The following is a 57671-nucleotide window of genomic DNA, read 5'->3' as shown; positions in this document are numbered from 1 at the left end:
AAATTGTCATTAATTGATTAGTGTACCTATGAATATAAGTATTATTGGCGCAGGCTGGGTTGGGTTACCGTTAACGCTGTTGTTAACGGCCAATGGTCATCTAGTGCAAGTGAGCAAATCTTCTGAAGAAGGGTTAGCTGATTTGCTGTTGCATGGTATTGATGCAAAAAAAGTGAGGTTTGAGCAAGGCGAAGTGGCTGAATCAGATAGTGGCAATTTAATCGAGTTAGGCCAAGCTGATGTTGTTGTTATTACCATTCCTCCTGGATTTCGTAGTGGTAACGGGGATTATTACCCAGCTCATATCAAAACAATCTGCGAACATATTTCACCTAAGGTTAAACAAGTGATATTAACTTCATCTACCGCTGTTTACCCTGAAATTGATAAAGATATGTGTGAGAGTGATGCATCCGCTTGGAGTGCTAAAGCTGAAAAGATACTTGCAGCAGAGCAAGTTGTACGCACGCTATTTCCAAACCAATATTTAATTGCACGCTTTAGTGGTTTGTTTGGCGCAGATCGCCACCCAGCTAGATTTGTAAAACATATGCAGTCAGTATCAAAGCGTAGTTATGCAAATATGCTGCATCAAGATGATGCTGTGCATGGGCTTGCTTATTTAATCTCACAGCAAGCTAGGGCCAAGGTGGTGAATTTATCGACGCCGGCAAAAATTACCAAAGCTGAATTTTATCAAGCTGCGCTAAACCACGCTGCTGTGAATAATTTTGAGCCAAAACAAAACACAACAGTAACTAGCTTGCCACCGATCACGGCTGAAGGAAGTGCCAAATATGTCAAGGTGGATAAAATTAAAGCGATGGGTTACCAGTTTAGATACAATAACGCCATTGATGCCTTATAAGTATGTCAGTATTTTTTACATTGCAATATAATCTTAAAGAATAAAGTATCTTTATCTTTTGATTTTAAATGTGTTTTTTATGTTGGCTGGTTAATTGCTTCTAGTCTGACCAGTATGCTCATCTGAATGAGCAAGAATAATTCACCGTTTTATCCTGACGTAAGACAGTAGGAATTTTACAATGAAAAAGTTAATTTTAGGTTCGGTTTTAGTTTTATCTAGCATTGCGACTGCACAAGCCGCTACACAGACTTATGAGTTTGATATGTTGGGTGGTAGCTACAGCAGTGACACTGCCTACACAGAATTAAATTTCTCGGACACGCAAGGCGGGAACCGCATTACAGCAACTGTAACCGCTTGGGCAGATACAGACAATGTGCAAGGTGACGGTTGGGGTGACAATACTATACGCCAAGCTGAATTATATAAATGGTGGAGTAACGGCTGGGGTGTAGTCAATGAGGATGAAGTGTCGGGTGACAATCCAGGACATTCTTTTGACAACGCTCGCTGTGACGATGGTGGATATATTGCTTCCTATTGGAGTCACGGAAGAAAACATTATTATTGCACCGATGGTGATGATATTGAGTACGATTATGATTTTGTATTGATTGAATTCAGTGAGTCTGTTGAATTATCTGGCTTAAATCTAGGTTGGGACTGGGGATCAACTGCTGATGTAACAGTGGTTGCGCTTGGTGATAGTGCGCCATCTTTAGCTGGTTCAACTTGGTCTGATTACACAGGTTATGATGTGTTTAATCAAACTATTAATGACTCAGATGGTTATTACCAATTAAATACCAATACAGAATCTACTTACTGGTTAGTTGGCGCTTATAGCCATATCTTTGGAGATTGTTTTGATGAGGCCGATGACGGCTTTAAATTAGAAGGCATTCAAGCAATGGCTGATACTTCTCCGTCAGGTCGACCTACTCAGCCAGTATCAGAGCCAGCAAGCTTAGCGATTTTTGGATTAGGTTTGGTTGGTTTAATGATGCGAAGAAGACGTAACCAATAAAAACTCTTTATCTTTGTAAATTTTCAAAAAAAGATGGCTAAGGCCATCTTTTTTTTTGCTATAGTTTTATAGCTAACTAATTAATCCAACTAACTATTATGAAATATACTGCCTCTATCTTGCTTGCTGCCAGCATATCTTTTTCTTCTCTTGCTAACGACAATCATTACGAATCAGCATTGCAGTCGTTTAACCAGCAAGACTTTGATACTGCGTATATCCATCTAAAAAATGCCTTGCAGCAAAACGAAAATCATTTGCCGGCTAAAATTTTGTATGCCAAGTTGCTTTTGCAGAACAGCTATTACCCAGAAGCTGTTGAAGAATTTTACAAGGCCTATTATGCAGGCGCAGACATTAATCTAATTATTGAAGATTGGGCGACAGCCCTATTATTAGATAAACAATTTTATGAAGTGATAGCTTTAGGTGAAGGTAAAAAGCTGACGACTGCAAATCAATTCAATTGGTTAATGATCCAAGCACTGGCTTTTGAGCACCTACAACAATACGACACTGCTCTACAGAGTTACCAAAAAGCTCGAGCCTTACAACCTAATAATCCAAGAATACTGAATAGCATGGCTTGGAATAAAATTAAGCGCCAAGATTTTACTGAAGCTGAGCGCTTGGTTGAGCAATCTTTGTTGGTTGACGGTACCAACCCAAAAACTTGGCATTTAAAAGGAAAATTGGCTGAAATAGCTCAAGACTTTGATACTGCATTAGCTGCTTATCAAACGGCTTTAAAAGTATCTACTAATGTTGATGTGGTCATTTTACGCTCTTTAGCTGGTGTCCATGTGCAAAAAGATCAGCTAGAACAAGCTCAATCTTACATAGAACAAATACTAGAACAAAGTGGCACTGACGCTGAGGCCTTATTATTGCAAAGTTGGATTTTTGCTCGGCAGAATGACAATGAGCAGGCTTCAGAGATACAAAAGTCTTTGTTAGAAAAAATGTCATTGATCCCAGAAGAGGAGTTTAAACAGCGAGTATCTTTGTTATTTATTCGCGGTTTAACTGCCTATGCTCAAGGCAAACAAGAACAAGCGCGCAGTGACTTATCTTCGTACATAGCGCAAGCACCTGGCGATTTACAAGCGATCAAACTCCTTGTAGAACTGTACAATCAAATAGGTGATTTTGAACAAGCGCTTAATCTACTACAAACTAACGAAGTGTATGTTTTAAATGATTTGGGCCTTTCGCTTAAGTTGTCGCATATGTATCTGCAAAACGGACAGTATTACCGTGCCGATGTGTTGTTAAACGAATTACGCTCAAGATTTCCTGAAAGTGAAAAAGTTATTCTATTGTCTGCCCAGGCACTAATTGCCCGTGGTAAACACGAAAGCGCAGTTAAGCTGATTGAAAAAAGCGGTTTATCTGACGGCGAACAAAAAGGTGCCGCATTAGAGTTATCACAAGCTTTATTGTTTATGCAATCCGGTGCTTATGATAAAGCTTTAGCCAGCGCTGAAAACTTGTTAAAAGCTGAACCTGCTCAAGTGGACTATTTAATTGTTAAAGGTGCAAGTTTAGTTAAGTTAAACCGCTTAACTGAAGCTGAGGTTGTTTTGTTGCAAATTACTGAGCAGCAGCAAAAGCATTTTGCAGCTCGCTTTAACCTTGCTCAAGTGTATAAAAAATCACGCAGACTTGAGCAAGCACAACAGTTGTTAGCTGAGTTGACGGTTGAACGACCAGATAATCGCAAAGTTACTTTTATGTTGGCGGAAGTTGAGTTTTTATTGGGGAATGTGCAACTAGCGAGTGATATGTTGAGTCGTATAACAGTATTAGAACGTCAGAACGTAGCTGCAGCTGAATTGTATACCCAAGTGTTGTTGCGCCAAGGAAAGCTAGAGGATGCACTTTCTGAAGTGAACCGGTTAAATGAACTAGACAGGTTAAACGAACGATACTTATGGCAACGTGCACAAATTTTAACTCAGCTAGGTCGTACCGCGGAAGCTTCTGAACAGGCAGATGTATTATTTGGTTTGTGGGCGGAGCAACCTGGAAAGTTACTGCAGTTGAGTCAATTACAAAAACAATTAAAAGACGTACCTAAAGTTGAACGCTCGCTGAAAAAAGCGATTGCTTTGGCGCCAGAACAAGCTTTATTGCATTATGAATTAATCCAGTTGTACATAACCCAGTTACAAATAAATAAAGCTCAAGTTATGTTGGCGCAAGCTGCTCAGCAATTTAAGCGAGATCCAAATGTGCTGGTGCTCAACGGTGATTTGGTTGCAGCTCAAAAAAACTTTGAAAGTGCATTTAATTATTATCAAGGTGCGTTAGAGCTCAATACGAGTTTTGTTATGGCTGCAAGTAGAATGTATCAATTGGCTAAACAGGGATACTTTGTCGAGCAGGTTGAACAGATTTTACAGAAACTAGTTAGAGACAACCCTAATAATGCATTATTACTCAATTTATTGGCAGATCACTATCTAAATCAACAAAGCAACAATCAAGCCTTGGCGGCTTACCGCCAACTGATAACGCTTGATACGAATTACGCTAATAATCCACAAATTCTAAATAATATTGCCAACTTATATTTACCGGACAACCCACAAGCAGCGATAGAGTATGTGGATAAAGCGTTAGCGCAGCACACGACTTTCGCCGCCGCAATAGATACCAAAGGTTGGGCTTTATATCTAACTGGCCAATATGAAGCCGCATTGAATTTATTTCGCCAGGCTTTCGCAATTAATAGCTCAGATCCGTCAATCCGTTATCATTTAGGGGCTGTATTAGTTAAATTGGGTCGTATGAATGAAGCTAAAATGGAATTGCAAGCGGCTTTGATGTTAGGTATAGATTTTGCTGAAAAAGCTCAGTGTGAACAATTGTTGGAGACATTATAAATGAATAAATGGATTGGATGTGGTTGGGCTGTTGTAGCTGCTGCTGGATTGTTATCCGGCTGTGCTTCAACTGCAAATGACAAAATTGAATATGTAGAAAAAACTTTTTTAAAAATTCAGCTAGATGCAGGTGAACAAACTTTAATAGACAGTGAAGTTTTATGTGAAGGTACTCAACAGCTTAGGTTTGGTGAAGCAGTATCTGAACAAGCTTATGTATATAAAAACTTTTTCGCGAAATTTGTCTCTGGAGCCTTGTTGATTAATAACGCTGCGCTTGATGCCTGTGAGGCGAGTGTCTCGCTACAAGCAGAGCTATATGCGGATATATCCAGCAGCAAAATTGTCAATGGTGCCAAAGTATTTCAAGGTGATTATTTACAAAGTATCTCGCAAGCAGCTATCCCTGTTAGCCTTGAGCAAGGTAGTTGGCAAGATTTTGTTGCTGATGCATTTGTGTTAACTGTTCAAGCTGAAACACGGAAAATTCCGCTTTAATTTCAAAAATAGAAAAGTTGGCATTAACCTTGACTGCACTCTAATCTTACTAACAAAAGATTGACGTTTTCGAGGTTAAGTTTGTTGCACAAATTGGCTGTACTCTGCTGGGTATTACTACTGGTTAGCTGTGGTGGCTCAGAGCCAGCAGAGCCAGATAATAATAACCCAGATGGTGGAAACACTGATGTAACCTTGCCGCAAATGGCAAGTCAGCTAGTTATTAGTGGCAATAATTTGCCAAGCCAATGTGCCTTTAGCGCACAAAGTGTTCGCCCTTTCAGCCAATGCCAAGTTATTTTTTCCATTCAACTTACCCAAGGTTCGGCCAGTAGCGCTGCTTTTGTTGGTCAAGTTTCTGACGATAATGGCAATTCGTGGACTAACTTAACCACAGACAACCAGCTTAATTTTGTTTTAGACCCACAAGCTTTTAGCGGCAGTTTGCTGATTCGCGGCAAAATGAGCGCCAATGGCACTGAGTTTTTAACCCAAAACTACCCATATACAATTGCGGAAAATTCAGTTGCTATTGCCAGTGCCAATGATTTTGCTCAGTTAACCACTTTGTTTTTTTCTGCGGCTGAAAAAAAACAAATTCATTTACCTAGCTGTAACGATGTTGATGGTGATAGCACTAAAGTTGAGTTAACCATTAATGGTCGCTATTGGTTGGAGCAAGCATCCAATGCCAAAATTAATTTAGCGGCCAGCACGGTTAAACAAGGTGATGTATTAGCTGCTGCTTGTGTTGATAGTTTAGGTGCTAAGGCTAGCGCGCCTGGGCAGTTACAAATTTCTTTTGCGAACAATCCACAAAACAATCAAGCACCAGTAGTGGCTTTTGCTGCATTGGCTGATTCGGTACGTTATTTTTCGTCGCAATTACGCGACTATCAGCAAGTACCAATTTGTTTAGTCACCTCTGATGCTGAAGGTGATGTGCTGACCGCCAGTTTTCAAGCGCGTATTAGCAATGCTTCTACGAATACTAGCCAGTTAATTGATTTAACTGCGAATAATTTGTGTACTGAATTAGATACTAGCGGTTTAGGTGACAATCAAATTACTGTGCTTACACAGGTGTCTGATGGGGTTAATGCAACGGCTGCTGAATTAAATTTAGGTTTGATTCACAGTGATACTGTTCCAATCGCCACTAGTCAAAATTCGAGTTGTTTAGTTGGAGATAATGCACAAACGGTTAATATTAATGTTAGTGCGGATGCAGAGTTTGATACTGTTATTTTGCAAGCGATAGATGCTGATTCGAATGAGCTATTAAAACAGCTCAATATTCGTCAACAAAACAGCATTACCTTTGACTGTAATCAACTTGGTTTAACTCGTTATCAAATTCAATCAACTAGCCGAGGCCAAGTATTAAGCAGTGTGGTATATAGCCATTCTGTCACTCAAGTTTCGAATCAAGCACCGCAGGTGGCGATTGATGTAACTGGTAATAGAGTGGGGTTGCTGTATCGGGATAATCAAACTTTACAAGTTTGTTTACAACCAACAGATACGGATAATGACAGTTTAACTACAAGTTTAGCTTATGCTTGGGCGAGTCAAACACAACAAAATATAACCCTAACTGATAATTGTGCCAGTTTATCTACTCAAGGGCGCGGTGGGCAAAAACTTACTTTATTTGCCACAGTAGATGACGGCTTGACCCAAATCCAACAAAGCTTAGATGTAGGGCAAATTCACGCAGACACAATTCAATTTGCTACCTCACAAAGTTTAAATTGTACACAAGGGGATGAGGCTGTTTCTTACTCTGTGAGTATTGAAGGCGATTCAGAAGGGGATGCTTATACTGTTGATGTAATAAATGCCAATACGGGTTTATCTTTATTTGCTCTCGGCTCTATTACTCAAGGACAATTTGAGCTTGCCTGCGACGATGTTGGTAATACGCCTTTTTATCTGCGCACACAAAGTCGTGGTTTAACTGTGCAATCAATTGATTATCAGCACACAGTCACAGAACAACCAAATCAAGCACCAAGTATAAACTATACTTTTACTGCCACTGAATTTGCTGGCAGTTTTCGTGACAATCAAATTGGCTCTTTATGTTTTACTACAAGTGATCCTGAAGGGCAGGCTGTTACTGTAACTGGCAATTATGCGTTTAATAATCAATTCGTACAAAACCTGAACTTAGACAATAACTCATGCATGGCAATTTCTTTGTTTGATCGTGGTGGTCAAACTTTAACTGTGCAGGCTAACGCTAGTGATGGCGAAGTATCTACTGATTTAGCTGAATCAATTGGTCTAATCCATTTGGATACAATTCAAGTTGCAACGTCGCAAGACAATAGCTGTACTCAAGGTGATGGTTCATTAACGTATAACATTAATTTGCCTGCTGATAGTGAAAGTGATGCAACTGTGCTCACTGTATTTGATGCGAGCAATAATCAAGTTATCGCTAATTTGGGCACTATCAACAGCACAGCAAGTTTTGCATTGTCTTGTCAAACAGCGGGTTTGACTAATTTTTATATTCGTAATCAAAGCCGTGATCTAACTACATACTCTCGGGTGTATCGACATACGATTAATGCACCAGTTAATACTGCGCCAACAGTAGCTATAGTGTTAGACAATCAGCAAACTTATTTAGACAAATTGCGGGATAATCATGAATTTGATGTCTGCGTAGTCGGTAATGATGCAGATGGTGACAACTTAACCACAAGTTTAACCTATAGTTTAAATGGTGCGGCCGCGCAAAATATTAGCCTTAACTCAGGTTGTACAACTTTTTCAACTAACGCTTTGGGCAATCAAACTCTGGTGTTTACTGCTTATGCGAGTGACGGCATTGAACAGGTAACGTCAGAGCAATCTTATGTGATTCATCAAGACACAGTGCAATTTGCTTACACAACTAGCCAAAATTGTCGCCAAGGTGATGATGATAGAACTTATGTTGTGCAAGTTGCAGATGATGTTGAAGGCGACAGTTATGCATTGGCTGTTTATCACGCTACTACTAATCAACTTATCGCTAATTTGGGGTCGAGTTCTCCGGCAAGTTTTTCGTTAAATTGTAATGCTAATGGGGTGACTCCGTTTGTTATCCGCACTAGCAGCCGTGATTTATCTAGTTTATCCACTCAATATTCTCATGTGGTTGCCGCCGAAAACAATACTGCACCAACAATAGATTTAACGCTGAATGCAGATGCCGAGCGGTTTAACGGTAATTTGCGTGATCAACAAAGTATAGAGGTATGTGCAACAGTTGCTGATGCCGAAGACACAGTCTTAAACACTCAAGTGTTTTATCGCTTTGATAACCAAACTCAACAAAGTCTAACTTTAACGAATTTGTGTGGCAGCATAGATTTAACCGACAGGGGCGGGCAGAACTTAACCATAGAAGGTTTTGTCAGTGATGGTACAGCAACGGGTAACGATACGATTAACGCTGGTGTCATTCATTTAGATTCAGTGCAAACGGCTTTTTCATCTAGTGGTAGTTGCCGTGCGGGCGATGCGGCGAGTGTGTTTGCGGTGCAAGTCGGCGCAGATGTTGAAGGTGATGCTTATAGCATAGATGTAGTGGATGCTATCAGCTTAGATGTATTGGCATCGCTTGGGCAAATTACCTCAGGCACTTTTAGTTTGTCGTGTGATGCGGTGGACGCAGTTGATTTTATGATCCGCACAGTTAGCCGTAACCAAGTGCAATATTCTTTGGTATATAGCCATGTGATCAGCAATACGCTTAATGCAAAACCGACTTTGTCGCTGGCGCTGCAAAACCCAGAAGAATTTAGTGAGCAGGTTCGAGACGGTCAAGAAGTTACTTTATGTTTAACCGGCACTGATGCTGACGGAGATTCATTAACTTATAGAGCTGCCTATCAATTTAGCAATGAATCATTTCAAACAGTCTCATTAAATAGCCAACAATGTGCCAGTATCAGTACACGTAATCGTGGTGAACAGAGCCTAATCATTCAAGGTTTTGTTAATGATGCTAGTGCAGAAACAACGGCAATTCTTGATGTAGGGGAAATACATCAGGACACATTAGCAACAGCGTCTACCGTATCATCTGAATGTAGTGTTGGTGAATCATCAATCGGATATTCAATTAGTTTAGCGGATGATGAACAAGGGGATGCCAGACAAATTGAAGTGCTAAATCAACAAGCTTCCAGCGTTATCGCCTCGTTTACCGAAGGGGACAATTACAACTTTGCCATGGCTTGTGACACTGTTGGTCAAACTTCGTTTGTTATTCGTATTACCAGCCGTGACTTAACCACAGACTCAAGTGTATATACGCATACAGTTAATCCAAGTTTAACCAACTCAGTTGAAGTTTGGCGCACTGCTGGTGATGCTAGTTTATTGCTGTCAGAGCGTGCTGGACAAATTTTGCGTGCCGGTGTTGGTACCTCTTCAATTCAAATTGACGTGAGTGATAGCCAACCGGCACAAAAAATTGCAGGTTTAGGTGCAAATTTAACAGACAGTGCCGCGAGTTTAATTTATCAGTCGGCACAATCGAGTAACATTATTAATCAAATATTCTCTACAGAGTCAGGCATAGGTTTACAACATTTACGTGTGCCTTTGTCTGGTATGGGCGAGTTTATCGCGCGGGCGCCGCGCAGTTATAACGATATGTCGACTGGCCTAACCGATCCTAACCTTACGCAATTTAGCCTAGATGATGACGAAGATTATTTAATCCCGCTGCTTTTAGATATTCAAAATGTGCAAACAGATATAGGTTTACATGCGATTAGTTGGAGCGCACCTGCTTGGATGAAAGATAATGAGAGTTTTGCTGGTGGTTCGCTACGTATTGAGTTTTATCAAAGCTACGCCAACTATTGGTTAGCATTTATGCAGGCATATCAAAATCGCGGTATTGAATTTAGCAGTATAAGTTTACAAAACCAGCCGCATTTAGCTGATGACTTCCCGTCTATGTTGTGGGCAAGCGACGACTATTTATTATTTTTTGAAGACTTCTGGTATCCGGTTGTTGGTCAATTCAGACCTAGCCCTGAATTGTGGTTGTGGGATGGCAATTGGACTGATTTTGATAGCCAACAAAATGCTGATATTGCCAATTTCGCGATAAATGCACTAGCTGACGATTTTATCTATGGCCGTACTAATGCGATAGCATTGCAGTGTTACCAAGCAACCAACGGTGCGACAGATTACACTCAAGCCATTACACAAATATTGGCACAAACGCGTTCACGCCCAGTACATTTAACCAGTTGTCGTAATGAAAATGATGGCCGAAGTTTTGGCCAATATTTAACGGATACTTTGTCGGATATGCTGATCCCAACATTTGACGCTGGGGCATCTTCCATTTTTTACGACAGTTTAGCTTTAGATAACGATAATGGCCCAGTGCAAAACGGCTGCAGCAATTGCCGCAGTTTAGTCACTATTGATAGCAGTGGCAGCATGACGGCTAATGCTGAATATTATGCGTTTGGCCATATTAGTAAATTTTTACAAGATGATGCTGTATTGATTTCGAGTATTTCAGGGTCGCAAGATGTGTCTACGCTCGCGTATAAAAACCCTGACAATACTGTGGTGGTTGTGTTGGTGAATAACAGCACAAATACAGTCGAAGTTGATGTGAATTGGCAAGGGCAATATATCCAAGTTGAGCTCGCCAGTTTTGATGTCGTTAGTTTGATTTGGGATACTGACAACTCGCCTGTGGTTGATTTGCAGCAAATCAGTCAAACCAGTATTTTAGCGCAAGATATTTACCAGTTAATTGACTCAGCTCGGGACGCGAATGGTTTATATCGGCCATTTTTAAACGCCGATGGTTCAGACAATAGTTTGCGCAGCGGCGCGGCAACAGGTTTGGGTTTAATTGCGCTGAGCATAGCGCATAGTCTGGATTGGGATAGCTCGGCCGCCGCTAAACTTGTACAAACACTACAAACGTTAAATGGAGAAAATGAAAACGTTGCGCCCATAGTTAACGCGAATGGCTGGGTTGCGCAATACTGGAATGATGATGGCAGTATTGCGACTGAATCGAATTATTATTCGGCAATAGATACTGCGATATTGATGGCTGGGATTAAATTTGCCCAACAACACTTTGTTAGCGACACAATTACTACAGCGGTTGATTCAATTGCTCAGACTATTGTTTGGGACGATTTAGTGAGCAACGCCAGTTTAGGTGAGTTAAATATTACACAAGATGCTGCTGGGGTTAGTTTATCCACTCAAGGTGTTTACCAAGTGCAAATGCTCGCGGTTTGGATGGCTATGAATATGGACGATGGTTTGGCTGAACAAGTTTGGCAAAGTTATTACCAAACCGGTCAACAATTCCCACTTGTATATGTGGATGGAAATGCGTTGCCAGCCGATGAAAACAGTCAATCTGTGCCCGCGTTAAATCACCAATTAAACTTCTATTTAATTAATCATGTTTTAAATTCGGCTAATTATCGCCAGTTGTTTTTATCGCACGCGCAAGCGGAAAAAGCTTATTGGGATGAGAACTTTGCTGAGCCTTCGTATGTTTGGGGTTTTGGTATAGATTCGAGCATTGACAGTCATATCAACAATATTGCCGATGTGAGTGTGATCGCTGGTTTTGTCGGCGCGGATGCGTCGTTAGTAGCGGATGTATTGGCTTGGCAAGATAACAATTTAGCGATTTTGGATACGCAGGTGAGTGGTATTCAAGTGCCGTGGCGTTACGATATTGATGATGCTAGTTGGCAAAGTGATACTTTGGATATGCGCGCATTGGCTGTGATGTTAATGGGCTTGTCGGCACATCCGGGATTGTTAGATGTACAGTATTTTAGGCAAAAAACAGAATTAGAATTTTAGGTGTGTAGGTTGGGACGAACGGAGTGAATCCCAACAATGCAATGGATAAACTAAAAAGGAATTTTACAATGCATTATCGACGACATTTTGTCCAAGGCGGGTGCTATTTTTTCACTGTAAATTTAGCTGACCGCGATAAATCCTTGTTAACGGACAATATTCAATTATTGCGATCTAGCTATCGAAAAATGATTGTTACTAGACCCGTCAAAACAATCGCAGCTGAAGTGTTGCCCGACCATATGCATGTGATATGGCAATTACCTGAGGATGATAGTGACTTTGCTCAAAGGTGGCGTCAACTCAAAGTTAATTTTTCTCAGTATATTGAAAAAGGTGAATCAATCAGCCAAAGCCGAATGAAAAAAGGTGAACGTGGGGTTTGGCAACGACGTTATTGGGAACATTTAATTCGCGGTGAAGACGATTTACAAAAGCATGTTGCATATATCCATAACAACCCCGTAAAGCATGGTTATGTGTCGTCACCAGCCGATTGGCCTTATTCGAGTATTCACAAGTATATTAAATTAGGTTGGGTGAATGAAAATTGGGGATGTTGATTTGTTGGGATTCACTGCGTTGGTTCCAACAAGTTTATTGCTATATGTTGCAATTAGGCGCTTTGAGTAAGTGCTAACAAGCAGCCGAGAAGCATAATTTTCTAAAAACGCTGTACACCGTCCGTGGTCGCTCGCACAAGAAATCCCTATCTTGTGAAGTTTTAGAAAATCAGCATTCTCGTCTACTTTTGTTTTGCATTGATATTGCTGGGTTAATTGAACGTCTGATGTAGGTTGGGACGAACGAAGTGAATCCCAACAATTGTTTTTAGAAAGTTATGCTTCGAGTACGCTTGCTTTACACCATTCTAGCCGCGACTTATCATCAAAACTGCAACACAAGACACTGCCCCTAAACTACATAAAAAACTCCCGACTACTGAACCATAACAACTTGGGCTGGGCTTTTAGCGATGGTGATATCCACTTTTCGCTGAAAAAAGTTACTCTCCAAGTCGTCTTGTAAATGTGCTTGTTCCCCCTGTGCGGTAAAACTAATGCGTTGTTCATCTATGCCCATTTTTTGCAAAAACACCGCGACGGTTTCAGCGCGTTTATTCGATAACTGGCGATTATAATTTGCGCCACCTCTTTGGTCGGCAAAACCAGTTAGCTGAATTTGTAAATCAGGCATGGCGGTTAATAAACGGCTAATTCCCACTAACTGTTGACGATAATCTTCGGTTAATTCACTTGAACCGGTTTTAAACAAAATGGTTAAATTTAAACTGCGTCCTTGGGTGAATGGTGTGGCCAACATATCAATTTGTTGTGATACCTGTTGCAATTGAATTTGCTGCTGGCGCTGTTGTTGCTGCAAATGTTGGCTTAATTGCGCTGCTTTTTGTTGATGATCTGCGCTGACTAAACTAATTTGCTCTATTTCTGTTTGTTGCTCATGGCTATGACCAATTAAACCGCCGATAACCGCGCCAACAACAGCGCCAAGTGGCCCGCCTGTCATTAACCCTAAGCTACCGCCCGACAACAAACCAATGTTTTCCGGCTCGGCCATTTTCTCCTGTGCATGTTCAACTTTTTGTTTAAATTGATTTTGCCACTGCTCAAAAGTGTCGTTAGCAGCTGCGGTCGAAGTAACTGTAATTAAAGATAAAGCTAAAATAGAAGGTTTAAAAAATTTCATTGTGTTTCTCCAGACTCATAGATGTTAAAAATTAAAACACAGGGACCAAGCTCTCCTGTATCTGGAATCTATTAAACACAAACAATCTGTTTTTCTGGTCGGTCACAAATGGCAATCTGCTGAACAATTGTGGCAACAATATGGCAATTGTGCACGCGAGCTTGTTTCAGCAATTGCATAGGGTATATTGCTGTTAAAACATCAAAAACAAAGCTAGTTATAGGCATAGCATGTCAGTTAAAAAACATATTGCGATAATTGAGGATGAAGCAGCGCTGCGAGACAACTACGCCAGTTTGTTGCGCCAACATGGTTATTTAGTGGATTGTTATGCTGACCGTCCGGCAGCTGAAAAAGGTTTAGCCGACAAAATGCCACAGTTAGCCATTATTGATATAGGTCTAAAAGACGAATACGAAGGTGGTTTTGCCTTGTGCCAATGGTTGCGTAACCGCTCTCAACAAGTGGCGATTATGTTTTTAACTGCGCGTGATTCTGATATAGATACAATTACTGGTTTGCGTATAGGGGCGGATGATTATTTAAATAAAAATATAAGTTTAGTGCACTTAACTGCGCGTATTAACGCTTTGTTTAGACGTATGCAGGCGCTTAATCAATCTTTTGAACAGCAACAAAATAAAGGTATAGAATTAGGTGACTTGAATATTGATTTAGACAAAATGCAAGTCAGCTGGCAGAACACTATGCTTGAGCTAACTGTTACTGAGTTCTGGATGTTACATAGTTTGGTTAAACACCCAGGACATGTGCGTAATCGTAGCCAACTAATGCAAGATGCGCACATGGTGGTAGACGATACAACCATAACCTCGCATATCAAACGTATACGGCGTAAGTTTGAACAGCTCGATGCTCAATTTCAACATATAGAAACCGTCTATGGCATGGGTTACCGTTGGAAACTTTAAAGTTGAGGTTATTAAAAAAACTCTTTTCGTTAAAAAGCAAACTACTGCTGTTATCTAGCAGCATGTTGTTGCTGCCATTGCTGGGATATCAATATGTCTCGGAAATGGAGAATTTTTTACGTGCAGGGCAAGAGCAAACTATGTTGGGTACAGCTAAAGCGGTTGCAACCGCTTTGCATGAACGTCCTGCATTGTTTGACCAATCAGCCGCCTACCAACAACAAGTTATCCCAACTCGAGACTTATATGCTTATGCTTTGTCAGCTCCGGTAAAGTTAGACGGACAATTGAACGAATGGGCGAGTTTAGATAAATATCAACAAAACTATGATCACGCACATAGATTAGCCGCATTTTCCGACACGCAAATTTCATCACTCAGTTTTAGCCAAAAAGTGGGGCAGTATCAGCAACATTTATATCTAGCTATATCAGTCAAGGATGATGTTGTGGTGCTCAGGCCAAACAACAGTTATGCGGTCGATAAAAACGACTATTTACAAATATCCATTTTAAAACCTGACACAGGTTTACAAAGATATATTTTTGCTGCGAGCAATACTAGCCAACTAAATCTGCAAACAGGCCAATGGGTCAATGCTTTTGCTGTCGATGAAAATAACCGTGCTGAGCTGCCGGAAAAACAAGTGCAAGGGTATTGGCGCAATACGACCCAAGGTTATGATTTAGAATTGAGGTTACCTATTAGTTGGGTTGGCGCCAAAGTAGGTTTTGCCATATTTGATGTTGATGATGTGCACTCGCGCGAGCTGGTTGGTGCAATCGGTAATGCAGACGAACTCGGTACTATATTGGTGCCATCTCCTGAGATAGATGCGATTATCAAAGGGTTAAGTTATCACAATTCACGTATTTGGGTGGTAGATAAACACGGTCGAGTATTGGCGCGCAGTGGCGATATTCAGCAAGCAACTTCTACTTACCAAACCAGCAATACCTCGGCTAAATTTTTGCAGCAGATGCAATCTCTGTTGCAGCCTGTTTACGACGCTGTGTTAACTCACCCATCAAAACACTTTATTGATCAGCTAAAAGACGCAGTCAAAATTGACGACCAAGCACTTAAACACGCACTCATTGGTAAAGCAGATACAGCTTGGCGGTTAACCCCGGATAAAGCCGCAGTGATTTTATCGGCCGCCCACCCTATTTATATTGATGGCCAAGTATTAGGCGCTGTCGTTATTGAAGAAACCACCCACGGCATACGCACTTTGCGTAACCAAAGTTTGCAAAACCTGTTTAATCAAATGGTGCTGTTGTTATTGGTGGGCAGTTGCATTTTTCTATTATTCGCTTTGCGTATATCTGGGCGTATTCAAAACCTTAAAAAACAACTGGGTTTGGCGGTAGATGCCCAAGGGCGCATCTTGACCAAAGTTAAACCGGAAAAGCAGTTCGATGAAATAGGTGACTTGTCGCGCTCTGTTAGTGATTTGGTCGAAAGGCTTAGCCAATACAATAGGTATTTAGAAAGCATGTCGTCGCGTATGTCGCACGAATTTAAAACGCCGATTGCCATTATAGCTTCTAGTTTAGAGGCGTTAAAAGTTGAACAAACTCAGCTTAAAGACAATGAATTTTTTCAACGTGCTGAGCAAGGTATGCAAAGGTTGAACAGCATGTTAGCCGCTATGACAGAAGCAACTCGGCTTGAACAAGCTATTCAGCATTCACATTATTTAGCGCAAAAAGAACCATTTGATTTTGCCGCTGTGGTGCAAGGTTGTGTGATGGCACATCAGCAAACTTTCCCAAATCAGCAGTTTAAGTTAATTGAAATGCCGAGTGATTACCAAGTTATAGGTAGTCCGGATTTAATTGTACAAATGCTCGAAAAAATACTCGCCAATGCAATAGATTTTGCCAATCCTAATAGTGAAATAGAAATAAAATTAGTCCGAGATAAAAAACAGCTAGTGTTAAGCATTTTTAACCAAGGGCCATTATTGCCAGAGCAAATGGCGGCTAACTTATTTAACTCTATGGTATCGGTGCGCGACAGCGATAGCCAACAAACCCACCTAGGTTTGGGTTTGTATATTGCAAGATTAGTCAGCCAGTTTCACCATGGTCAAATTAGCGCCTACAACCAACACCAACCACACCAAGGTGTGGTTATTGAGTTTATGATGAAGGTGAGCGAATAATTTTGTGTTAAAAGCTGTATTGTACAGCTAATGCAAAGCCTGTTGTTTCGAATGAAATTTCGGAGTCTTGGCAAACTCTTGCTGCATTATTGGGTGTACAACTGTCATTGTTGCTACTGCCGCTATCTTCTAAATCCAATAATCTGTAACCTAAAGTCACTTGCCAATTGTCATTGACTACATAGGCTATTTCTTGAAAAGCCTTTAGTAGATCACCTGAATTTAGGTGTCTATAAACCGATACACCTAAATTTACAGTGAAATGTTCATTGAGATTGAATTGATGGGTTACTTTGGTGCCTAGGCCAAAGTCACTATCAACAATGTTAAGTACTTTATTGTCTACTTGCGTATCTAAATCAAATTTAAAATAAGACAAGCCAGGCGATAGTTTTAGTGTATAAAATCGTGTTTGAACGAGTTCAATTCCTACTTCTAAATTAGCAGTCTTAATATCAAATTCATACCCGACATTTAATGGCGTGTCGGGGTCGCCAACAAAACGCTCGCCGTCAATCTGAATAGCCTCTGGGCGTGTGCCGCCAAATACTTGTTGATCATTACCTAAAAGTTTTGAGTATTCCCCTTTTATACTAAGGCGATTGGTAATGCGCTTGTCAGCACCAACAACAAAAGACTTAGCTGAGTTGTCTTTTGGACTCAAATTCATAGTACTTTGGCAGCCGGATAAGCTATAGGTTAGGGCTAATAGACTTACGATCGTTAGGGAAAAACACTTGTGGTTCATATAATTTTCTAATCCATTGAATATTAAATACATTGCAGGCGGGCGCTACTATGCCATTAATTGAATTTGATTGCACATGCTTTACTTAAACATTTGCCAACGACCAAAAATCAAGTTGAATGCAACCATTTGCGTGTATACTGATAGCTAATTCCACGGTTAAAAAACAATATCAGTTTGCTGCTTATTTCTTATGGTTAAACTTTTCTCCGCGTCAAATAAAAAAAACACTAAACAACCCAAAGCTATTGAAGTGACTATTGATGGTATTAACCATCAAGGGCATGGTGTTGCCCGCCATCAAGGCAAAGTCTGTTTTGTTGAAGGTGCTTTGCCAGGCGAAACATGGAAGGCTAAAGTGCTTGAAGACAAAAAATACTTTATTCAAGCACAGGGTATTAAATGTTTAACTGAATCAACAGCTAGGCAAACCCCTCCGTGCCAATGGGCGGAAACTTGTGGTGGTTGCCAGTTGCAACATATGCAGCCGCAAGCACAAATAGCGGCTAAACAAACATTTGTTGAAGGTTTATTTAGCAAAGTTAAATTGCACAACTTGCCTTGGCAACGCAACTTACAAGCAGACGACCTGCATTATCGCAATAGAGTGCGTCTAGCTGCTTGGTATGAAGGTAAACAAGATAAATTACATATCGGCTTGCGGCAAAAACGCAGTAAAAAGCTAGTCGCGGTTGATAAATGTTTATTAGCGGCTCAACCATTTGAAAAAATTCTACCAGCTTTACATGGCCAACTTGATAGCCTGATTGATAAAAAACAGATTCAACATGTTGAGCTTCATCAAAATAGCGAGCAATCAATTATTCTACTGCGTATTGCCGAGCCTTTTTCACAAGCTGATTTACACCAATTAAAACAATTTTCACAGCAATATGCTTGTGTATTTTATTTGCAAACTGGTTCTATGCCCGCCTTGCCTTTAGATGGTGCAACAAGGGAACTTAGTTACCCAATTATGGGTCTAATCATGCACTTTCAGTTAGCTGATTTTATTCAAGTTAATCATCAAATGAATCAGCAAATGGTGGAACAAGCAATTAACTGGTTAGCAGTACAATCTCAAGACAAGGTGCTCGATTTATTCAGTGGCAGTGGCAATTTCTCTTTGCCAATTAGCCAAGTATCCCATTCTGTCTCCGGTTTTGAAGGCAGTGAATCTGCTGTTGCTCGCGCGCAGCAAAACGCAGAATTTAATCAAATTCACAATTGCCAGTTTATCGCAAAAAATTTAGCTGACGAAACAGAGCTTAAACAGATTAATTGGGGGGACTATGATAAAATTCTGCTCGATCCTTCCAGAGATGGCGCAGTATTAGCATGTCAACAGGCAAAAAACTGGCAAGCTGATTCAGTTTTGTATATTGCTTGTGATGCAAATTCACTGGTGAGAGACAGCCAATTTTTATATGATGCTGGTTATCAAATCGACAAAATAGCTCTGGTGGACATGTTTCCACATACAGCACATGTAGAAACAATGGCTTTGTTTAAACGAGTTTAACGGTAGTTATTATGGTTTCAGTACGGCAATCGCACGATAAAGATAATAAATTTTTAGCGTTTTCAGAATGGATAGACTCGATTGAGTTTTCTGAAGAAACGCGCAAACACGCGGTTGAAACTTGTTACCCATTATTAGAAGAGCTTGATCCTAGCCCTTTGATGTTAAGTATTTCACGTGAACTGGTTGAAATACTCTCTACTTTAAACATGGACGGCGAAACGCTAGTTGCTGCCATGTTATATCCTTATTGGCAGCGCAAGCTCATTAGCGAACAAGCCATTGTTTCCACCTTCTCAAAAACCGTCTATGACCTAGTTCATGGTATTGAGCAAATGGCGGCTATCCGTATTTTACATCACCAAAAACGCGGTGAATTGTCAGCCGAACAAGTGGACAATATTCGCCGTATGTTGTTAGCCATGGTGGAAGATGTACGCGCTGTGGTAATTAAATTAGCCGTGTGTATTATCGAATTGCGCTTAGCCAAAAATGCTGATGAAGAAACCCGTGTATTAGCAGCTAAAGAGGCTGCGACCATTTATGCGCCGTTAGCCAATAGGTTAGGTATAGGTCAAATTAAGTGGGAAATTGAGGATTATTGTTTTCGTTATCAACATCCTGAAATGTATATGAAAATTGCCAGTATGTTGGACGAAAAACGTAAAGACAGAGCCAGTTATATTCGCCAATTTGTCCGTGAAGTGCGTGAAGCGTTAGCGGAACACAACATTAAAGGCGAAGTGTTTGGTCGACCTAAACATATTTATAGCATCTATAAAAAGATGCAAAATAAAGATTTATCTTTTGAGCGCTTATTTGATATCCGTGCTGTCCGTATTTTATTAGACAGCAAATTAGACTGTTATCAAGCTATGGGTATAGTGCATAGTAAATGGCGACCACTTTCAAAAGAGTTTGATGACTATATTTCTGCACCAAAACCCAATGGCTATCAGTCTATTCATACTGTTGTTATAGGTCCAAAAGGCAAGCCAGTAGAGGTGCAAATTCGTACCCATCAAATGCATGAAGAGTCAGAATTGGGTGTTGCCGCACATTGGCGCTATAAAGAAGGCACTGCCAATGGCAAAGAAGACGGTTACCAAGAAAAAATAAACTGGTTACGTAAATTACTACAATGGCAAGAAGATGTTAACGGCAATGGTGATATGCTCGAGGAGCTGCGTAGCCAAGTGTTTGAAGACAGGGTGTATGTCTTCACACCTAAAGGTGATGTAGTCGACTTACCACAAGGTAGTACACCTTTAGATTTTGCTTATTACATTCACAGTAATGTTGGCCATTGCTGCATAGGCGCAAAAATATCTGGTCGTATTGTGCCGTTTAGTTATGTTTTACAAAATGGCGATCAAATTGAAATTCTAACAGGTAAAGAACCTAACCCTAAACGAGATTGGCTAAATCCAAGTTTAGGTTATCTCAAGTCGAGCCGGGCACGCGCTAAAGCGCATCATTGGTTTAAACAGCAAGATAAAGAAAAGAATTTACATGAAGGTCGAGAATTACTCGAAGCTGAATTAAAACGTTCAGGTTTAACGCTAACTGATGTCGAACCTGCAATCAGCCGTTTTAACATGCACAGTTTAGACGATTTGCTTGCAGCAGTTGGTGGTGGTGATGTTAACCCGAGCCAAATTATTAACTTTATTCAAAGTAAACAGCAAAAAGCCAAAAACGATATTGATGAACGTTTATTGAGCAAACTTGAAGCCGCGCGGCCTCGTGAAGCAAATGCCCAAGGCATAATAGTGCAAGGTGTAGGTAACTTATTAACTTATATGGCGAAATGCTGTGAACCAGTAAAAGGCGACGTGGTTTCTGGTTATATTACTCATGGTAAAGGTGTGTCGGTACATAGAAGCGATTGTGATCAACTTGCACAAATGTTAGAGCAACACCCTGAGCGAGCGGTCGATGTTGAATGGGGTGGCTCAGATTCACAGGGTTATCGTGTAACAGTACGGGTTATTGCCGAAGATAGATCGGGTCTATTGCGTGATATCACAACCATTCTGGCCAACGAAAAAGCTTATGTATTGGGGGTGCGTAGCCATTCGGATGAAAGCAAACAAGAAGCAGCAATTGATATAGACATGTCGGTTCCGCATGTAGACAGCTTAACCAAGTTATTATCAAAGGTTAGCCAATTACCAGGCATCTTCGAAGCAACACGGTTAAAATCTTAATGCACAAAGACTTTTATAATATTGAAGATCTACAAGCTATTATGCAGGCACTACGTACACCAGAAACGGGTTGTCCTTGGGATCTTAAGCAGACATTTGCATCTATTGTGTCGCACACATTAGAAGAGGCATATGAAGTTGCCGACACAATAGAAAGGCAAGATTATGCTGAGCTTAAATATGAACTAGGCGATTTACTCTTTCAGGTGATCTTTTATAGTCAGCTTGGCAAAGAGCAAGCTTTGTTTGATTTTCCTCAAGTGGTAGATGGTATTTGTAAAAAGTTAGTTCGCCGTCATCCGCATGTATTTGCTGATGCCAATTTAGCAACAGATGCTGAAATAAAAGCAAACTGGGAAAAAGAAAAAGCCAAAGAGCGCGCTGAAAAATCATCAAGTAACCACAACAGCGTATTAGATGATGTACCGAATAATTTACCTGCATTATCACGTGCCAATAAACTGCAAAAACGTTGTGCGACAGTCGGTTTTGACTGGCCGGAAATAACCCAAACTATCGCCAAAGTAAAAGAAGAAATTGCAGAATTAGAAGTTGAGATTGCTGCTAAACAACAAGAAAAAGCCGCAGAAGAACTCGGTGATTTAATGTTTGCTTTGGTAAATGTTAATCGTCAATTAAAACTTGACCCTGAAACAACTTTGCGCAAAGCCAATCAAAAGTTTGAAAAGCGTTTCCGCCAAGTTGAAATACTCGCACAAGAGCTTTTCCAACAACCAGTAGATGAATTGACTTTGGAACAAATGGAAAGTTTATGGCAAAAGGTGAAACAGACTAATTAATCTTTTGATTTAATAGATATTTTCAACTATTGTTATTCCACAAGTTTCATCTTTTAGGGAAAGCCAGTGCCAAGACTCAATACCTTGATTTTTATCGCTGTATTTTTAGCTATTAGCTACAAAATTATCGAACCTATGTTGTTTGAAGAAACTAAAGAAAAAGAAAAAAAAGATAAACAACAGCAAGAGCAAGCAGTTTCGAACTCACCTTCAGTTAAAGTTGATCCTAAGCTGATGTATATCCAAGAGCGTTTGTCTGAGGGCATGCCGAAACTCTATTCATGGCAACGTTTATTGCATTTAAACGATGCAGAGCAAGATGAACCATTTGAGCGTTATGCGGACGAATGGTTAGATGCTAATCCACAACAATTGTTTAAATATGCCTTTGCTGGCAAAAAAGCGGTTACTGACGGCTCAATTCAGCAAAAAATCCTTTATCGGGTTGTAAAAGTTTACCCTGAACATTATGTGCAGTTGTTAGGTGAATTGTTACCTGCGGACTTTGTTAGAAAGTTAGATCTTCATTTAGCTTTAGGTTTATATCAATTAAACTCGGCATCAGCGACCGCCAATATACTTGAGTTAGCTGAGTTTCAGCGTTTACCCAATGAAGTTGCAGATGAGTTTATTGGTAAAATATTTAATCAAGATTACCTTGCCGCCAAAGCTTGGTTTGAACAAATGCCAGCTTTTAACCAAGTTGAAGTTTATGTTGATTATGTTGACGAGCGTGACAAACAATATCAACAAGAATTGGAACAAAGCCAAGCAGCTAACTGATATAAATTGCAGTGGTTTGTGACACTTTTATGTAAATCATCGTCTATGCTTAAAGTTACTGAATAATAATTTTAAGCATTTATGATTTTTACCAATTGGATTAGTGCAACAGTTTTAACCTTATTATTTCTAGTAAGCGCAGCTTCGGTGCGAAACCTTGCTCCTGGCAATAATAGTCGAATCCGCCGTGTTGCTTTTTTCTGTTTATCTTATCTATTCGCAGTTGCAGGTTATCATTTAGCGATTGGCCTTGAACTTGAAACTTCTACTGCTATTGATACAACAGAGAATCTAAGCTTTTTACTTGGTTGGTTAACCATAGTCGAAATTTTCTCAATTCTAGTTTTTAAGCTTGTCCTTCCTAAACTCGGCCATAATTTACCTTCGTTGGTGACAGAACTATTTTTAGGCATTTCTATCATCATTTTGTTGATAGTGACGCTGAAAAATTTTGATGTCGATACTACAAGTATTGCAGCAACTTCAGCGGTAATTACTGCAATTCTTGCGATAGGTTTACAAGCAACTTTGGGCAATGTAATTGGTGGTTTGGCACTGCAATTGGATAGGTCAATTCGCATTGGTGATTGGATCCAACTTGAAAATGGCAAACAGGGGCGAGTACAAGAAATACGCTGGCGACACACTGTATTAGAAACACGTGATTGGGATACGCTAATTGTGCCTAATTCATCATTGTTAGCGGCGAATATTATGATTTTGGGTAAACGTGAAGGGGAATCTCGTCAGCATAGAATGTGGGTGTATTTTGCTGTCGATTTTAGGTTTAACCCTTCGTTTGTTATCGAGACGGTTGAAAAAGCCATTCAAGCGCCACCTATTATTCCAAATATGTCGCCTTTCCCCAAGCCTAACTGTATTTGTTACGACTTTGCCAAAGAGCATCATAACAGTTATGCCATATACGCTATTCGCTATTGGTTAACCGATTTACTGGAAGACGACCCAACCAACTCTTTAGTACGCCGACGTCTATATGCAGCATTGCAGCGCGCTAAAATTCCTATGGCGATCCCAGCCGCGCAAATTTTTGTTGAAAAAGACAACAACGAAAGGCGCGAGCGCAAAGCGCGCAGTGAAATGGAAAATCGTATTGATGCGTTAAAACAAGTTGAGTTTTTAAATGCATTAACCGCCAAAGAATATGCGCAACTTGCTAAGAGCTTACAGCCAGTGCTGTACTCTAAAGGGGAAAACATCATGGTGCAAAATGATAAAGCCCATTGGTTGTATATTATGACTGAAGGTGAGGTTGAAGTTTGGGTGAGTGTTCGTGGGCACAAACGCAAAGTAACTGAAATGTCGGCTCCAACCTTTTATGGTGAAATGGGTTTAATGACGGGTGAGCCGCGCAGTGCAACTGTTGTGGCTGTTTCTGATGTTAAGTGTTATCGCTTGTTCCGCGATGCATTTCAAAAAGTATTGCATGACAGGCCAGCTATGGCGGAGGAAATTTCTTCTATTTTGGCGGCGCGTGAAGTTGAAACTCAGTCGGTTAAAGAGCAGTTGGATGAGGAGTCGCATAATGAGCGGGTTACTCAGGCATCTGTACACATGTTAGATAAAATTACCTCGTTTTTTGGCTTAACTGACTATAGGGATTATGAGTAGATACAAAAGTGCGATTTAATCCGGTGGCATGGAAAGGAAGTTATATGGGGAATTACTCACAAAAGCGCTTCAAGCCCGTCCGTGGGTCGCTCGCAAAAGATATCCCTATCTTTTGAAGTTTTGTTCGCAACACACCCATATACCTTCTAGACAATTTACGTACTGTATTGTTTCAGCAGCCATTGCAAAGCTAGAGAATGGCTACTCGAATGCTGATTTTCTAAAACTTCGTAAAACAGGGACGTTTTACGAGAGCGACATTTAATCCAGACGCCCTAAGCTTTTTTAACAAATTCAGACTTAAGCATCATCTGCCCAATGCCATCAATTTTACAATCAATGTTATGGTCGCCATCCACCAAGCGATTAATTTTTACTTTAGTGCCAATTTTCGCAACAGACGATGAGCCTTTAACTTTTAAATCCTTAATTAAAGTAACTTGGTCGCCATCTTGCAAAACATTGCCATGTACATCTTTAACCACTAAACCTTCTTCAGTAACAGGATCAGAATCTGACCATTCATGCGCGCACTCTGGGCAAATATATAAAGATTGATCTTGGTAAGTGTATTCAGAGCCGCACTTAGGGCAAGCTGGTAAAGTATCTGACATAAAAAATCCTAAAACAATTAAAGCTAAGTGCTCAGAATTGGCACCAATAAATTAAACTCTGGAAAATAAAAATGGCGTTGTGATTTTTAATCAACAACGCCATCAAAACTACAATAATCAGCCAACTTTGGGCTAATTATAAAATTTATTCAGCAGCGGCTTCGCGTGCCTCACAGGCTTGTAACGTATTAGAAATAAGCGTCGCAACTGTCATAGGGCCAACACCACCTGGTACAGGGGTAATAAAACTTGCTTTGTCAGCAGCTACAGAATACTCAACGTCACCGACTAATTTGCCCGTGCTTAAACGGTTTATACCTACATCTATCACTAATGCACCTGGTTTAATCCAATCACCTGGAATAAATTCAGGTTTACCAACAGCAACTACTAATAAATCGGCACGGCGTACATGGCTTTCTAAATCTTTAGTGAATCTATGCGTTACAGTAGTAGTGCAACCTGCAAGCAATAACTCTAATGCCATAGGGCGGCCAACAATATTAGATGCACCAACAATTACAGCCTCCATACCAGTTACATCTTGGCCAGTGCTTTCAATTAATTTGGTGATACCAAATGGTGTGCAAGGACGTAAAACAGGGATGCGCTGCGCCAAACGACCAATGTTGTATGGGTGGAAACCATCAACGTCTTTTTCAGGTGCAATACGCTCGATAACTTGGGTGGCATCTAAACCTGCAGGAAGAGGGAGTTGCACCAAAATGCCGTCAATTTCATCATCTTGATTTAATTGGTCAACTTTAGCTAATAATTCTTCTTGAGTGGTGGTTGCAGGTAAGTCGTATGATTTACTAACAAAACCAACATGTTCACAAGCGTTGCGTTTGTTTGCTACGTATACTTGTGAAGCCGGATCAGCACCTACTAAAATAACTGCTAAACCCGGTGCTCTTTTACCGGCGGCAATACGAGCGTCCACTGCTTCTTTTACTTCTGCTCGTATGTTTAAAGCGATACTTTTACCGTCAATTATTTGCGCTGTCATTGATTGCCTATCTCTGTCTATTTATCTGCGCGTATTGTCGCATGAAATTTAAGATTAATCAGCTTGTTGTTTTAACAAATATAAAAAGTCTAAAGCTTGCCTTGGTGTCATACTATCTGGGTCGCAGTCAGCCATCATTTCTGCCAACGGATGTTTGGCGGTTAACCAATCCACTTGGCTGTTGCTTGATGATGCTGTATTGGCATCTGCACCGGCTTGCAAAGCAGGTTTGTTTTCAAGCTCATGCAACTTAGTTTTTGCTTGATGAATCACATTTTTTGGCACACCTGCAAGTGACGCAACTTGTAATCCAAATGAGCGATTGGCCGCGCCTTCTTGCACTGCATGCATAAAGGTAATGCTGTCACCATGTTCAATGGCATCTAAATGCACATTAGCAACTGTCGGCAGTTGCTCGGTTAATTGAGTCATTTCAAAATAGTGGGTGGCGAATAAAGTAAAAGCTTTTAGTTTACGCGCTAGGTTATCGGCACATGCCCAAGCGAGGGATAAACCATCGTACGTGCTGGTACCACGGCCTATTTCATCCATTAATACTAAGCTGTATTCTGTTGCATTGTTGAGGATATTGGCCGTTTCTGTCATCTCCACCATAAAAGTAGAGCGACCACTGGCGAGATCGTCAGAAGCACCAATACGGGTAAATATTCTATCAATAGGTCCAACAACCACTTGATCAGCAGGCACAAAACTACCTATGTAAGCCATCAAAGCAATTAATGCAGTTTGGCGCATATAAGTTGATTTACCACCCATGTTTGGCCCAGTAATGACTAACATTCGGCGTTGTTCGTTTAACTCAACAGGATTAGCGATAAAAGGCTCTGACGATAAAACTTCAACAACTGGGTGGCGGCCACCACTTATGTGGATACCCGCTTTGTCACTGAATTGTGGTCGACAATAATTGAGTGTTTCGGCGCGTTCAGCTAAGTTATTTAACACATCTAACCGCGCAATTAAATCAGAGGTGTTTTGCAGTGCACTGACTTGCGGCGCAAAAATATCAAACAACTGCTCGTACAATTGTTTTTCAAGCGCGAGTGCTTTGCTTTGTGCGGTTAATACTTTGTCTTCTAACTCTTTAAGCTCAGGGGTAATAAAACGCTCTGCGTTTTTAAGTGTTTGTCTGCGGGTATATTCAACCGGTGCTTGTGCTGCTTGTGCGCGGCTAATCTCAATAAAAAAGCCATGAACCTTGTTATAGCCAACTTTTAATGTATTTAAGCCTGTGCGCTCACGTTCACGAATTTCAATTTGTTCTAAAATACTTTGTGCACCTGCACTTAATCTACGCAATTCATCTAATTCAGAATTATAACCTTCGGCTAATACACCACCGTCACGCACAACTACAGGTGGATTTTCAACAATTGCGCGGTTTAATAATTCAGCTAACTCATCAAATGCCTGTATTTGTTTGCTGTATTCTTGCAATCTGTCTTCGCCTGAATCGGCTAATAAAAACTGAATATCAGGCACTATGGTTAATGCATTACGTAAACGTGAAAAATCACGCGGGCGCGCTGAGCGCAACGCAATACGCGAAATAATGCGCTCTATATCACCGACTTGTTTGAGTTGATGTCTAAGCTCAGTATAAACCCCAGAATTTAAAATGCTTTCAATCACATCTTGGCGTTGATTTAAGCGAGTTAAATCGCGAATTGGATGGACTATCCAGCGTTGTAATAAACGGCTGGCCATAGGTGTGGCAGTTTGATCGAGTACTGACAATAAACTTTGCCCACGCGCACCAGACAAACTTTGGCTGAGTTCTAAATTGCGAATTGAAATTGCATCTAAAAATAAGTTATCTGATAAACGAATAACTTTTAAACCACGTAAATGTGGTACCGCAGCTTTTTGTGTATCTTTTACATATTGCAAAATAGCGCCTGCAGCACCAACAGCTGCATGTTTGTCACTAATGCCAAAACCGGATAAATCTTTGGTATTGAATTGTTTAGTTAGCTGGCGAAACGCTGTGTCTGCTTCAAAGTCCCATTCTGGGCGGCGTTTACTCGCGGTCACTTCATCTAACAAAGTTAAGTTGGCAAAGTTGTCTGGGTACAATAATTCGGCTGGGCGCGTTTGTTGCAAAAAGGCTTGTAAAGCTTCAGATGAATCTAATTCAGCAACTTCAAAACGGCCTGAAGTAATGTCTAAAGTAGCAACACCAAACATCAATTGTTTTTGTCTAGGTGATTGCACTTCACACAAGGCCATTAAAATATTATCGCGGCGTTCATCTAATAAAGATTCTTCAGTAATGGTAGCTGGGGTTAATACCCGCACAACTTGACGTTCAACAGGGCCTTTGCTGGTGGCAGGATCGCCAATTTGTTCACAAATAGCAACCGATTCACCCAAAGCGACTAGTTTTGCTAAATAGGTGTCTACTGCATGATAAGGCACACCCGACATTGGAATGGGTTTGCCTGCAGTTTTGCCTCTATGGGTGAGTGAGATATCTATTAATTCTGATGCTTTTTTTGCATCATCAAAGAAGAGTTCGTAAAAGTCACCCATACGATAAAACACTAAGATGTCTTTATACTCTGCTTTTATTTTTAAGTATTGTTGCATCATAGGAGTGTGTTGCTGTTCGTTGGTATTTGAATTTGTTGCGTTTTTGCTCATTTTACACTTTTAAATATATGATATTTAACTTGGGCTCGGGGTAACAAGTTAGCTAATACTCTGATTGTTAAACCGAGTCCAGGTTATTGAGTGGCGTTTTATTCAATATAGGGTAACAAAGCTATGATTAAACCTCTATGAGTATGATTAACGCTTAATAAAAATTTACTAGCGATATCGAATCAAGGCTTTATTTCATTAAAGGTTGGTTGATATTCAACTTGGTATTTAAGCCATGCGGTCACTATGGTAAATTTCCGCAAATAAAATGCATTTCAAGTTTTCTATCAATTTTTTTAGGATGATTTATCAATGGCTAAAGCCAAAGCAGTAACCAGCAAAAACAAAAAAACTACTAACTTTGAAGAAACTCTATGGGATAGTGCAAACAAGCTGCGTGGCAGTGTTGAATCATCAGAATATAAACACATAGTTTTAAGCTTAATCTTCTTAAAATTTATCAGCGATAAGTTTGATAAACAGCGTGAAAAGCTAGTTAATGAAGGTATGGGCGACTTTTTAGATATGGTCGAGTTTTATACCAAAGACAATGTGTTTTACCTGCCTGAAGAAGCGCGTTGGTCTTATATTCAGGTGCAAGCCAAGCAAGACGATATTGCTCTTAAAATTGACAGTGCACTGCATATAGTTGAAAAAAATAATAAAGCGCTAAAAGGCGCACTGCCAGATAATTACTTTTCACGTTTAGGTTTAGAACCCAGCAAACTCGCAGCCCTAATTGACACCATTAACAATATAGATACTGCCGCCAACGATTGTAATATGACAGAAGAAGATTTAGTCGGTCGGGTGTATGAATATTTTTTAGGTAAATTTGCTGCTAACGAAGGCAAAGGTGGTGGCGAATTTTATACGCCTAAAGCTGTGGTTAGTTTAATCAGTGAAATGCTAGAACCTTACAAAGGCAAAATATACGATCCCTGCTGTGGTTCGGGCGGTATGTTTGTACAATCGTTAAAGTTTATTGATAGCCACAAAGGTAACCGTAAAGACATCTCCATTTATGGGCAAGAATACACCACCACAACATATAAACTGGCGAAAATGAACTTAGCGGTACGCGGTATAGCGGGTAATTTAGGAGAAGTGGCGGGCGACAGCTTTTTTAAAGACCAACACCCAGATTTAAAAGCCGACTACATTATGGCAAACCCACCCTTTAACCAAAAACAATGGCGTGTCGATAATGAACTGGTAGACGACTCAAGATGGTCTGGTTACCCCATTCCACCCACTGGCAATGCCAACTATGCCTGGATTTTACATATGATCTCCAAGCTAAGTGCCAACGGCACCGCAGGTTTTGTATTGGCGAATGGTTCAATGAGCTCAAATACCAGTGGTGAAGGGGATATTCGGCAAAAAATTATCGAAAACGATTTAGTTGAATGCATGATAGCCCTGCCGGGACAATTGTTTTACACCACACAAATTCCAGTGTGTTTATGGTTTATCAGCAAAAATAAACAACAAGATATTAAACGTGGTTATCGCAACCGCCAAGGTGAAACCTTGTTTATTGATGCGCGTGATATGGGCAGCATGATAAGCCGGGTACATAAAGAACTCACCACAGACGATATTGCCAAAATTGCCAATACTTTTCATGCGTGGCGACAAAACCCAGAAACGATTGAACAAGCTTTAAGTACAGAGCACGACAATCTGGTTGATGAACATAAACAGCTTGAAACTTACCAAGATATAGCCGGTTTTTGTAAATCAGCAAGATTAGAAGATATTAAAAATAACGACTATGTACTTACCCCTGGCCGTTATGTTGGCGCTGCGGCAATTGAAGATGATGGCATTCCGTTTGAAGAAAAAATGCGTGAACTTAGCCAAACTTTGTATAGCCAAATGGAGCAAGCCGAAGAGCTGGATAAAGCGATTCGCAAGAACTTGGAGGTATTGGGTTATGGGGTTTAAACATGAAGTTACATTAGGACAAATTGCGCTTGAGGCAGTTGATGGTCCTTTTGGTTCTAATTTACCTGCATCAGCCTATGTTTCAGAAGGGATTCCTGTAATTCGAGGAAGTAACTTATCTCTCGGCCAAGAGCAATTTAAAGATTCTGAATTTGTTTACATATCAGAAGCTACATTTAAAAAACTAAAGCGTAGTGAATGTATTGCTGGTGATATCTTATTTACTAAGAAAGGGACGTTGGGGCAAACAGGCATAATTCCCCAAAAGCACAGATATAGTAGGTTTCTTCTATCGTCTAATCAGATGAGATTGCGTGTTAATGAAGAGAAAGCAATACCAGAGTATGTTTATTATTTCGTCTCTTCCGCAAATTCGATAGAAAAAATCAAAAGAGAGTCTGAGTCAACAGGTGTTCCTAAAATCAATTTGGAGTACCTGAAAAATTTTCGTATTTACCTACCACCTTTAGAATCACAGTCGAAAATTGTTAATGTACTGCAATCATTAGACAATAAAATTAAGCTAAATCGCCAAACTAATCAAATCCTAGAACATATGGCACAAGCTTTATTTAAAAGCTGGTTTGTTGATTTTGATCCTGTGATTGATAACGCTCTGGCCGCTGGGAATAAGCTACCGGATGAACTAGCTGCAAGAGTGGCAGTGCGTCAACGCTCTCACAAATTACCAAACTACAAACCACTGCCCGCTGATATTCAAAAGCTATTCCCTAACGAATTTGAACATACCGATGATCCGGCTATAGGTATTGAAGGCTGGATTCCTAAGGGGTGGAAAGTATCGACGACAGGTGATGAATTTGAAGTAAAAGGTGGATCTACGCCAAGCACTAACAACCCCGAATTTTGGGATGGTGGTGATATATGCTGGACATCACCTAAAGACTTATCTGGAAATGAAAGCAAAATCCTTTTGGATACTAGCAGAAAAATTACTGAGGCAGGTTTAAAAAAAATTACTTCAGGTTTACTACCGGTAAATACGGTATTAATGTCTTCGAGAGCACCTGTTGGTTATTTGGCTTTCGCGAAAATTCCAGTCGCTATAAACCAAGGCTATATCGCCTTGTTATGTGAAAAAACATTATCGCCAGAGTACACGGTTCAGTTTCTGGATTCTATTATGGATGAAATTAAAGGTATTTCTGGTGGTACTACATTTGCAGAAATCAGCAAAAAAACGTTTAGAAGTATTAAACTAATTGTCCCCTCAAAGCCTGCAATAGATGCTTTTACATCAGTTACTAAAGCAAATTATGACAAGATTACTGAAAATATAAAACAAACTAATTCGCTAGCTGAAACTAGAGATTATTTATTGCCAAAATTAATCACAGGTGAAGTTATATTGGAAGGTATTTGTCATGAATGAAAATGCGTTAAGGCTTCCATTGAGCACCAGAGCAATCGTTGGTAATGAAGAGGCTGTTCATTTAATTGAGCAAAAAGAGCGCCTTGAATCAGCACTTCTTCAAAATGATGCTCCATTATCTCTGGATTTGTCTAAGGCCTTTTTAGAGACAATTTTTAAAACAATTATTAATGATCGTGTAGCTCACGCAAATACCAACATAGAATTTGGTCCACTATTTCGCTTAGTTAAAGGCAACTTAGCTTTGAGTGAAAATGGCGACATTAACAATCTTTTGGGGTTGTTAGCTGGACAAATCGTGAATGTGACGGGGCAATTAAGGAATCGATATGGCGCAGCCTCTCATGGTGATGACGGTTATCATACTAATCCAATTACAATGACTGAAGCTGAGTTCATTGCTTCTTCTGTGGATGGTTTAGCTTCATGTATTTATAAAAAGCATAAAGAAACTTTAGAACCTGAGGTGGCTTATAGGTTGCGATATGATGATTATCCAGAGTTTAACGATTGGTTAGATGAGCAATTTGATGGTTACAACCTGCCTTTAGGAAACGGAAATATCATTCAATTTACAGCAAGCCAGATGGTATTTCAGCATGACATAGAAGGTTATCGTGAAATGTTAGTCCAATACTCATCTACCGAGGAAGAGGAGGGAGAGGACAATGACGCTTGATATTCGGGGTAGCAAAAAAACAACAAGGATCAGTGATAATCGCTTTGTGGTATTTGAAGAGCTCATTTCAAATGCTATAGATTCGTACCTGATCAGAAAAGATGCTGATGAAAATATTCCTGCATTAAAAATACGCTTCGATATCGAATTGTATGCAATTGATTTGGTATCAGACGATCAAATTGGCTTAAAAGTGACTTGTGAAGATAACGGAGCTGGGCTTGGTGAAAATCAAGTTAAAGCTTTCGTAACCAAAGATTCTACATTCAAAGATGACCTTAAAATTAAAGGTATTGGTAAGTGTTTTGGTTCTGGTCGTGTCCAGTACTTTCACTTTTTTGACAACTTAAACATTAAAAGCGTTTTTGATGCAGGTGGTACTTTTAAGCTTCGAACTCTTGATGTAGCAAGTAACACTAAGGAAATATCAGAGGCATCGTTTAAGTTAGAAGACACGTCAAATAATGAAATTAAAACATTGGTCTCTTTGACCGGGCTGTCTGAACAAGCTAATAAAAAGCATTTTTGGTCTAAAAACTTACCTGATGAGTTTTCTGCTACAAACCTTAAACATCATGTTTTTATAACGTTTCTTCAAAGGCTAATAACGCTTAAAGAAGTTATTGGCGATTTCAGCATCGAGTTGTGTACTACGTTATTTGGGGAACAGCAGCCTGTGCAACAAATCACAGCACATGATTTACCTCAAAAGTTGCCTGTACCTGACATTCCCATTGTGTGTGGTCATGGCAACGATGGAATAAATGGAGAACTTAAACTTTCTATCAGCACATATGAATTTTCTGAAGGCGAGTTTGCCTGGTTTGAGCATGATGTTGCGCTTTGTGCTAATTCGTCAATCGTAAAATCGTTGACCAAAACATTCTTAAAAGTCCCAAAAGATCGTAAGAGTTCAATAAACGGGAAGTTTTATTTAGTTTTAATTGAGAGCGATTATCTGGAACAGAATGTAAATGTTAGACGGGATAATTTTGATATCCCAGTTTCATGCAGCGGTAATGTCGAATTAATGTCTTCAGGCCCATCAATGCAAGATATTATCGAATCTGTAGAGGATTATGTGTTAGATCTATTAGCTCCTACCGATTTTGACAGAGATGCTTTGATCAAGGAAACAGGAACTAAATTTGGTATTTCTGCCAAGATGCTTACTGATACAAGGGTAAAAGTTAAATACGGTGACTCTGCCGATGACATTGCTAAACGAGTATTAAAAAAATACCAAGAAGAAATAGTTGATGATACTTCAGCGCTTTTTGATTTAAAGCAGGAATTACTAAAGCTAGACCCTCGAAAAGATGACTTTAGGGATAAAGTTAACGAAATGTCTTGGAAGTACACTTCTACCATTCAAAAGATGGACATGGCAAATCTTTCGCAACTTGTCGTTAGACGTTCATCGATGATTGAAATTTTAAATTGTGCTGTCAAAAAGTTACTGTGTGTTCAATCTGGAGAAGGCAGAAAAGAAAACGAAAAAATAATTCATAGTATCTTTTTCCCTACAGGAAAAGATAGCAACGATAAAATAGATCATGATATTTGGATACTCAATGAAGAGTATCACTACTTTGAACATATAGCTTCTGATAAGCCTCTTTCTACAATTCCTTGGAACGACAAAGAAAGCTTATTTGAACCAGATATTGATGCTGCACTTGCTGAGGTATTTCAAAAAAACGAGAGTGAAAACCAGCTAAAAAGGCCAGATATTGCGATTTTTAATCAAGAAGGAGCTGCGATTATCATTGAGTTTAAAGCGCCTGGTGTATCGATGGATAACTATATGGGTGACTTGATGGAATATGCTCACCTGTTGGCAGCGAAATCAAAAGGTCGAATTAAAAAGTTTTACGGTTACCTTATTGGCGATACCGTTAAACCATTGCGTCTTAAAGGATACAAAAAATTTCCAAGCGATAAAGGTTGGTTTAGTACTGACTCACTAGAAGATCCTGTGACTGGCAAGTCATATGGGGAGCTATATTCTGAAATTTTGTTTTATCAAGATTTTGTAGATAGGGCGGAACAACGGCTTAAGATTTATAAAGAAAAGTTAGGGCTTAGCTAATAATAACGATAATGGAGCATAAATCTCAAAAAATTTTAAATGCCTAAAGTGAAAAAATCACTTAAAAGTTGATTTATTTACTCTATTTGTTTAATTTTAACTTAATTAAAACGATTTTTTATGGATAACTGATTATGTTACTCCGTTTTTCCGTTGAAAATTTTAAGTCTTTTAAACAAAGGGCTGAGTTTTCAATGTTGCCAAGCCGGGTTAAAAGTCACCCGGCGCATGTAATTCGTGCAAAAAATGCTAAAGACATCAGCGTATTAAAATCTTCAATTATTTATGGTGCCAATGCCTCGGGTAAATCTAATCTGATTAAGGCAATGCGCCACGCGCAGGCTATGGTGGTTGAAGGTTCCAAGCTGGGTAAAAACTTACCTTACGAGCCTTTCCGCTTAGATGAAACCTGTGCAACCCAACCCACTCGCTTTGAGTTTGAAATTAAAAGTGGTAAACAAAATTATGCTTATGGTTTTAGTGCCGACCATAAAACTATTTATGAAGAGTGGCTGTTCGAAATAAATAAAAGCGGCGAAACACCCGTATTTGAGCGCTCATTACACAATAACCAAAGCCAGTTTGATTTTGGCCCGTTAAAATTTAACTCAAAAGAAGATGAGCAGTTTTTGCAGTTTACCGCCAAAGGTACACCGGCAAATCGCCTGTTTCTGGCTGAATGTTACGAGCGCAATGTATTAACTAACTTAAGTTATTTAACTGCGTTTGTGGATGTGAGTTACTGGTTTCATGAAAAGCTTAATATTGTATTTCCTAACTCTAAATATCATGGCTTAGAAATGCAGTTGCATGTAGGCAATGATAATGCCGATATGCTGGCGAAAATACTCAACGAGTTTGACACAGGCATAGCCGGTTTATCACTTAAGGAAATTGATTTTTCAAAAGAAATACCTGATATTCCCACTTCAGTTAAACAAGATATTCTGCAACAAATTGATGAAAAAGAAGCGATTTTTGTCGCCGGACCACGTAATACCCGTTATCAGTTTGTAAGAGATCAAACCGGTCAAGTAAAAGCATTTAAACTGATGACTAAGCATGTTGGTGCTGATGGCAAAGATGTATTTTTTGATATTTTTCAGGAATCAGACGGTACACAAAGGTTATTAGATATTGCACCTGGGTTATTAGATATTTTCTCTAAAGATAAGGTGTACATCATAGATGAAATTGATCGTAGCTTGCACAGCGAGATTACCACTTCATTGCTGAATACTTTTTTAGCTTTAACTTGTGATGTGCAAAGCCAATTGATTGTAACCACTCATGAGTCAAATTTATTGAATTTGGATATGATCCGCCGTGATGAGGTTTGGTTTACCCAAAAAGATAAACAAGGCGCAACCAGTTTATATTCGCTGGAAGAGTTTCAGCCAAGATTTGATAACGATATCCGTAAAGGTTATTTAGTTGGCCGCTTTGGTGGTGTGCCTGTTATTAAAGATTTGTTTTCTGATTTTAAGGCAAACCTCTTAGCTGAAAGGAATCCGGCATGACATCACCTTTAGCGCTATTTACTAGTGAAGATGGCAAAATTCGGCTGCAACTTAAATTAGAGCAAGATCAGAGCGGTGAACCGACGCTGTGGTTAACGCAAAAACAAATCGCTGAGCTTTATGAAAAGTCATCTCCCACTATTAATGAACATTTAAAAAATATTTATGCTGAGGGTGAATTAGAGCCAGATTCAACTATTCGGAAATTCCGAATAGTTGCCCGCGAGGGCGCGCGAGACGTGGAAAGGTTGCTTGACCATTATAATCTTGAAGCCGTTTTAGCTGTTGGTTATCGGGTTCGTTCTAACCGGGGTACTCAGTTCAGGAAGTGGGCAACTCAGATATTAAAAGAATATCTGATAAAAGGCTTTGCGATGGACGATGAGCGGCTTAAAAATCCAGATAAAGATTTATCAGCCGATTATTTTGATGAGTTGCTTGAACGCATTCGCGATATTCGCGCATCTGAGCGACGTTTTTATCAAAAAATTACCGATATTTATGCCACTGCAACTGACTACAATTCGCAAGCACAGATTAGCCAGCAATTTTTTGCCTCAGTACAAAACAAATTACACTGGGCGATTCATGGCAATACGGCGGCAGAACTTATTGTTAAGCGGGCTGATAGCTCACAACCCAATATGGGGTTAACCAATTGGTCTGGTAAACAAGTTCGCAAGCAAGATGTGTCGGTGGCGAAAAATTATTTAACCAATGAAGAGCTAACGGCGCTTAATCGAATTGTCACTATGTATTTAGATTATGCTGAAAATCAGGCAAGTAAACGCCGAGCGGTTACTATGCAAGAGTGGGCAGATAAGCTAGATGCGTTTTTACAATTTAATGAGCATGATATTTTGCAGGGGGCAGGCTCGGTTTCGCACGAAGTGGCTAAAAAGCTGGCTGAAACTCAATATCAAAGTTTTGCCGACCAGCGCAGAATTGATAAAGCCAAAGAAATGAGCGACTTTGATGCTTTTATTGAGAATACTAAATCGCTAAGCAAAAAATAATCTTCTATTTTTAAATATACAAAACGCTTAATATGCTTGAGAGTGACTGATACACTAAAACAGCATAAATTTATAATAATCAGGATGTTGAATGAAGTTTACTGAGGAACAGCTTGAAAAAGCAGTGATTAGGCTTCTGCAAGAGCAAGGCTTTAGTTATGTGCGAGGTGATGAGCTTAACCGAAACAACAGCGATGTGTTAATCAAAGATGATTTGCGCAGTTATCTGTTACACAAATATGCTTCGTTTAATATTACTGATAATGAAATTGAAAGCATTGTTCGCAAGCTTGAAGTGCTACCCGCGAGTGATTTATACCAAAGTAATAAACAGCTATGTAGCTGGTTAGCTGATGGTTTTGTATTAAAGCGTGAAGATCGCAAGCTCAAAGATATTCATATCAGCCTGATAGACTATTACAACTTATCCAGCGCGCTTGAACAGTTATTTAAACCAATACAAGATTTTACCCAAGCAAAAGTTGCAACTAGCAGTCCACACGCTTTTGATACCAATATTTATAAAATTGTAAATCAGCTCAATATCGAAGGCGCCGATGGTGAAACCCGTATTCCTGATTTAATTTTGTATATTAATGGTTTACCTCTGGTAGTGTTTGAATTTAAAAGTGCCATTCGAGAAGAGCAAGCGACTATATTCAACGCCTTTGAGCAGCTAACTGTGCGTTACAGGCGTGCTATCCCTCAGCTTTTTATCTACAACGCTTTTTGTGTGATAAGTGACGGTGTAAATAATAAGATGGGCGGATTATTCTCCCCTTATGAATTCTTCTATGCTTGGCGCAAAATCACTGGCAATGAATCGGTCGAAAAAGACGGGATCAATGCTTTGCATACTATGCTGCAAGGTTTGTTCGATAAAAACAGATTGCGCGATGTGGTTCGAAACTTTGTATTTTTTCCGGATACCAGCAAAAAAGAAATCAAAATAGTTTGCCGTTATCCGCAGTATTACGCCGCACGTAAGTTATTCGCCAATATTAAGTTACACCGCAAACCCGAAGGCGACGGTAAAGGTGGTACCTATTTTGGCGCTACTGGCTGCGGTAAAAGCTACACCATGCAGTTTTTAACCCGGCTATTAATGAAAAGTGTTGAGTTTGGTAGCCCAACGATAGTGCTGATTACCGACAGAACTGATTTAGACGACCAGCTTTCGCAGCAGTTTAGCAATGCCAAACTTTATATTGGTGATCAGATAATTGAAACGGTTGAAAGCCGAGATGATTTAAGAGCTAAACTTAAAGGCCGTAACAGCGGTGGTATATTTTTAACCACCATTCATAAGTTTACTGAAGACACTAAGTTGTTGTCTGAGCGCAGCAATATTATTTGTATTTCGGATGAAGCACATCGCAGCCAAGTTAACCTAGACCAAAAAGTTAAAGTTGATTTCAAAAAAGGTACTGTGACTAAAAGCTACGGCTTTGCCAAACACTTACATGAATCTTTGCCGAATGCCACCTATGTAGGCTTTACCGGCACACCAATTGACGCAACCTATCAGGTTTTTGGTGAAATGGTTGATAGCTACACCATGACTGAATCAGTTAAAGATGAAATAACCGTTCGCATTGTGTATGAAGGGCGTGCGGCAAAAGTTATTTTAGACAATGCCATGCTGGCTAAAATTGAAGAATATTATAAACAGTGTGCTGAGCAAGGCAGCAACGAGCATCAAATCGAAGAAAGTAAAAAAGCTTCGGCTAATATGAGCGCTATTTTAGGTAATGAAGACAGAATTAAATTATTAGCGCTCGACTTTGTTCAGCATTATGAAAACCGGGTTAGTGAAGGTGCAAGCGTTAAAGGCAAAGCCATGTTTGTATCAAGCAGCCGTGAAATTGCGTACGACTTTTACAATGCGGTGAAAAATATTCGCCCCGACTGGTTTACGGTTAAACAAGCTGAGAACATTAATCAGTTTAAACCTCAAGACAGAGAAAATGCGATTAAAGCGGGCACATTAGCCAAACCGATTGAGCAAGTAAAACTGGTGATGACTCGTGGGCAGGATGACTGCAAAGCGTTATGGGATTTACTCGGTGATAAAGCTTATCGAAAAGATTTAGACACACAGTTTAAGAATCCGGCGTCTAATTTCAAAATAGCCATTGTGGTGGATATGTGGCTTACCGGTTTTGATGTTCCTTTCTTAGACACCATTTATATCGACAAGCCGATTCAGCAGCATAACCTGATTCAAACTATCTCACGGGTAAACCGAAAATTTGAGGGTAAAAACAAAGGTTTGGTGGTCGATTATATTGGCATCAAAGATCAAATGAACAAAGCTTTGGCACAATATTCTAAAGGTGACTCAACAAACTTTGAGGATATTGAGCAATCTTTGATTGTGGTTAAAGATTATTTGGATTTACTCAATCAAATGTTTAGCCCATTTGATGCTTCTGCTTATTATTCTGGTGACCCAGTAGCCCAGCTAAGTTGCCTAAATTGGGCGGGTGAATTTGTATTGCAGAATAAAAAGTTTGAACGCCGCTTTATGGAGTTGGTCAAGCGTTTAAAAGCCGCTTACGATGTATGTTGTGGCAGCGAAGAATTAACTCAAACGCAAAAAGATACGATTCACTTTTATTTGGCTGTACGCTCTATTGTTTACAAGCTAACAAAAGGTGATGCACCGGATACTGCACAAATGAATGCCAAGGTGCGTGAAATGATTGCGGACGCTTTACAAGCCGATGGTATTGAAGAAATTATGCAGCTTGGCGAACGCGAAGAAGGCATAGATATTTTTGACGGTGACTATTTGGCTAAGCTAGAAAAAGTAAAACTGCCCAATACGAAAGCTGAGTTGCTGCAAAAACTGTTAGCCAAAGCGATTGGTGATTTTAAGAAGGTAAATAGAGCGAAAGCGATTAACTTTACCAAGCGGTTTACAGCTTTGGTTGACTTGTATAACCAGCGCAAAGAAGACGAGATATTTGAAAGCAATGTGCATGAAGATTTTTCAACTGAAGTATTTAAGTTGATTGATGAGCTAAAAGCTGAAATGTCGTCATTTGCAGACATGGGCATTAATTTCGAAGAAAAAGCCTTTTACGATATTTTAAAAACCTTAGCTGAAAAATACGAATTTGAATATCCAGAAGATAGTTTGCTGACACTAGCTAAAGAAGTTAAAACTGTGGTTGATGACAAGGCCAAATATACCGACTGGTCTGATCGAATCGACATTAAAGCTGAATTGAGGGCTGATTTAATTGTACTGCTTGCCAAACATGGTTATCCGCCAATTGATCGCAATGAGGTATACAAAGAAATTTTTGAGCAGGCAGAAAATTTTAAGAAGCATAGAGTGAGTTAGTTGGCACAATTTTCAAATTTGATAACAACTTTTACCATTTATATTTTGAGGATACAGAATGGCTGTGCAACACGGAATTTGGAAAATTGGCGACAAGCCTGAGGCTTTGCCTGCTATTAGGCTGGATAGTGAAATATTACTTGAAGAGCAAATTACCAAAGATATATCTATTTTAAATCCAAATTGGCTACTCATTGGCAGGCAAGTATATACCGACTTTGGCAAATACATTGATTTACTAGCCATCGATGCTTCAGGTTCAATTATTATTATTGAACTTAAAAAGCATAAAACTCCAAGGGATGTTGTTGCTCAAACTATTGACTACGCTGCTTGGGTCGAGAGTCTTCCAACTGAAAAAATTTCACAAATTTATACTGATTTTGCTGTGAAATATGAATTAGCCAATAACGTTTTCGATGACGCTTTTAGAGCTAAATTTGGCACTTCCCCCCTTGACGAAGATGTTAATAGTTCACACCAAATGGTTATTGTGGCAGCGGAGTTAGATGCAAGTACAGAGCGCATCATTAATTATTTAAATGATAAAGCCAGCGTTGCTGTTAATGCGGTGTTTTTCTCTGTGTTTCAAGATGGCTCAAACCAATATTTAAGTCGCTCTTGGATGATTGACCCAATTGAAACGGAAGAGCATGCAGTTAATACAGCCAAGCACGGAGAATGGAACCATGAGTTTTACGCTAGCTTTGGAGCAGGCGGTAGAAATTGGAGTGATGCTGTAAAATATGGATTTATTTCAGCTGGTGGTGGGCGTTGGTATAGCAAAACTTTGTTTATGTTAGAGCCTGGCAATAGAGTCTGGGTGAACATACCTGGTACCGGTTATGTCGGAGTAGCCGAAGTTATAGATCGCGCTATTATCGCCGATGAATTTATAACAGAGGATAAACAGCTTGTCGGCAGTTACGCGTTGGCAAAAGATAGTGGTGAAGATGATGCTGAATATTTTGTACCGGTAAAATGGATACACCAAGTCCCTGAGTCGGCGGCTGTCAATGAAGTTGGTTTATTTGGTAATCAAAATTCTGTCGCTAGGCCGAGAACTGCTAAATGGCCACACACAATAAAAAGGTTAAAAGCAGTATGGGGAATAGAGTAATTTATATCAGGTTCATCTTGGTGTAGATAATTCTCTCTGTTGGTTCAGGAGCGCTGAATCAAAGCGCTGTCATGATGACGTACCGGTGACCTCGAATACAAAAGTCGAGGTCACTGGACAAACATGTAGGTATGTTCTTGTTTCCTATCCCTAGCTACAACTCCAACTCAAGAAAGTCGTGATCAACCTCGTCTTGGGTTATACCGATATAACGCAAAGTTGCAGCTTCGGCAGTGGTTAGACATGCAATTTGCAAATGGGTTAGTTGGTAGTATTAACATGATCGGACGAGAACTTAAAGACGGTAACGACGAGCTAGCCGAATGGGTTAAATTGCGTCCAGGTCACTTTATTGCCAATGATGACAGCGCAAGGCGTGAGTTATGAATTCAAAATCAAGAACTAGGGTAAAAACAACGCCGTTCTCTGACTTTTTCCGAAACGCTCCGTCTAGTGAAAAACGGAAATTCTTTGATAAAGTTATTCAGGAATCAGTTGAATATCAGCGTAAAATGATCGCTGAGGCAGAGTTGCTTAAATTTAATAAGTAATGTGCGTTGTTAGTTTTAATAGCTCAACGGTAATGCTGTTACTTTAGTTCCTATTCATGCGGAATTATCGACACTGCAAGTAGCAGAAATACTTAAGATATCGCGGCCATTTTTTGTGAAACTGCTTTAAAGTGTAGAGCTCCCTTTTACTAAAAAAGGCGCACATCGAAGAGTTTTAATTAGTGATGTTCAAGCTTATCAGCAGTTAATAGATAATGAGCGGATGAAAGCATTAGGTGCATTAACGGCTCAGGCTCAAGAATTAGATATGGGGTACCAATGCGAACAGGTGAAAATTTTTAATTAATCATTGTTTAACACTTCCCAATATCCTCCTTTTTTAGGTCCATGGTAGGTTAATTTTTGTTGTTGTTTTAACTTAGCTACAGCTCTTTCTATTGTACTCGGTGACCTTTCTAAATGTGACGCTATTTCTGCTAACGTTAAATATGGGTTCTTTTTGAGCAAGGCTAAGATTTGTTCAGGAGTTTTTACCCGCGTTTCTACCTGCATTTCTACCCGCGTTGTAGATTGTACTTCAATCAAGGTTTTAGCAATAACTGCTAGCATAAATTCGATAAATGGCGCGCAGTCAGATTTGACCGTGCTCTCTCGAATCGCTTGGTAATATTCCGCTTGATGTTGGTTTATTAAGCTCTCGACAGGTATGTCGATAAAAATTGGCTGCCATTGGCTCAAGATCAAAGTTTGCCATAAACGCCCCATACGGCCATTGCCATCTGCAAACGGGTGAATAAATTCAAATTCATAGTGGAATACACAGCTACGAATCAGTGCTGGTGAATCACAGCTTTTGAGCCAACTAAACAAATCTTTCATTAAGCGAGGGACTTGGTTTGCACCTGGAGCCATATGTACAACTTTATCACCCGACATTACGCCAACCCCACCTTGGCGGTAACATCCAGCTTCACTGATTAGTCCTGTCATTAACGTATTGTGGGCCTCTAGCAGATGTGCTTCATTCGTGCATTGCCAACCTGGCATTAGCTCATAAGCTTTCAACGCATTTTGCACTTCCAATACATCTTTAGGTGGTGCGACTATGCGTTTTCCTTCTAAGATAGCTGTAATTTGAGCCTCACTTAGTGTGTTGCCTTCAATTGCTAATGAACCATGAATCGTACGAATGCGATTTTCACGACGCAATCTAAGCGATTGAGTTTGCTCAACTCGCTCGGTCAAGCGGCCGATACTTTCGCTGATCTCGGCTACTTGTCTTAGAATAGTCTGCGTAATGGTAAAGGGTGGGTTATAGGGCATAGTGGTTTCCAGTTGGTAAGATTTCAAAGTTACAAAATAGCGTTCGTTTTGTCACTAACAGTTTTACTTGTATCTATTTTTTTAAATCATCCACATAATCTGCCCACTCTTGCATCATGATGGTTCTTTCCGGCAACAACACCGCTTTGTTATAAGTTGAGCGAATACGGTCCTTATCCATGTTTGAGTGAATTTCATTCATAACTTCGATTAGCGGTTAATGCTATATAACTTAGCATCAACTTAGAAAGATTTCATATTGCTAGGGCTGATATATGGTCTCCTCCATTATTGCAAGAGTGCCTTGCTCAGATAGTTGAATGCTAGATTTCCGTGAAACTAAGTTAGGTGTTTAGATATGGGCGTTTATTTAAACTAACTACATCCTTAAAAATTCATTTGTTCTAACGTCAAAAAGCTGCCATATTTAAGTCGTTAAATAAAGGACAACGCAGGCTTAATAAGGGGAGATTATGTGCAAGAACTCACTAACTGGAGTTTTGCTACTTCTTACTTTTTTGGCAGGTTGTGGTGGTTCAGGTAGCGCAGCAACAGAGACCTCCAAGCCGGATAGCTCAGATAACACTAAGCCAGAAGTCACACTAGTGAGTATTCATGCTCAACTATCCAACACTCCAATTCAAGTAGGTGACTCGGGGCAAGTTAAACTTGCTGTTAAATATAGTGACGATACGACTAAAACTTTAAACACTGATTTAAATTGGCAAAGTAGTGATGCTGGCGTAGCAAGTGTTGACTCTTCAGGTGTAGTTACTGCTTTCGCACAGGGGCAAACAGTTCTAAGCACTTCATATCAAGGCCTTACAACCAGTATCAATTTAGTTGTCGAGCAGGCCACTGCTAAAACTAATTTATCAATGAATTTTGATGCCGCTACTAGCCTAATGACTCTCAGTTGGAGCGAGCAAAATTTTACTGATAAAGACAGTTACTTGGTTCAGCAAAAATCTACTTTGGCTGCTAAATTGGCAGATAAACCAGATGATAATTGGGAAACATTAGTGGAATGGCCCGCTGGGCTAGGTGAGTACCTCTACCAGACTGCCGCATCAGCAGGTCAGCAATTCCGTGTAGTAGGCAGCAGTAGTGATACAATATTGACTAGCACCAAAGGTAACCTTGATTTTAAAGTTCCACTTGCTGAAGATTTTAAACTGAAAATTATTCAATCCGGCCAACTAGCAACTCAGCCTTTGTCTGGAAGTGTAGAGCTGACGATTGACACTACATCAGACGCAGTGAAAGTTGATTATTTTGTTGATACTAAAAAAATAGGCAGTAGTAATTCGGGCCCTGCTTTTAGCTATCCCTTAGTAACCAACAACCTAGTTAATGGCCCACATAGAATTGACGCTCAAATTGAGCATGAAAACGACAGCTTCATCTTAATATCAGAAACTGTTAATGCATTTAATACTAATTTAGCATTGAGCTTTAGTGCAGTAGGGCAAAATGATGTTAGTTCGACTGTTGCTGTTACTGCAAGTGCGTCGTCTCGAGTCGCAATTTCTAGAGTTGAATTCTATTTAAATCAACAACTCCAGCTTAGTTTAACTGAACCTAACCATTGTGGTTCTAGGTACGGTTGTGGCACCACTAATTATGACCAATACCGGTGGAACTGGGCAACGGTTGGATTATCGCCAAATACTTACGATATTAAAGTAATTGCTTATGACGACAGTGGCGCAGAGATTGAAAAAACACACGCATATCAACTGAATAACAAGCCAACTTTAACTCTTACTTCCCCGCTTAATCAATCGTTGGTGAGTGACAGTTTAACCATTAACGGTACTGCAAACGATGATGAAGGTGTTCCGCTCATTACAGTTAAACTTGGTGACATACTGGTTTACGCTGATTATGCCAACGAGTTTAATGCTACCCACTCTATGGCGGGGCTACCCAGTGGCACATATTTAATCACTGTTGAAGCAAAAGACGCGTCCGGTCAGGTAACGCGTAAACAAATCAATGTCTTGTATTCCTCTGAACTGTCAGTTACCCCGCAGTTTATAAGAGCATTAGATAATCAAAGTATTATAGATATACAATATGGCCGTATTTTATATACACCAACGGATGATGATATTGTTTTGGGGTCAGTTGATACTGCTCTCCTTACTCGCATTGACCGAAATTTATACTCTACTCGTGGTACATCAGTTACGGCTAATCATCCCAATAATAAAGATGTACGCTTCAAGTACAGCCAAGATAATCAGTATGCTGGACTCGTTTATACTTTTAAGCTGGATGCTTATTGGCTCAAAGCGAATAATGAAGTGGTGAACACTTATGGTAAAACTAGCAACTCAGAAGTTAAGGGCGGTTATTACCCAGTTTCATCAAGCAACAAAATTGTTTACAGTACAATGCACACGTTCAGTCCATCGGTCACTGTATATGATATCAATACAGATTCGGCCTATTCCTATAGTAGAGACAAAAAAACTTGGTTGTCGGGTTGGCGGCGTCAAACTAATGATGAATGGATGTGTAACGGTTACTATGATTTTTTGTATAGTGAATACAACCTAGACCTGCTCAATTATGAAAGTGGTGAAATCATTGAAATAACGCAGAACAATCAGGCTCATGACTTGTGTATTGGTCTTACAGCTACAGACTTTATTTACACTAGTTTTGGCTTAAGCTCTGAGCAAGGACATTTGTACAAAGCAGCGTTTTCAGACCCCATGCAGCCTTTGGAACTAAGTAGTACGCTAACAAGTTCTAATCAAGTTTTCTCTACTGGAAAAGTAACGGCGTGGATAGAGGGCGATAGCCAGGTTTTAAAAGTCTATATCAACGATGCCTCACCGCAAGAACTTACAGTTGCAAACAATGCCGTCTTGAAAAAATTAACGAATGACGGCGTCACCTACAGTATAAATAATCAGCTATATATTTGGCGAACAAACACTCAAACCAGTAAATTGATTTGGCCTGCTAGTGATACTCATTATATAGATGGTGGTAATGTATACGTTATAAGAGGCGGCAATTTGCTATACAAAATAGAGCTGTAAACGCGATAAGAATCCCTTTATAGTCGATTAGCTAGGAACGGAATTAGGCATTCTATTTTGTTCTAACTTGAACCAACTGCCATATTTGAGTCGTTCAACAATTCTTGCATGGTACTAATCATGAATTATTGTTGCACTTGTGGCGAATACTTAAGGGAGTAAAGTGCAGAGGGGGTTAGCGACAAAATGTGTCGCTAACAAAGGTAAGGCGTTATTTGGGAGCAAACTTTAAAAGTTGTGCTTATTTTGTCCAAGTGTAGGTTAGGTTCTGAGTTTGAGTTGCGCTAATGCCACCAGAGCTAACCGAAATAGTTGCGCTGTATTTTATTACAACTTTGTTTGCTGTGCGTTCTACTTCTTCAAATGAATAGTCACTGACGGTAACACCATCAACTTCAGTGTTTTGTTTCAATTGATTAGCAATTTCATCTGTGTTTGTTGGTGGAGTGGTATTTTTAACAGTCACTTGGGGTATATCAACTGTGACAGTTACTGGAGAAGTTACTGTTGAAGTGCCTGTAATAACTAGTGTCCAATTGCCTTCAGTTCCATTATTTCCAGGATCGATCACAACACCGCCGTTTTCAAACGTGATATTGTCAGGCCAAGCAAATTGAGCTAGGTCTGGTATAGATACACCCGTTGGTAGTTCACCCGCTGCATTTAAAGCGCTGTATAAGTCGTCATAACGGCTTTTTAGCGTATTTAGGTAAGATGTGAAGTCTGCAGTAAGACCTGAATTTCCAATTGAAGTATTGATGCCGTTGTAAAACTTTTCAATTTCAGCGGTAATATTTGTTTCTGTGGCAAAGCTTGCGTTCAACATAGCCAGCTGAGATTTCAATGCTTTGCTAGAGTCAGAATCAGTACTTAATTCGGTGGTTAGTTTGCTAGCGTCCGGGATATCTATATTAAATAAATTACCTACTGTGGCTGAATTTAAGCCAAACGATTCTAACACTACTTTTGTTGCTGTTTCTTGAAGCGTTTTCAGTTCGGTTGCATCAATATTCTCAAAACTAGTTGATTGAGCCATAATAACTTTAGTTGCAGCTGTCGTTAAAGAATTTACTGGTAAGTCAGTAACTTCGGTGTCCCCTTTTTCCGCTACAAAATGCGATGTCAGCTCCAAACCATCCAACTCAGTCGAAGTCATAGTATCACCACGATTGACTGAACCACATTTGTCAGCGTCACAAACCATGGTTGTGTTTGCGTTAGTTGTAACTTTCACTACAACTGGTTTGCCGTTCGACGTGCCTGGTATGCTTATATCAAACTCACCATCGGCATTGGTTGTGCCAGTGCCAACAGGTGTGCTCATGTTTCCTGCATTGTATAAATTGACATCAGCATTCGCTAACGTCCCTTTAACCACTTTACCTTGTACACTAACGTCTTGTGTTTTATCGTCGTCATCCCCAAAACAGCCGGTTAGACCACTGAGTAAAATAATACTGCAAACACTTTTTGCAATATTCAAAGATAATTTTGTGCTCATCGTATGTTTCCTTTTCAATCTAATTAATAGACAGCCGTAATTTGCAAATTAGCCTTAAGTCGAAGGCTAAAAAAAGCTTAGCTCAGGTACGACGTTATTACGCCCCCTGAATCAGGGGGACACGAGTGAAATTATTCATTACATTTTCTAGCGTAATTTATGCTAGTACAGAGGATTTTTCTGAATTATAGGGCGGATCTGAATCTATTGTTAAGCTAGAAAGAGGAACGGAAAGGGATAATTGCCAGTTTTCTTGCACCGCTTGATATTGGCATATACCGCCTAGTTTTTGAGCTCTGTTTTGCATGATATTGAGCCCTCTAATTTGTCCAATTTGAGCGTTATTAGTTAAACCATTATTTTCAACAAAGATGATTAATTGATTGTTTGTACAGTCCACGCTTACTAATAAAGTAGTTGTTTGAGCGTGTTTTAATGCGTTGGTTGTTGCTTCGCGAATGATTCTGGTCAATTCGCTATATTGCCTAATACCTAAAACGATATGGGCAGACTGAGCTTGCCAATTTAAGTTAACGCCCTGAGCTTCACATCTACGCTGAATTTCATCTCGCCACTGAAGTATAGCTGCTTCAAGTGACAAAGACTCACCTTCCATATCTTTAAGTAAATTACGTAAATCCTTAATCGCTTCTCTAACTAAAGGTTTAGTACCAGCTTCTGATCTATGCAGTAAATGCAATAATTTTGCACCAAGATCATCGTGCATATCACGGCTAATCCTATACCTTTCCTCTTTCGCGCCTTCAACATAGGCAGCACGAACATTTTCAACTAACGTATGTAATGACAAAACCAAATTGGCAATATTTTTATCTTTAGGTGTAAATAACTTTGAGCCTTCATAAGGATGTTGCAACAGCCAAAAAACTTGATTAAAAGGATCGGCCACTTTGAGTGTTTTACCTTGTTCGAGAATTGTCACTTCTGGTTTAGTATCAGATAAAGGGGAGCTATGAACGGAGAGAGGGCGAAATACAGCTTGCAACGCTTCTTTCAAACCAAGCTTACCTTTAACTTGTTGTGCTTCTAACATTGCAGGCAATGCATTAGCGAGCCATTCGTCTAGTTCTGGACGATGGTTAACGATTAATTTTTTCCATAGATATTGCCTTAGTGGAAAGTAAATCCATCCGACCAAAGCGACAGAGAGTGTTAGAGTGACAGGGCCAGATAAACTCAATAATGATACAAGTAATACATCAAATAACATGATCATTAAACCGCTAAGTAGCCAAGCCCAAAGGGCAAACCACCAGCGATCTAGCTCAAACAAACGATAACGAACGACTCCCATCGCCATACCTGCATACATGAGGAGGAAGGTTGTAAATAATAGGCCTTGAGAGGCTGGATGCGCTATTTGCAAAATCGCTGGAAGTATCATACCACCTGCAAAAAAGAAAGTTCCTGCGATAATCGAAACCACTATCCAAAGCGAAGCAGCCCTTTGTGTTGGTTGTGTTTTTGTTTGCAACCATTGCCAAATCGAACCAGTTAAACCGATTAAAAATATGCCCATTACCCACAAATGAAAGCCTTCCACTGGGGTTGCAACCAATTGGAATTGATCCAAAACAAAAGCTACAATAAATGATGCGTAAAATGCTTTTGTTAGCCAGGGTGATGGAGATTTACATGGGTAGTTCCAGATGAAAACGCTAAGAGATGCGGAAAAAAGTAAAGCGCCAAAATGGTTTAACCCAGATAACCAAATAAACAGGTCTCCTGAAATAAAAAGCTCGCGGGTACTGTAGATTGCAGCAGCAGATGAAAATAAAACATAGCTTAATCCCGTGAGTGTAAAAGAATTGATAGAAATATCTCGTTGAGCAGGTATCCACACCATCAGACAGATGATCATTCCAGCTAAACCACACAGCAATTGTAACCAAAATAACCCAGGCAGTTCTAAAATTGAACGTGGTTTTAGTTCAACTGGAAATATGTTCCCTTGATTATCAATGATTTTCAGGCTACCAGCTTGCAATGCATCATGCAGTTGTTGATGAGCACTAAAAAAGTTGTTCAAGCTCTTATAATCGGGCAATACATCGGGTTCTTCTAGTGTAAGGCTTTCAGTCGCGGCGAGCATTTTGCCTTCAATCATAAATGACTTTACAGGAAAAGCTTCCAGAGATTCTTGTTTGGCCATTAGCTCATTATTAAAAGCATAAAACTTAAAATTGCTACTTGGTAAGGTTAGTGAAAAAATGACAGTGAAGATGCCATAAAACAACACTAAAAAAAGCCCTGCAATTATTCGAGTTTTTAGAGACAGCATAAGGTTACCTGCTTACGTTTCACCCTATTTTAAGGGGTTGCTTTAATTGGTTGCTAGGAGGTATGGTACGTTTTAAATTTTAAACTTTTATATTAATACAATTTATTTTTGTTACTGTAAACAATATTGGAGCTCGGATGAACGATATTGATAAGATACTGATTATCGAAGATATTCCCGAAGTATCAGTATGGTTGCATGCTCAAATTAACACTCTTTTTCCCCATCGACAAATAGATCATGCCGAAAGCCTTGCCGCTGCAAACAAAGCGATAAGCCAATATACGTACGAATTGGTTTTGGTCGATTTAGGGTTACCCGATGGTCACGGAAGTACATTTATTAGCGCTTATAAAGCTATCGCTCCTAGTGCGTTTTGTGTTGTAACGACAATTTTTGATGATGCAGATCATCTTATACGGGCATTGAGGGCTGGTGCAGATGGGTATTTACTCAAAGATGACAGTGAGAGCGAATTTATTGAACAACTTTCAGGCATAATAGGTGGTCGTCCACCACTGTCCGCATCTATCGCGCGTTACCTTTTACAGCAATATAGACCTATAAATGATGAACCCGATATTGTTTTGACTCAGAGAGAAACCGATGTACTTACTCTTGCTGCGAAAGGACTAAGTGTTAAACACGCAGCAGATTTATTAGGAATTAGTTACTACACAGCAGCAGGTTACCTAAAAGAAGTGTACCGTAAGTTGCAAGTAAACTCTCGAGCTGAAGCTACGGTTAAAGCGGTTAATTTAGGGTTGATTAACCCAAAGTAACCCCTTGTTTATGGGGGATACGTTAAACTAAAGCTTCATTATTATTGTCGTGACATAGGAAAAAATAGGATTTGTCATGACAATTTTACCCTTTTATCGGCTTATACCCGCTATAGGACTTGGTGTTCTAATATCAGCTTGTTCATCAGATAAACGCGTTGACATTGAATCACCTGAACCGGATCCAACTATAACAGTCTCTTTAAATGGCACTGCGGCCGTAGGGCAAGCAATCGTAAACGCTACTATAACCGCAACTTGTCAAAACGGATCGGGTTTTACAGTTTCGCCCGTAGTTACCGACGATAAGGGAAAATGGAGTGGTGAAGTCGATAGCCAACAACTACCTTGTTTACTTGAGTTGGCTGGAGGTGAACCCGATATACAATTGTCGAGTATGGCATTTTCAGCTGGCACAGTGAACATTACACCACTGACGCATTTATCCCTGCTTAAGGCTAGCGCAGATGCCAATCTAACTTGGAAAGATAATGTTGCTATATGGCCCAATAGAAATCAAATTGAAGCAGCAGCTTCAAGTGTATTGGATGTATTCGAATCTAAAAACTATATTGATGAAGAACTCGTGGGTAGCCCTTTCTCAACCGAGTTCGAAGCAGATGGAACCGGCTGGGATAGACTACTTGATAATATCCTCACCCTTGTATCGGATTCAACTAATCAAATAGATGATTATCAAGCCTTAGGGCAAATTTTGATAAATGATGATCTGGAACGTTTACCTGTTTACACCAGTACAACGCCCACAGAGCCAACAGAACCGACGCCTAATGAGGAATTACTCAATCAACTTAACGGAATTGCGTTTACGCTTGATGGGCATACTTGGATTATAAATCAGCCTTTTATCCCCTCGTCTAATTATCAAAATACTAATCGGCATATTCGTGCCAACAACTTTATCGGTGATGTTATTTTAGACGAGAGCTCATTTAAGGGAGATGAATTGGCTTGGGCGCAAGTTACGTTAGCTCATGGTTTACGGGGAAAACAAAATTGTAGTGTAGACACTGGACTTACTTTATTAACCGTTAATAACGACGGTGAAGTTCCCGTGCAAAAAATTTGGAGTGCGACTGAGTGTGAATTGCAGGTTGATTACCATATTGGCAATGGCGCAAGTGAGGGGCGTATTGTCAGCGCTAAGCTGGTTAATGACAAAGATCAGACAGAAGCAGTATTGACTGACGGGCAGTTTCGTATTTTTGTGCATCCAGGAAAAACAGGAGAAGTACCTACTTCTTTGGCTGACGACGTTTGGATGTCTGTTGCAATAGATAAAGGGACTGCGGAACTGAAGTCGGGATACTTTTTAATGTCTGATAAATATTCAACTAATTTAACGGAAGATGGTTCTCATCCTGATCACCAAATTAGTATCTCCCTAGATAGTAGTTCTGCTTTAGAAAGTCGTGAGCCTGGAAGTTATACCTGTGGTGTTGACCCTATCAGTTCTGTCAATATGACGCTCAAAATGGGGTTTAATAATGCATACGTTTTTAGTACGAAAAATGGCGGAGACTCTGAAGGGAAATGCAGCTTTAACATAGATAGTAGCTCTGGGCGAAAATTTGAAGGCAGCTACACTGCAACCCTAATTGCGCAAGCAGCTAACAATGATATCGATATGGATTCTACAGAAAGAACAATTACGATAAGTGGTCGAATCCGGAACTTTATTACACAAGCGTTTGTTGCAAAAAATAATGGAAACGAAGGTGATTTAGCTACTGATGTCGCTGGCCTTAGCATGAAAATAGAAGAGGGGAGCACTCACTTTATACAAGGGCAAAGCTTTTTATTAGTAGATGATCTAAGTGAAACCAGTGGTCATATCGTTCACTACGAGTGGAAAAAAACGGATGAACATATCGCGCCATTACGTATGACTTTCTCTGGTTTGCCACTCAGTGTTGGTAGTTATGTTTGTAATGAAATAGTGGGTGATCAGCAGCTTAGTATGAGTCTTGGAACCAATGCTAATATTCCCTACAGCACGTCATTCACTCAAGGTGGGGTGCAGCAATTAAACGATGGAGCTTCTTGTTCTGTTGATGTTACGAATATTGGCACGGGTAGTATAGAAGGAACTTATACCGCTACATTAGTCGCGCGTAATGTTGCTCCAATGCTACCTGAGCAGGATGCTACTATTTCTATTTCAGGTAAATTTCGCCACTTCTATACGGAAGATCAAGAGCCAACAGAACCTGATCCCATAGATCCAGCACCGACAGATCCAAGCGACCCAACACCTAAAGATCCTGAACCTGGCTCTTTGCAAGAGCCTGTAGGTAAAGCCGTTTTTGGGGATAATGCCAGCCCAACTAGTGAGGAATTTATCGCATTAGTGTCAAACACTTGGCCTGTTGCAATTTATCAGGTGCCGGATTCTAACCCCGAATGGTACGGGAAAGGCTCACTAACTATCAGTGGTACTAGCAATTCTTGGAATATGGAATTAAGAGGGGCGGACAACAGCGTTATTTCAAGCCTTAATTCTAGTAATGCTTTTACCAATGCATTAACTCCTTTTTACAAACAAGATCTTGGTGTTTTAGTCGTTTATCAACCTGGGCAGATTTTTATTAACAAAGGCACGGACATTACACAGTACATGACGAGCTTTTTCTACCAGAATTCCGGATTGATTGAGGGCAGTGCGGGTGGCAATGCAGAAGTTAAATTCCGTAATAGTGTTGAAGCCTACGGTACTGGAGTTCCTGATATTTTTAATACTTTAGCGGGTACTTGGACTGCTAATGTTAATGTGTATTGTGACGGCCCATTTGGCGCACCGACAGCAGTGACGAATACAGCCACAATTACCAATGGTGGGGTAATTACGTTAGATGGAAAAACGCAGCTATGCGGCAATACGATTCCTCAAACATTTGAGTGGGAAGGACTCAATGACTTTTTAATAATCGACCCGGAAGAAAACGATGGTTCTTACATAATGCAGATTGATGCGCAGAATTTAACCAAAGTTGGAAATGGAAAAGTACAAATACGCTTTAACCCTGATATGACAGTGAAAAGCATTAGTGGCTTTTTGCCCGAGTTATTTGAGTTAAAAGGTGCGGTTAAGCAGTCGATTTAAATTTTAGCAGCAAATATTTTTGAGGAATTATTAATGAACACTTTGTTATCTGCTCGGGTTATACCAAGCCTGTCAGTATTGGCTCTTGTTATTGGTTGTTCGTCTACCAGTGAAAGTTTGCCTGACTATAACCCTGCTACAAATGCTGCGGCTCAGGCTGACAGCTTTATTTACGCTGAAAATGAAGAGTATATGAAAGGCGTGAACAAAATAGGGGTTATGTCCTGTAATGTCATGTTCGGTATGACAAGCTCAGCTTCGGCCTCAACCAGCGGTGGGTTCAGAGCAGGAGCTACGCGTGCAACAGGTACAGTTAGTCGGTCGGATGTAAAAATTTCGGTTACATACACAGCAAGTGGGTTAGAAGAAACAGAATTGCAACGTTTAGCCGATCAAGCATGTGAAAATGCTGAATTAGAATTGTCAAACGCAGGTTTTGAACTGGTACCACACTCAAAAATTAAAACTAACAAATATTATCAGGAATTACATGCAGGCGGACAAGCAAGTCCATTTGAGTTCAAAGGTAAAGGTGATACACGATATTTAGTATTAGGTCGGAATGGAGAAACCATTTCTGATCCTCGTTATATCAGTACTGCAAGTGGTTTCTCGCAAGTTTTTAAATCCATTGGTGGGGACTCTTCAGAACAAATTGAAGATTTTTTAATGAAAGATTTAGGTATGACTGGGGTTAATATTAACTTACTCATTGATTTTGCCAGTCTGCAATCTGATGGAGATAAATCTTTTGCTGGGTTAAGCAATAAAGATACAGCTAAAGTTGATGCTTCTATTCAATTATCTGTTAGTGGTGATATTCGTTTTCAACCAATTACACAACAAAAATGCTGGAGTGAGTGGGGTAAAGAGAAATGTATGGTAAAGCCTAGCCACCAGCCCGTGTTTGGTAGTAAACGAGATGTTGCCAGTTCCACCATTTTTTATGAAAGTATAGAAGATGCCACCACAACTGCTGACAAAGTAACCTCAGGTTTAACTAAAACATTAGGCTTTTTAAGTGCTTTAGGTGGAACATCTAGTAGCGTTGCGAGGGATATCACACGCTATCAGGTGAATATAATCCCTACAGTGTACGAAACTGAAAGCAAAAAACTAACGAATGGCCTTGTGGAGATGGCTGCCACTAAAGCCGTATCTAAAAAATAAAATACTTGCTTAGTACCTTGGATTTAAGTCGGTTGACCTTGATACCGACTTAAATCTCGTCAGATAGTTTAATTCTTGCCTATTTAGTTGATACGTACTTTACAACTACGGGCATCTGCTATTCACCGAGCAAACTAGGGAATAGTTTGCCATAAACGCCCCATTCGACTGTTGCCATCCGCCCACTCTAACATCATCTTAGTTTTCTTATGTTATTGTTAGTGATTATCGTTCTCGATTGGGTGGGGCTTTAAGCAAGACTTGTCCAAGGATGTATTAAATAGTCCAGCTGAAGCTACTTTGAAAGTGTAGCTTTTGGTGTAGTTTTTGTCGGTTAATTTAGAAAAATTTATTATTTTCAATGCTAACACACCTGTGCATCATAGGTGTGTGTTGACTCAAACTTTGTTCTGAATAAATATCTGTACTCATTTGTAATTTTTACCTGATTTGAGATTTGCCGAGCATGTATTGGACTGAAATTCTTCAAGCCGCTGAAAACTGTGGCGCTATTTTAACGCGGAAAGGGCTAACCATTGCAACCGCTGAATCATGTACTGGCGGTGGGATTGCTTACGCTTTAACCGAAATCGCCGGAAGTTCTGCTTATTTTACCCAAAGTTGGGTGACTTACAGTAATTTAGCTAAAGAAAATTGTTTGGGCGTAGCTGCTGATACTTTAGAAAAGTATGGTGCTGTGAGTGAGCAAGTGGTTGCGGAAATGGCTGCCGGTGTGTTGCAAAACTCTGGGGCTGATATCGCAGTGACCACAAGTGGTATTGCTGGGCCGGGTGGAGCAACCGATACTAAACCCGTTGGTTTAGTGCATTTTGCTTGGCAAATTAAAGGGCAAGATGCGCTGTGTGAACATAAAATATTTGCTGGTGATAGGGCGGAAGTTCGGCAACAAGCTATTTTATATGCATTGGAAAAAATAGAAGTTTTGTTGGATAAAACCGAGTGATGGGGCATTGCTGCAAGTAGTCGAAGCAAAACTCAGAAGGTAAATGGAGTATTACTCACAAAAACGCTTCGAGCCCATCCCTGGGTCGCTCGCAAAAGATATCCCTATCTTTTGAAGTTTTGTTCGCAACACTTCCATTTACCTTCTTAGCTATTTTATCGCTGGGAAATTGGTTTATGAGCCTGTGAGCTCTGAAGGCGGAGTAGATACATATGCCGCTTACTGTACCGATCCGTTTGGTATGCCGACCGACTATGCTGGGTGGGAATACTCAGTAGCGTCTTAATATCATTAATGTTTAAGAGGGAATATCAATGACAGTGTTTAAACCACTATTATGTGTGGTTCTAGTTTGTATCACTGGTTTATTGGTAGCCCTCTATCCTAATGCCGAACCAATAAACAAACCTCTGCATGAGTCAACCTCGGCCGAAGTTCTGATTCAAGATTTTAGTGTCAATAATACTGAAACAACCCTTGCTACCTCGCCGGTAAAAGAGAAATCGAAACATCCAACAGACGCTTCTACTGAGCACAATGCTAACCATAACCAGCATTCGAATAAGCAGCATGATCCAGCGACGGAAGAAAAAGCATTCGTTGACGATGATGCGATGAGTATTGAAGCTTTTTTACAGAAAGAGCGCCATAAAGCAATGGTGATAAAAGAGCTTGTTGACGTCCCGCTAGAACAAGCTCTTGCCCAGCTTAAAGACGTCCCTGAATTTATGCTACGAGAAGTACCAGGTTTGAAAGACCGCCCCCCTACAAACAAAGATTATTCTGCAACTAATTTTCCTATCAGCCCTTGTAGTGGTCAAGTTAAATTGGCCACGGTTTTATAGTTTAGCCAGAAATTTTCT

Annotated in this window: 37 protein-coding genes; 29 read left to right on the top strand and 8 right to left on the bottom strand. The window is 39.9% G+C overall.

From position 1 onward, the window contains the following. Positions 1-28 precede the first annotated feature (28 nt). The 6 genes from WSC_RS0112515 to WSC_RS0112490 all read left to right on the top strand — a co-directional run bounded on the left by WSC_RS0112515 (position 29) and on the right by WSC_RS0112490 (position 12723). Positions 29-868: a Rossmann-fold NAD(P)-binding domain-containing protein gene (locus WSC_RS0112515; RefSeq protein WP_016956281.1), complete on the top strand. Its 840-nt coding sequence runs from the start codon at positions 29-31 to the stop codon at positions 866-868. A 181-nt stretch (positions 869-1049) separates the two neighbouring features. After that, entirely contained in the window at positions 1050-1898 is an 849-nt protein-coding gene (gene xdp1, locus WSC_RS0112510) for an exosortase-dependent surface protein XDP1 (protein ID WP_016956280.1), read from the top strand. 98 nt (positions 1899-1996) lie between these two features. Beyond that, positions 1997-4786: an XrtA/PEP-CTERM system TPR-repeat protein PrsT gene (gene prsT, locus WSC_RS0112505; RefSeq protein ID WP_016956279.1), complete on the top strand. Its 2790-nt coding sequence runs from the start codon at positions 1997-1999 to the stop codon at positions 4784-4786. Beyond that, on the top strand, positions 4787-5284 hold the full coding sequence (locus tag WSC_RS0112500) for a hypothetical protein (RefSeq protein WP_016956278.1): 498 nt from the start codon (positions 4787-4789) through the stop codon (positions 5282-5284). It abuts the gene before it with no gap. Positions 5285-5368: 84 nt separating this feature from the next. Then, entirely contained in the window at positions 5369-12160 is a 6792-nt protein-coding gene (locus WSC_RS0112495) for a glycoside hydrolase family 30 protein (RefSeq protein WP_157447279.1), read from the top strand. Between the two features lie 68 nt (positions 12161-12228). Further along, on the top strand, positions 12229-12723 hold the full coding sequence (locus WSC_RS0112490) for an REP-associated tyrosine transposase (protein ID WP_016956276.1): 495 nt from the start codon (positions 12229-12231) through the stop codon (positions 12721-12723). Between the two features lie 376 nt (positions 12724-13099). Here the strand turns inward: WSC_RS0112490 and pdsO are convergent, their stop codons facing one another. After that, on the bottom strand, positions 13100-13867 hold the full coding sequence (pdsO, locus tag WSC_RS0112485) for a sortase-associated OmpA-like protein PdsO (RefSeq protein ID WP_016956275.1): 768 nt from the start codon (positions 13865-13867) through the stop codon (positions 13100-13102). A 230-nt stretch (positions 13868-14097) separates the two neighbouring features. Between pdsO and pdsR the strand changes: the two genes are divergently transcribed. After that, positions 14098-14799, top strand: a complete 702-nt coding sequence (gene pdsR, locus WSC_RS0112475) for a proteobacterial dedicated sortase system response regulator (RefSeq protein WP_016956273.1) — start codon at positions 14098-14100, stop codon at positions 14797-14799. Between the two features lie 2 nt (positions 14800-14801). Continuing rightward, positions 14802-16970: a proteobacterial dedicated sortase system histidine kinase gene (gene pdsS / locus WSC_RS0112470; protein WP_026016826.1), complete on the top strand. Its 2169-nt coding sequence runs from the start codon at positions 14802-14804 to the stop codon at positions 16968-16970. Positions 16971-16977: 7 nt separating this feature from the next. Here pdsS and WSC_RS0112465 read toward each other — a convergent pair whose 3' ends face one another. After that, positions 16978-17640, bottom strand: coding sequence for a TonB-dependent receptor (locus WSC_RS0112465; protein ID WP_016956271.1), 663 nt, complete (start codon positions 17638-17640; stop codon positions 16978-16980). Between the two features lie 271 nt (positions 17641-17911). Between WSC_RS0112465 and rlmD the strand changes: the two genes are divergently transcribed. The 5 genes from rlmD to WSC_RS22695 all read left to right on the top strand — a co-directional run bounded on the left by rlmD (position 17912) and on the right by WSC_RS22695 (position 24665). Then, on the top strand, positions 17912-19240 hold the full coding sequence (gene rlmD, locus WSC_RS0112460; RefSeq protein WP_016956270.1) for a 23S rRNA (uracil(1939)-C(5))-methyltransferase RlmD: 1329 nt from the start codon (positions 17912-17914) through the stop codon (positions 19238-19240). A gap of 11 nt (positions 19241-19251) precedes the next feature. After that, a complete protein-coding gene (gene relA / locus WSC_RS0112455) occupies positions 19252-21450 on the top strand; it encodes a GTP diphosphokinase (protein ID WP_016956269.1) in 2199 nt (732 codons plus the stop codon). Beyond that, a complete protein-coding gene (mazG, locus tag WSC_RS0112450) occupies positions 21450-22250 on the top strand; it encodes a nucleoside triphosphate pyrophosphohydrolase (protein WP_016956268.1) in 801 nt (266 codons plus the stop codon). Before relA ends, mazG begins: the two co-directional genes overlap by 1 nt. A 66-nt stretch (positions 22251-22316) precedes the next feature. Next, positions 22317-23033, top strand: a complete 717-nt coding sequence (locus WSC_RS0112445; RefSeq protein ID WP_016956267.1) for a hypothetical protein — start codon at positions 22317-22319, stop codon at positions 23031-23033. Between the two features lie 147 nt (positions 23034-23180). Then, positions 23181-24665, top strand: coding sequence for a mechanosensitive ion channel family protein (locus WSC_RS22695; RefSeq protein WP_169315475.1), 1485 nt, complete (start codon positions 23181-23183; stop codon positions 24663-24665). A 275-nt stretch (positions 24666-24940) separates the two neighbouring features. Here WSC_RS22695 and WSC_RS0112435 read toward each other — a convergent pair whose 3' ends face one another. The 3 genes from WSC_RS0112435 to mutS all read right to left on the bottom strand — a co-directional run bounded on the left by WSC_RS0112435 (position 24941) and on the right by mutS (position 28952). After that, a complete protein-coding gene (locus WSC_RS0112435; RefSeq protein WP_016956265.1) occupies positions 24941-25279 on the bottom strand; it encodes a zinc ribbon domain-containing protein YjdM in 339 nt (112 codons plus the stop codon). Between the two features lie 145 nt (positions 25280-25424). Continuing rightward, on the bottom strand, positions 25425-26288 hold the full coding sequence (gene folD / locus WSC_RS0112430) for a bifunctional methylenetetrahydrofolate dehydrogenase/methenyltetrahydrofolate cyclohydrolase FolD (RefSeq protein WP_016956264.1): 864 nt from the start codon (positions 26286-26288) through the stop codon (positions 25425-25427). Positions 26289-26342: 54 nt separating this feature from the next. After that, positions 26343-28952, bottom strand: a complete 2610-nt coding sequence (gene mutS / locus WSC_RS0112425) for a DNA mismatch repair protein MutS (RefSeq protein ID WP_016956263.1) — start codon at positions 28950-28952, stop codon at positions 26343-26345. A 312-nt stretch (positions 28953-29264) separates the two neighbouring features. On the opposite strand from mutS, the gene WSC_RS0112420 reads away from it, so the two are divergent. The 10 genes from WSC_RS0112420 to WSC_RS25040 all read left to right on the top strand — a co-directional run bounded on the left by WSC_RS0112420 (position 29265) and on the right by WSC_RS25040 (position 42625). Next, positions 29265-30902: a type I restriction-modification system subunit M gene (locus tag WSC_RS0112420; RefSeq protein ID WP_016956262.1), complete on the top strand. Its 1638-nt coding sequence runs from the start codon at positions 29265-29267 to the stop codon at positions 30900-30902. Beyond that, positions 30892-32295, top strand: coding sequence for a restriction endonuclease subunit S (locus WSC_RS0112415; protein ID WP_016956261.1), 1404 nt, complete (start codon positions 30892-30894; stop codon positions 32293-32295). The genes WSC_RS0112420 and WSC_RS0112415 overlap by 11 nt, the downstream gene beginning before the upstream one ends. Next, positions 32288-32974 (top strand): abortive infection family protein, encoded by a 687-nt coding sequence (locus WSC_RS0112410; protein WP_016956260.1) that lies wholly within the window; start codon positions 32288-32290, stop codon positions 32972-32974. Before WSC_RS0112415 ends, WSC_RS0112410 begins: the two co-directional genes overlap by 8 nt. After that, complete coding sequence (locus tag WSC_RS0112405) at positions 32964-35066, top strand: hypothetical protein (protein WP_016956259.1); 2103 nt, start codon at positions 32964-32966, stop codon at positions 35064-35066. Before WSC_RS0112410 ends, WSC_RS0112405 begins: the two co-directional genes overlap by 11 nt. A gap of 134 nt (positions 35067-35200) precedes the next feature. Next, positions 35201-36586, top strand: a complete 1386-nt coding sequence (locus WSC_RS0112400) for an AAA family ATPase (protein WP_016956258.1) — start codon at positions 35201-35203, stop codon at positions 36584-36586. Beyond that, complete coding sequence (locus WSC_RS0112395; protein ID WP_016956257.1) at positions 36583-37602, top strand: virulence RhuM family protein; 1020 nt, start codon at positions 36583-36585, stop codon at positions 37600-37602. The genes WSC_RS0112400 and WSC_RS0112395 overlap by 4 nt, the downstream gene beginning before the upstream one ends. A 91-nt stretch (positions 37603-37693) precedes the next feature. Beyond that, on the top strand, positions 37694-40954 hold the full coding sequence (locus tag WSC_RS0112390) for a type I restriction endonuclease subunit R (RefSeq protein ID WP_016956256.1): 3261 nt from the start codon (positions 37694-37696) through the stop codon (positions 40952-40954). Positions 40955-41012: 58 nt separating this feature from the next. Further along, positions 41013-42074 carry a PDDEXK family nuclease gene (locus WSC_RS0112385; RefSeq protein ID WP_016956255.1) on the top strand — a complete coding sequence of 354 codons (1062 nt, stop codon included), beginning with the start codon at positions 41013-41015 and terminating at the stop codon, positions 42072-42074. A gap of 243 nt (positions 42075-42317) precedes the next feature. Next, positions 42318-42461 (top strand): DUF4411 family protein, encoded by a 144-nt coding sequence (locus WSC_RS24645; protein ID WP_016956254.1) that lies wholly within the window; start codon positions 42318-42320, stop codon positions 42459-42461. Further along, positions 42458-42625, top strand: coding sequence for a hypothetical protein (locus WSC_RS25040; RefSeq protein ID WP_016956253.1), 168 nt, complete (start codon positions 42458-42460; stop codon positions 42623-42625). Before WSC_RS24645 ends, WSC_RS25040 begins: the two co-directional genes overlap by 4 nt. 303 nt (positions 42626-42928) lie before the next feature. Here WSC_RS25040 and WSC_RS0112365 read toward each other — a convergent pair whose 3' ends face one another. Continuing rightward, complete coding sequence (locus WSC_RS0112365; RefSeq protein WP_016956252.1) at positions 42929-43909, bottom strand: Fic family protein; 981 nt, start codon at positions 43907-43909, stop codon at positions 42929-42931. Positions 43910-44382: 473 nt separating this feature from the next. Between WSC_RS0112365 and WSC_RS0112355 the strand changes: the two genes are divergently transcribed. Beyond that, the gene (locus tag WSC_RS0112355; protein ID WP_016956250.1) at positions 44383-46965 is read left to right on the top strand and encodes an Ig-like domain-containing protein; all 2583 of its coding nucleotides are present in this window, start codon (positions 44383-44385) and stop codon (positions 46963-46965) included. Between the two features lie 241 nt (positions 46966-47206). Here WSC_RS0112355 and WSC_RS0112350 read toward each other — a convergent pair whose 3' ends face one another. Further along, positions 47207-48466: a hypothetical protein gene (locus WSC_RS0112350; protein ID WP_016956249.1), complete on the bottom strand. Its 1260-nt coding sequence runs from the start codon at positions 48464-48466 to the stop codon at positions 47207-47209. Positions 48467-48623: 157 nt separating this feature from the next. After that, complete coding sequence (locus WSC_RS0112345) at positions 48624-50768, bottom strand: ATP-binding protein (protein ID WP_016956248.1); 2145 nt, start codon at positions 50766-50768, stop codon at positions 48624-48626. A gap of 137 nt (positions 50769-50905) precedes the next feature. Between WSC_RS0112345 and WSC_RS0112340 the strand changes: the two genes are divergently transcribed. The 5 genes from WSC_RS0112340 to WSC_RS0112320 all read left to right on the top strand — a co-directional run bounded on the left by WSC_RS0112340 (position 50906) and on the right by WSC_RS0112320 (position 57653). Continuing rightward, entirely contained in the window at positions 50906-51550 is a 645-nt protein-coding gene (locus WSC_RS0112340) for a response regulator (protein WP_016956247.1), read from the top strand. Between the two features lie 76 nt (positions 51551-51626). After that, positions 51627-54674, top strand: coding sequence for a hypothetical protein (locus WSC_RS24195; RefSeq protein WP_016956246.1), 3048 nt, complete (start codon positions 51627-51629; stop codon positions 54672-54674). A gap of 33 nt (positions 54675-54707) precedes the next feature. Then, on the top strand, positions 54708-55844 hold the full coding sequence (locus WSC_RS0112330; RefSeq protein ID WP_016956245.1) for a hypothetical protein: 1137 nt from the start codon (positions 54708-54710) through the stop codon (positions 55842-55844). A gap of 466 nt (positions 55845-56310) precedes the next feature. Next, positions 56311-56808, top strand: coding sequence for a CinA family protein (locus WSC_RS0112325; RefSeq protein ID WP_016956244.1), 498 nt, complete (start codon positions 56311-56313; stop codon positions 56806-56808). A 314-nt stretch (positions 56809-57122) separates the two neighbouring features. After that, the gene (locus tag WSC_RS0112320) at positions 57123-57653 is read left to right on the top strand and encodes a hypothetical protein (RefSeq protein WP_016956243.1); all 531 of its coding nucleotides are present in this window, start codon (positions 57123-57125) and stop codon (positions 57651-57653) included. The last annotated feature ends 18 nt before the right edge of the window (positions 57654-57671 follow it).

The organism is Catenovulum agarivorans YM01 (assembly GCF_000281085.1).
GTDB classification, from domain to species: domain Bacteria; phylum Pseudomonadota; class Gammaproteobacteria; order Enterobacterales; family Alteromonadaceae; genus Catenovulum; species Catenovulum agarivorans.
Note: the sequence above shows the minus strand (reverse complement) of the source record. Positions and strands in the feature narration are given on the sequence as shown.

Bases quoted from the DNA above. Each gene is read 5' to 3' on its own strand.
- pdsO (WP_016956275.1), bottom strand. From the start codon at position 13,867: ATGAAATTTTTTAAACCTTCTATTTTAGCTTTATCTTTAATTACAGTT.
- prsT (WP_016956279.1), top strand. From the start codon at position 1,997: ATGAAATATACTGCCTCTATCTTGCTTGCTGCCAGCATATCTTTTTCT.
- WSC_RS0112330 (WP_016956245.1), top strand. From the start codon at position 54,708: ATGAACACTTTGTTATCTGCTCGGGTTATACCAAGCCTGTCAGTATTG.
- rlmD (WP_016956270.1), top strand. From the start codon at position 17,912: ATGGTTAAACTTTTCTCCGCGTCAAATAAAAAAAACACTAAACAACCC.
- WSC_RS0112490 (WP_016956276.1), top strand. From the start codon at position 12,229: ATGCATTATCGACGACATTTTGTCCAAGGCGGGTGCTATTTTTTCACT.
- WSC_RS0112500 (WP_016956278.1), top strand. From the start codon at position 4,787: ATGAATAAATGGATTGGATGTGGTTGGGCTGTTGTAGCTGCTGCTGGA.
- WSC_RS0112395 (WP_016956257.1), top strand. From the start codon at position 36,583: ATGACATCACCTTTAGCGCTATTTACTAGTGAAGATGGCAAAATTCGG.
- WSC_RS0112350 (WP_016956249.1), bottom strand. From the start codon at position 48,466: ATGAGCACAAAATTATCTTTGAATATTGCAAAAAGTGTTTGCAGTATT.
- relA (WP_016956269.1), top strand. From the start codon at position 19,252: ATGGTTTCAGTACGGCAATCGCACGATAAAGATAATAAATTTTTAGCG.
- mazG (WP_016956268.1), top strand. From the start codon at position 21,450: ATGCACAAAGACTTTTATAATATTGAAGATCTACAAGCTATTATGCAG.
- WSC_RS0112355 (WP_016956250.1), top strand. From the start codon at position 44,383: ATGTGCAAGAACTCACTAACTGGAGTTTTGCTACTTCTTACTTTTTTG.
- mutS (WP_016956263.1), bottom strand. From the start codon at position 28,952: ATGAGCAAAAACGCAACAAATTCAAATACCAACGAACAGCAACACACT.
- WSC_RS0112515 (WP_016956281.1), top strand. From the start codon at position 29: ATGAATATAAGTATTATTGGCGCAGGCTGGGTTGGGTTACCGTTAACG.
- WSC_RS0112410 (WP_016956260.1), top strand. From the start codon at position 32,288: ATGAATGAAAATGCGTTAAGGCTTCCATTGAGCACCAGAGCAATCGTT.
- WSC_RS24195 (WP_016956246.1), top strand. From the start codon at position 51,627: ATGACAATTTTACCCTTTTATCGGCTTATACCCGCTATAGGACTTGGT.
- WSC_RS0112365 (WP_016956252.1), bottom strand. From the start codon at position 43,909: ATGCCCTATAACCCACCCTTTACCATTACGCAGACTATTCTAAGACAA.
- WSC_RS0112435 (WP_016956265.1), bottom strand. From the start codon at position 25,279: ATGTCAGATACTTTACCAGCTTGCCCTAAGTGCGGCTCTGAATACACT.
- WSC_RS0112420 (WP_016956262.1), top strand. From the start codon at position 29,265: ATGGCTAAAGCCAAAGCAGTAACCAGCAAAAACAAAAAAACTACTAAC.
- folD (WP_016956264.1), bottom strand. From the start codon at position 26,288: ATGACAGCGCAAATAATTGACGGTAAAAGTATCGCTTTAAACATACGA.
- WSC_RS0112405 (WP_016956259.1), top strand. From the start codon at position 32,964: ATGACGCTTGATATTCGGGGTAGCAAAAAAACAACAAGGATCAGTGAT.
- pdsR (WP_016956273.1), top strand. From the start codon at position 14,098: ATGTCAGTTAAAAAACATATTGCGATAATTGAGGATGAAGCAGCGCTG.
- WSC_RS0112340 (WP_016956247.1), top strand. From the start codon at position 50,906: ATGAACGATATTGATAAGATACTGATTATCGAAGATATTCCCGAAGTA.
- WSC_RS0112400 (WP_016956258.1), top strand. From the start codon at position 35,201: ATGTTACTCCGTTTTTCCGTTGAAAATTTTAAGTCTTTTAAACAAAGG.
- WSC_RS0112385 (WP_016956255.1), top strand. From the start codon at position 41,013: ATGGCTGTGCAACACGGAATTTGGAAAATTGGCGACAAGCCTGAGGCT.
- WSC_RS25040 (WP_016956253.1), top strand. From the start codon at position 42,458: ATGAATTCAAAATCAAGAACTAGGGTAAAAACAACGCCGTTCTCTGAC.
- WSC_RS0112320 (WP_016956243.1), top strand. From the start codon at position 57,123: ATGACAGTGTTTAAACCACTATTATGTGTGGTTCTAGTTTGTATCACT.
- WSC_RS0112465 (WP_016956271.1), bottom strand. From the start codon at position 17,640: ATGAATTTGAGTCCAAAAGACAACTCAGCTAAGTCTTTTGTTGTTGGT.
- WSC_RS0112325 (WP_016956244.1), top strand. From the start codon at position 56,311: ATGTATTGGACTGAAATTCTTCAAGCCGCTGAAAACTGTGGCGCTATT.
- WSC_RS0112345 (WP_016956248.1), bottom strand. From the start codon at position 50,768: ATGCTGTCTCTAAAAACTCGAATAATTGCAGGGCTTTTTTTAGTGTTG.
- WSC_RS24645 (WP_016956254.1), top strand. From the start codon at position 42,318: ATGCAATTTGCAAATGGGTTAGTTGGTAGTATTAACATGATCGGACGA.
- WSC_RS0112390 (WP_016956256.1), top strand. From the start codon at position 37,694: ATGAAGTTTACTGAGGAACAGCTTGAAAAAGCAGTGATTAGGCTTCTG.
- xdp1 (WP_016956280.1), top strand. From the start codon at position 1,050: ATGAAAAAGTTAATTTTAGGTTCGGTTTTAGTTTTATCTAGCATTGCG.
- WSC_RS0112415 (WP_016956261.1), top strand. From the start codon at position 30,892: ATGGGGTTTAAACATGAAGTTACATTAGGACAAATTGCGCTTGAGGCA.